The sequence below is a fragment of the Caulobacter sp. Root343 genome (assembly GCF_001425745.1).
In the GTDB taxonomy this organism is placed as follows: Bacteria; Pseudomonadota; Alphaproteobacteria; order Caulobacterales; family Caulobacteraceae; genus Caulobacter.
Window position 1 is genome coordinate 333,524 of record NZ_LMDF01000005.1, and the last position, 56,379, is coordinate 389,902.

A 56,379-nucleotide genomic window follows, 5' to 3' on the forward strand; every position below is an offset into this window, starting at 1 on the left:
CCACCGCCACCGCGCCGTCGGCCGCCTTCTTCAACGCCCCGACCCGGCCCTGGTCGAAGCTCCAGTCCTCGGGGACCTCGACCTCGGTGACATAGGCGTTGGCGGCCAGGGCCGCGTCGACGTCGATCGCCGCTTGGCGCGACTTGGGCAACAGGCGGTAGGCGAAGCTCAGATAGGCGACGGCCAGCACGGTCAGGATTCCGCCGACCGGCAGGAAATCGAACATCTTGAACGGATGGCCCAAGGCCTCCTGACGCACCTCCGAGACGATGATGTTGGGCGAGGTGCCGACCAGCACGGCTAGGCCGCCGACCAGCGAACCGAACGCCATCGGCATCAGCAGGCGCCCGGGCGGCACGCCGGTGCGGCGGGCGATCTGCAGGGCGCTGGGCATCATCAGGGCCAGGGCCCCGACGTTCTTGGTGGCCATCGACAGCACCGCCGTCGTCCCGGCCAGGACGGGGACCTGGGTGCGCTCGTCCTTCAGCCGCGGCAGCAGCGGCGCCATCAGCAGATCGACGATCCCCGAGCGCGCCACGGCGGCGCTGAGCACCAGGGCGCTGGCGATGATGATGACGATGTCGTTGGCGAAACCCTCGAACGCGGCCTTCACCGGGATCAGCCCCATGGCCATGCCGACGGCCAGGGCGCCCAGCGCGATCAGGTCGTAACGCCAGCGCCCCCAGACGAACGCCACGATCGTCGCGGCGATCAAGCCGAAGGCGAGGCCTTGATGAAGCGTCACGTGGCGGGGTCCCCTCGAAGCTGCGCCTGGAGGGGAACGGGGCGGGGACGGGGAAGGTTCAAAAGTTGCTCCCCCGCGATGCGGGGGAGCTGTCGCGGAGCGACTGAGGGGGCTAACGCGGCATGGGCCCAGCTTGCCCCCTCCGGCCCTCCGGGCCACCTCCCCCGCAACGCGGGGGAGGAGCGGGAAGCCGCTACGTCAGCGCCTTGCGGGCCGCTTCCCAGTATTGCGCGCCGGTGATCAGGGTGACCAGGGTGGCCAGCCACAGCAGGCTGTGGGCGACGATCGTGAAGCCGCCCATCAGGCCGGGCTCCGGCGGCAGGTCGAAGGCGCCCCACGAGGCCAGGATAAGTTCGGCGCCGATGGCCACCAGCTGCAGGGTGGTCTTCCACTTGGCCAGCAGGGTCACCGGCAGCTTGACGCCCTTGCCGGCCCCGACCTCGCGCAGGGCGCTGACCGCGAATTCGCGGAACAGGATCAGGCCGGCCGGCAGCACGACCATGGCGTTGGGGCCCAGGGCCATCAGGCCCAGCAGGGCGCCGCAGACCAGGATCTTGTCGCCGATGGGATCGAGGATCGCGCCCCAGACGCTGACCGCGTCCAGCTTGCGGGCCAGCCAGCCGTCGAAGAAGTCTGTCACCGAGGCGACGACGAAGGCGTAGAAAGCCCATCGCTCCAGCCGCAGCTGGCTCTCCGCCGTCAGCTGATCGCTCAGCCACGGCACGGCGCCGGCGGCGGCGGCCAGGGCGACGAACATGAACAGCGCCATCGCGAGGCGCGAGCCGGTCAGGATGTTGGGCAGGTTCTTCATGGCCGTCTCATAACGCACAACTCGGCGACACGGCTACGGCCCTGCTTGTTAACCGCGTGCCCCGATTTTTGGGACGCGGGACGCGACTCGCTTCGCTATACAAGCTGGGAGAGCGACGGCGCTCTTGTCGCAGCGGGTGCGCCTAGCGCATGAAACGGCTCGGAGAGGGTGATTTCGGCGACCGTCGCCGCATCGGTTCGGTGCGCGGCCGGCTCGTCCTCCTGACCGTCAGCCTGCTGGCGCCCGCCCTGATCTCGATGGGCTTCCTGCTGGCCGGGGCCGACCGGGAGTCGCGCGGGCAGCTCTACCAGCAACTGGTCACCACCGCCCGGGCCCTGTCCGGCGCCGTCGACCGCCAGGCCGCCACCGGCATCTCGGTCGCCGAGACCCTGGCCACCGACCAGGCGCTGATCAACGGCGACTGGGCCGGCTTCCATGCCCGCGCCAAGCGCGTCACCGAGCGGCGGGCCGGCTGGATCGTGGTCGCCGACGCCGACGGCCAGCAGGTCGTCAACACCCTGAAGCCCTACGGCGCGCCCCTGCCCCGCATCAAGCGGCCGGCCTCCGAGGCCAGCGCCTATTCGGCGGGCCGCAGCAAGGTCTCGGACCTGATCGCCGGTCCCGTGGCCCGCAAGCCGGTGATCACCGTCGGCACGCCGATCATGGTCAAGGGCAGGATGTATGTCCTGTCCTACGTAGTGGAGTCGGCCTCGTTCACCTCGGTGTTCCGCCAGCAGCGCGTGCCCGACCGCTGGGTCGCCACCCTGCTGGACAACAATCGCCACGTGATCGCCCGCTCGCGGCTGAACGAGAAGTTCACCGGCGCCCTGGCGTCGGGAGACATGGCGGAGAACCTCCGCCACTCGACCGAGGGGGTGAACAAGAGCGTGTCGCTCGAAGGCGTGCCGACCATGGTCGCCTATACCCGCTCGCCCCAGACCGGCTGGACCCTGGTGGTGTCGATCCCGCGCGAGGAGCTGGCCAGCACGGTCAACCGCTCGGTCGCCCTGGGCAGCGGCGTCTTCCTGCTGCTGCTGATCATCGGCATCGGCCTGTCGCTGCTCTACGCCCGGCGCATCAATGACGAGATGCGCCAGCTGGTGCTAGACGCCGACGCGATCGGCCGCGGCGAGACCCTGCCGCCGGCCAATCCCGACGCCCTGGAAGAGATCGCCGCCGTCCACGCCGCCCTGCGCGCCGCCTCCCGCGAGCTGAAGGCCCGCGAGGAGCGCCAGGGGGTGATGATCAACGAGCTGAACCACCGGGTGAAGAACACCCTGGCCACCGTCCAGGCCCTGGCCCGCCAGACCTTCGCCAAGGTGAAGGGCGCGCCGGTCGAGGTGTTCACCGATCGGCTGATCGCCCTGTCGGGGGCCCACGATCTGTTGACCCGCACCGGCTGGCGCGAGGCCGAGATGGCCGCCTTGGTCGAGGCCAGCCTGGGAGCGCATGTCGACCGCGTCATCCGCGCCGGCCCCGACGTGGCCCTGGCCCCGCATACGGCCGTGGGCCTGTCGATGGTGTTCCACGAGCTGGCCACCAACAGCGCCAAGTACGGCGCCCTGTCGTCGCCGGAGGGCCGCGTCGAGGTGTTCTGGCGCGTCGATCCTGTGACCGACAAGCTGGCCTTCACCTGGCGCGACATCGGCGGCCCGCCGGTGACCCCGCCCAAGACCCCCGGCTTCGGCACCCGCCTGATCGAGAGCTCGATCCGCCGCGAACAGAAGGGCCAGGCGCGGTTCGACTTCCGCCCCGACGGCCTGGTCTTCGAGGCCAGCCTGCCGCTGCCCGAGGCGGTCCGCTGGAGCAACGCCTTCTGATGGCCGACGAAGCCGCTTTGGTCGCGGCCTTCGTGCGCGACGAGCGGTTGCCCCCGGCCTTCGCCGACCTCGCCGCCCGCCTGCACCGGCCGCTGGCCGCGCGGATCGCCGACTGGACGGCGGGACGCCAGACGCCGCTGGTGGTCGGGATCTGCGGGCCGCAGGGCTCGGGCAAGTCGACCCTGACCGCCCTGGTCGCCTGGCTGCTGGAGGCGCGCGGCCTCAAGACCGCCGTCCTGTCGATCGACGACCTCTACCTCCCCCGGCCCGAGCGCCTGCGGCTGGCGGACGAGGTCCATCCGCTGCTGGCCACGCGTGGCGTTCCGGGAACCCACGACCCCGCCCTGGGCCTGGCCGTGCTGGACGCCCTGGCGCGGCCGGAGACCACCGCCCTGCCCCGCTTCGACAAGGCGCAGGACGACCGCGCGCCAATGGCCGACTGGCGGGTTTTCGAGGGGCCCGCCCAGGTAGTCCTGCTCGAGGGCTGGTGCGTCGGCGCTCGGCCCCAGCCGGAGGAGGCCCTGGCGGAGCCGGTCAACGCCCTGGAGCGCGACGAGGACCCCGACGGCGCCTGGCGCGGCTTCGCCAACGCGGCCCTGGCCGGATCGTACGCGGCCCTCTTCGCCCGGCTCGATCGCCTGGTGCTGATGACCGCTCCGGATTTCGCCGTGGTCCGCCAGTGGCGCGGCGAGCAGGAGGCGCGCCTGCGCGAACGCCTGGCCGCCCAGGGCCACGACCCGGCCCTGGGCATGGACGAGCCCGCCCTCGACCGCTTCGTCGCCCACTACGAGCGCCTGACCCGCTGGATCGCCGACGACCTGCCCTCGGTCGCCGACGTGACCGTACGACTGGACGCGGAGCGCCGGCCGGCGGAAAGCCTGGCGCTCAACGCATAAATCCCTTCCAACACTTGCCTTCCTCGCCCTCGTGGCGAGGACCCATGGCGCGGCCGGGCTCGACGATGGCCAGCGGGCGCCGTCAGCGTGGGCGCACAACTGACGAGCACCGCGTCAGTTGAACGCTGGGCCCTAGGCACAAGGCCTAGGGAGGCGAGGATTGGGAGTGGCGGAGCTAGCCACGACGAACGCCGATCCCTAAATGGCGGGGATGACCGCCGAACCTTCACCGTACACCAACGACGACATCGCCGCCCTGGCCGAGCGCCTGCTGGATCGCACCCTGCCCAAGGAGCAGTGGACCCACGCCGCCCACCTGACGGCCACCCTGCGCCTGGTCCGCACGCGCGACACGGGGCTGGAGCGCGACCTGCCGGGGATCATCCGCGCCTACAACGTCTCGGTCGGCGGGGTGAACGACGACCAGGGTGGCTATCACGAGACCATCACCCAAGCCTATCTGGCCGCCATCCGCGCCTTCGTGGCCGGCCTGCCGGACGAGACCGCCGACGCCGAGGCCGCGGCCCGGCTGCTGGCCACCCCGATGGGCGACAAGGCCTGGCCGCTGACCCACTGGTCGCGCGAACGGCTGTTCTCGGTGGACGCGCGGCGCGGCTGGGTGGATCCGGACCTGAAGCCCCTGGATCATCCGCCGGGCGAGTAGGGCCCGACGCGCGCGTGCACGACCGCCTGGCGATCGACGTGGATCCTGCGCCAGGCCGGATTGGCGTCCAGGGCCGCGACGGCCGGGTCATCCGGCGTGAAGATCGTCCAGGCGACGCGATGATCGCGGGCCAGCTTTTCCAGCGCGGCGGGATCGGGGCTGACGGCGGCGAAATAGGCGGCGCTGAACGCGTCGCCGTACATGTCGGCGCGGCCGTCGATGAACGGCCGCACGCCCTTGTAGATCAGGTAGCCACCAAGGCCGTAGCCGTTCAGGACCGGCCTGGCCTTCAGGTCCGCCGGCACGCTGTCCAGCGCCGTGACGGGGCTGTTGAGGCCGTCGCCCCGCTGCAGCGGCAGGGCCAGGCGCAGGCCGGCCAGGGCGAGGCAGGCGACGCCGAAGCCGACCAGCCAGGCGCGGGGCGTCCGGTCCGTCCGCACGTCGTGTCCCAGCGCCTCGGCCAGCGGCCGCGCCAGCAGCAGCGGCGCGATCGCCACCAGCACCAGCTGGTGGCGGACGTGCTGCAAGGCCATGAACAGCAGGGCCAGCAGCAGCAGCAGCCGGATCGGCGGGACCTTCACGCCTCGACCCAGGCAGACGAACAGGGTCGCCAGCAGCGCGGCCATGAAGGGCGTCACGTGCGAGAAGTCCTGGGCTCGCCACTCCGTGATCTGCGGCAGCACGGTCATGGTCATCAGCTGGAACGGAAACAGCAGCGCTTGCGGCCCGTGCGGCGTGACCACCGCGCAGGCCAGGCTGGCCAAGCCGAACAGGCCCCAGTCGCGCAGGACCTTCATCCGCTCGGCGCCCGGCGCGGCCAGGGCTTCCAGCCCGAAGGCGCCGGCGACCACGAAGCCGAACACATAGCTGCCGTGCAGATTGGCCCACAGCGTCATCAGCAGGGCGAAGGCTAGGCGCGGCGGCCGGTTCTCGTCGCGCGCCGCCAGCATCTCCAGGGTCCAGGCCAGCAGCAGCGGCAGCATGAACAGGTGCGGCCGGACCAGCAGGCTGCCGCCCATGCAGGCCAGGGACAGGGTCGCCGTCACGATCAAGGTCAGGCCGCCCAGGTCGCGCGCCAGCCGTCGGGCCAGCATCCAGGCCGAACCGCCGGCGACGGCGGCGAACAGGATGACCACGCCGCTCCACCCGGCGACGCGGGCGGCCAGGGCCATCAGCGCCTCGGACAGCCACTCGTGCGCCACCCAGGGATGGCCGGCCATGGAATAGGAGAAGACGTCATGGTCGGGGACGCGGCCGTGGGCCAGGATCCACGCGCCGGTGGCCATGTGCCACCAGGTGTCGCCGTCGTTGAGCGCCTGGGGCGCGAACAGCATCACGGCCGCCATCGCCAGCGCCGCCGCTAGCGGCGTCGCCACGCGGGCGAGCGCGGTCTCGGGCTGTTGGGTCACGGCGGCCTCCCCTTCGCGAAAAGGGCTAAACCCAAGGCCTGAACAGACCGTTGTCTCGGCCGCTCGCCGGCCAGCAGCTCCGCCGCGTCGGCTGAGGCTACAGCTTCCAGCCGCATCCCTCCGCCAGCGACTTGACGGCCACGTCGATGCCCTTGAGCGGAAACACCGCGGTCACGGGATTCTCGTTGTAGGGCGTCGTCTGGAGCACCAGCCGATCGGCCTTGGCCATCCGCTTGATCAGCTCAACGGGTGAGCCTGGCGTGAAGGTGGCGTTGCTGTCCGTCGAGACGCCCCATCGTTGCGTGGCGGCCGGGGCCGCGCCAACGCGCACCGTCACCCTTTTCCACTCGGCGTAGACGTCATGGCTGTCATCGCCGAGGTAGTCATTCCAATTGACGTAAAGTTCCGTCTTGTTCGACTGACAACGGATCGTCAGCACCACGGGATCACCTGTGCTCGAGGTTCCCTCGCTCGCGGTCAGGCTGGCTAAACGGGTCTTGCTGTCGTCGACGGGGTTGACGGTCTCGTGCGTTGTCCACGCGCCCAGCGCGGCATTGGCGCCGGTCGCGCCCGAACGATCATCGATACCCTCGGCGAACTTACCGTAGCAGCGCTTCAGCACCTTGCCGAAATCCGAGCTGCCGACGAAAGTCACGCTTACGCCATCGTAGAAGAACGGCTCATACCCCGTGTACGCCCCCATTCTGTTCTTGGCGTTGACCTCTCCCTTGTAGATCGAAGTCTCGTTAGGGCACCGCTGAACGTCGCGAAACTGGGCGGAGACACCGTCCATGAGGTCGCGCTTGACAGCTTCTTCGACCTTGTTCTCACACCCGGTCAAGCCAAGGGCCGCGACGCACAGGGCCGCGAGCTGACGACGTGATTTCATTCCCCCTCCGAGCCGCGTCGGGCGGCGGTATTAATTTCCGCAGGCCCGCGACCAACTAGAACGTGCACCCAAAACCAGCATGTCGAGAAACGGTAGCCCTCGCAATATGGAACGGTCGCTCCGCCTCCCCGCGCTCACGGTCACGCCGGTGCTTTTCTTGAACCGCCTGTACAAAAAACGGAAAGACCAAGCGTCGCGCGCGGGCTAAGAGCGCGGTCCCATGACCGATCGCCTCCACGCCTTCCTGCGCGGCCCTCTCCTGCGCGGCAAAAGCCCCATCCGTCCGATCGACGCCCTGCGCGGCGGGGCCGGGGCCTTGCTGGGCCTGGTGTTCGCCGGAATCCTGGGACGCTTCGCGGTCTCTTCTTTTTCTGGGGGCGGCGGCGACTGGCTGCACCCGCTGCTGGTGGCGCCGATCGGGGCCTCGGCGGTGTTGGTGTTCGCCGTGCCGGCCAGTCCGCTGGCCCAGCCGCGCTCGGTGCTGGGCGGCAACATTGTCTCGGCCCTGGTCGGGATCACCGTGGCGATGCTGTTCCCGCAGCAGCCTCTGATCGCAGCGCCCCTGGCGGTCGGGACCGCGATCGGGATGATGATGCTGCTGGGCTGTCTGCATCCGCCCGGCGGCGCGGTGGCCCTGATCTGCGTGATCGGCGGGTCGGCCGTGACCAAGGCCGGCTATCTGTTCGCCTTCAGCCCGGTGGCGGTGGACTCTCTGCTGCTAGTCGGCGCGGGGATGCTGTGGGGCAAGGCGACCCGGCACTCGTATCCGCACCGCGCGCCCGCCGCCCTGGTCAGCCCGCACGGCACCAAGGACCCCGCTCCGGCCGCCCGCATCGGCTACAGCCCCGTCGACCTCGACCAGGCCCTGGCCCGCTACGGCGAACTGCTGGACGTCAGCCGCGAGGACCTGGACGCCCTGTTCCGCGAGGTCGAGCTGTCGGCCGCCGAACGCCTGCACAACCAGATCCGCTGTGGCGACGTGATGTCCAAGGACGTGATCAGCCTGCATCACGACCAATCGTCGGAAAGCGCCCTTGCCTACATGCGCGAGCATGAGCTGCGCGCCGCCCCCGTGGTCGACGCCGACGGCCGGGTCATCGGCATGGCCCGCCGCGCCGAGCTGCAGGCCAACCGCCGCCGCACGGTCGAGGCGGCGCTGGACCCGTTCGTCCACAAGGTCATGGAAAGCACCCCGATCGCGGCCCTGCTGCCGATCCTGTCCAGCGGCCACACCCACGAGGCCATGGTCGTCGACGGCGACCGCCGCCTGATCGGCGTGATCACCCAGACCGACCTGATCGCGGTCCTGTACCGCGCGCATATCGTCGAGGCGGTGGTTGCGGCCTAGGGTTCATCGGGCGATCCTCCACGCCAAGCCTTGCCGAACGCCGATCCGGCGACCATCGTTCGCGCGACAAAAGCAAAGCGGGAAGCGTCCGAATGATCGTCGTCCACCACCTCAACAACTCGCGCAGCCAGCGCGTCCTGTGGCTGTTGGAGGAGCTGGGCCTTCCCTACGAGATCAAGCCCTACCAGCGTGACGCCCAGACCATGCTGGCCCCGCCCGAGCTGCGGGCCATCCATCCGCTGGGCAAGTCACCGGTGGTGACCGACGGCGACAAGGTGATCGCCGAAACCGGCGCGATCGTCGAATACCTGCTGGAGACCTACGGCCAAGGCCGGCTGATCCCGGCCGCCGGGACGCCCGAGCGTCTGCGCTACACCTACTGGCTGCACTACGCCGAGGGTTCGGCCATGACGCCTCTGCTGCTGAAGCTGGTCTTCACCGCCCTGCCCGATCGCGCGCCCGGCCTGCTGAAGGGGCTGGTCAAGGCGATCGCCGCCAAGGCCCAGGCCGGCTTCGTCGACCCGCAGCTGAAGGCCCATGTCGACTACTGGGAGGCCGAGCTTGCCAAGTCCGAATGGTTCGCCGGCGACGCGATGACCGGGGCCGACATCATGATGAGCTTTCCGCTGGAAGCCGGCGCCGCCCGCGCCGGGGCGTCGAACCGGCCACACGTCAAAGCGTTCCTGGACAAGATCCACGCCCGCCCCGCCTTCCAGCGCGCCCTCGAGCGCGGCGGGCCTTATGCCTACGCATAGAGGCGCCTACGCCTGAACCCGCTGCTGCCAAAAACCGGCGCGAGCCGCGCTAGCGTCCGCCACCCCACAAGGAGGACCCCATGAAGATCGTCACCAGCCTCAGCTTCAAAGGCGAATGCCGCCAGGCCTTTGACTTCTACGCCCAGGTGCTGGGCGGCAAGGTCACCGCGGCCTTTCCGTTCGGCGAGGGCCCGCCCGACATGCCGGTCGATCCCCAGTACAAGGATTGGCTGATGCACGCCTGGCTGGACGTCGGCGACCAGTCGATCATGGGCGCGGACATGCCGCCCGAATTCGCCCCGAACATCGACAAGCCCAAGAACGGCTTCGACGTCACCTATCACACCGACGATCCGACCGAGGCCCGCCGGGTGTTCGACGCCCTGTCCGAGGGCGGCAAGGTCGGCATGGCCTTCGCCGAGACCTTCTGGTCGCCCGGCTATGGCAGCTTCACCGACAAGTTCGGCATTCCGTGGATGATCAACACGGTGCCGAAGCAGGGCTGAGGATCGATCCAAGAGTGGATTGCGGAAACGGCGGCGGTTTGCTAGCGCAACCTTAGGGGAGCCCTTTCATGCCGCTTACACGTCCGGTCGTTCTCGTCGCCGCCATGCTGGCCCTGTCCGCCTGCGCGGGCGGCGGCGGCGGGGGCCCGGGCCCCACGCCGCCGGTGGTCACGCCAACGCCGCCGCCGAAACCGCCCGCGCCTCCAGCCACGCCCTACGCCTCCAATTGCGCGACGACGCCGAACGCCGTCACCTGCTCGGGCGGCAGTCTGGGGACAGGCGCCTTCACGATCCAGCAGCTGCAGGCGGACCAGGGCGGTTTCGCGTTTGACTACATCAGTCTCGACAACCGCAAGACCACCCGGACCGACGATGACCTGTACGTCCTCGCCAATACGCGCGGGGCGGGGGTGATCTATCGCTACTACGAGACTCCGACGACCAAGATCGACGGACTGGGCCGGATCCGCGTCGGCGCGAACTACGGCCGCGACGGGGTGACCGGCGCGCAACTGCCGGGCGACGGCACCACCCTCACGCTCTACGACATCGCCAACGTGCTGCAAGGCGGCCTGGACTACGTCCAGCTGGGCAGCCTTTCGTCGGCCGGCGGGACTGGCGCGCCCTCGTACTTCGCCATGGGCCAGGGCTTCCTGCAGCCGACGCTGCCGGCCACCGGCACGGCCAAGTTCGACGGCGGCGCGCGCGGATCCTATGTCACCGGCGCCGGGGTGGTCTATTCGACCGCCAGCGACATCACCCTGACCGCCGACTTCGCCAAGGCCTCGGTGGCGGGCTCGGCGTCGAACTTCTACGTCATGGACTCCACGGGCGCCGCCTTCGCGCCCAAGGACCTGAACTTCAGCTTCTCCGGCGCGATCGAGACCAACCGCGTGTACGGCCCCCGCTTCGACGGAACGGCCACCGGGACGAATGCGACGGGGACGGTCAGCGGCGCCTTCTATGGCGAACGGGGCGGGCCGCCGGTCGAGGTCGGCATGGGCTACAAACTGACCGACACCGCCGGCGGCGTGCTGGCGGGCGTAGGCGGCCTCAAGCGCAATCCGTGACATTCCCGCTCCGGCGGGCGGCGCTGCTGCTGTTTGCGTTCCTGATCCTGGCGCCCGCCGCCCGGGCCGGGCAGACCGAGGAACCACCGCTCGCGAGCGGTGAGGCGAACCGCGGCTTCGCCGACGCCCTGGTGCGTGACCTCCGGGCCGGGGACCACGCGGCCGCCCTGGCGCTGATCGAGGCTCGTCCCGACATCGCCGCCACGCCGGCCGGCGTGCGGCTGCGCGCCGAACTGCTGCTCAAGCTGGGCCGTCCGACCGAGGCGATCGCCTTGCTGGAAGCCCATCTCACCCAGGACGACACGGACGCCGTGGCCCGTTACCAGCTGGGAGAGATCCATTTCGCGGCCCGGCGCGACCGCGCCGCCGCCCTGGCCTACCGTTTGGCGTTGTCCGGCCAGCTGGACGCGCCCCGCCGCTCGATCGCCGCCGCGCGCCTGGCCGAGATCGAGACCCGTCGCGATCTGCGGCTGTCCTTTTCGGCTGCGGTCGCGCCCGACAGCAATATCAATGGCGCGACCAACGCCACCTCGGTGGAGCTGTTCGGCCTGCCGTTCACGCTCTCCGACGAGGCCCGGCGGCGCGGCGGCGTTTCGGCCAGCGTGGGCGCTTCGGCGGAGCGCCGCTGGCGCCTGTCCGGGCGCTACGCCATCAAAGGCGGCGCTTCGACCCTCGTGGTGGACGCGCCGGGCCGGACATTCGACCAGTCGCAGTGGGCTGTCCGCGCCGGACCGGAGCTGCGCCTGACCGACCAGGCTCGCCTGGATCTGGCGGCCACCTATCGGGACATCCGCTTTGGCGGCGCGGCTCTCGAGACCTGGAGCGGCGCCCAAGCCACGCTCGAGGCCTACGCCCGTCACGACCTGCGCTGGGACGCGCAAGCCCACCTGGACCATATCGACAGTCACCGCGGCCCGGGCCTCGACGGCTGGAGCTATGGCTTGCAGGTGGGACGGACCCGCTTCCTGGGCCCCAGCGCCCTGTGGCGCGCCAATGTCGCCATCGACGTCCACGACCTGGCCGAAGCCCAGGCCGGCTATCGCGAGGCGCGATTGTCGGCCGGTCGGCTGTTCGCCCTGCCCCTCTCCACCCTGGCCTATGTGGAGCCATACGCTCAGACCCGGCGCTTCGCCGACCGTTCGTCCCTGTTCGGCGTGCGGCGTGTCGATCGGGAATATGGGGCCTCGGCGCGGCTTTCCCGGCGGGATTGGCTCGTGCTTGGCGCGTTTCCGTTCGTACAGCTCTCGGCGTCGCGAGCGACGTCCAACATCGTCCTGGGCCGTTACGCCCGCCAACGGGTCGAGTTCGGTTTCACGCGCGATTTCTAGGGATCCCCTCACCCAAGGCCAGGCTCGCCCCCTTGCTTATCCGGAACTGGGCGCCTATCCTCCCAGCCCCCGGTAGCGTGCGCCCGCGACCGGAAGTCTTTCCTCCCAAGGCGTCCGAGCTAAAATCCGCAATGGAAAAAGTGCCGATGACCGTCGCGGGGTATCAAACCCTCGACGAAGAACTGAAGCGTTTGAAGACCATCGAACGACCGGCCGTGATCGCCGCGATCGCCGAGGCGCGCTCGCACGGCGACCTGTCGGAGAACGCCGAGTACCACGCCGCCAAGGAGCGTCAGGGCTGGATCGAAGGCCAGATCGCCGAGATCGAGGACCGGATCGCGCGCGCTCAGGTTATCGACGTGTCCAAACTGTCGGGCGCGCAGGTGAAGTTCGGCGCCACCGTCTCGGTGGTCGACGAGGACACCGAGGACGAGGCTCGCTACCAGATCGTGGGCGAGCACGAGGCCGACGTGAAATCGGGCCGGATCTCCGTGTCCTCGCCGCTGTCGCGCGCGATGATCGGCAAGGAGGTCGGCGAGGTGGTCGAGGTCAACACCCCCGGCGGCACCAAGGCCTACGAGATCCTCAAGGTGGAGTGGCTGTAAGGCGGTCTTCCGCCCCAGCTGCGCCATAAACACGGTTCAATGGAGCGAGGCCGCTTTTCGAGCGGCCTTGTTTCGTTTGCGTTGTCCGGGATCGACGACTTGGCCGAAGCTCCCAAACCTCCCCCGCCCAGCCTTCCGCTGAACGTGTGGGCCGTGTCCGACGGACGCGCCGGCATCGAGGCCCAGGTCGTGGGTCTGTCGGAGGCGATCGCGCGCCTGGTCCCCTGCGAGGTGACGGTCAAGCGCGTGGCCTGGAAGGGTCGCGTCGGGCGGCTGCCGTGGTGGCTGAACCTGCTGCCCAAGCGCTGGCTGACGCCCGAAAGCGGGATTGAAGGCGACTGGCCCGATCTGTGGATCGCCGCCGGCCGCGCCACCCTGCCCCTGTCGATCCGCGCCAAACGCTGGTCCGGCGGCAAGACCTATGTGGTCCAGATCCAGGACCCCCGCGTGCCGGCCACCATGTTCGACCTGGTGATCCCGCCCAAGCACGACCGCATGTCGGGCGACAACATCCTGGCCATCACCGGCTCGCCGCACCGGGTGACGCCGCAGCGGCTCGAGACCGAGTACGCGGCTTTCGCCGAGGTCATCGATCCCCTGCCCCGCCCACGCGTGGCGGTGCTGATCGGTGGCCGGTCCAAGGCCTTCGACCTGTCCAGCGAGCGCGCCGCCCAGATCGCCCATGCGATCCAGATCCCGCTGGAGCAGGAGGGCGGCTCGCTGCTGATGACCTTCTCGCGCCGCACGCCCGAGGCGGCCCGCGCCCTGATGACCGCGCGCCTGCGCCACCTGCCCGGCATGATCTGGAACGGTGAGGGCGCGAACCCCTACTTCGCCTTCCTGGCGGCCGCCGACTACATCCTGGTCACCGAGGACTCGACCAACATGGCCACCGAGGCGGCCTCGACCGGCAAGCCGGTGTTCGTGCTGAAGATGGACGGCTCCAGCCTGAAGTTCCGGATGTTCCACGAGGAGCTGGAGAGCCAGGGCGCGGCGCGCCCCTACGGCGGCGCCTTCCACGGCTGGACGTACGAACCGGTCAACGAGACCGACCGCGCGGCGCGAGAGGTGCTGGCGCGGATCGGGGTGGAGATCCCGGAGGCGGTGATCGAAGCGCCGGTGGTCGAGGCCGCGCCGAAACCGATCCGGAAGGCTCGCGCGAAGAAGGTTGAAGCGATCGAGGCGCTCGCCGACAAGCCCACGCCGAAGCCGAGAACGCCTCGCGCGGCCAAGCCGAAAGCCTGATTTTTCCGATTGCCGGCGTGCAAATGTTCGCATTATGTTCGCGTCATGATTGAGCCGCCAGCAGCGCCACCACCAGGCAAGGCTGCCCGCAACGAACAGCGGAAAGCCTTTGCCGCGACGTGCAACGCGGTCGCGATTTCCGTGTTGGTCTATGCAGTGTTTCAGCCGGTCATGTCAGGGCATGGGAGCTTGGTGAGCCTGGCCGGCGCCTCCCTAGCCTTCGTTGTGCTGCAGGCCGTTCTCCATTACATTTTGAAGCAAGTGGAGGACTGAATGGACTTTCTCCTTCGAGCCACCCTGCTCAGCCTCGTGTTCGCCGCCGCCGCGTACGGCGTGTTCTGGCTGTCCATGCGAAGCGACCGCCGCTGATCCTCGCCATTCTTCAGGCCCGCATGAGCTCCACCCGCCTGCCGGGCAAGGTGCTGATGCCGATCGTGCGGCAACCGATGATCGTGCGGCAGATCGAGCGCGTGGCCCGCGCCAAGCGCGTCGACAAGCTGGTGGTGGCCACCTCCGACCGCCCCGAGGACGACGCCATCGAGGCCGCCGTGCGCCGCGAGGGGATCACCGTGTTCCGGGGTTCGCTGGACGACGTCCAGCGGCGCTTCATCGGAGCCTTGGACGCCCACCCGGCCGAGCATGTGGTGCGGCTGACCGCCGACTGCCCGCTGGCCGATCCCGACCTGATCGATGCGACCCTCACGCTCTGTCTCTCGAAGGGCGCCGACTACGCCAGCAACACGCCCGAGGGCCACGCCCACCCCAAGGGCACGGACGTCGAGGTGATGACCGCCGCCGCCCTGCGTAGCGCCGCCGCCGACCCGACGCCGGAAGCCCGAGAGCACGTCACCTGGGACCTGAGACGCCGGCCCGACCGTTGGAAATGCGCCTGGCTGCCGTGCTTCCCTGACCAGGGCGCGGTGCGCTGGACCGTGGACCGGCCCGACGACTACGCCTTCGTGGCGAGCGTCTATGACGCTCTCTATCCGAAGAACCGGGCCTTCACCTCGGATGATGTGAGGGCCTTCGTGCGCGGCCGCCCCGACCTGGCCGACTACGGCGGTGATCGGCGCGCATGACCAAGATCCTGTTCATCTGCGCCGCGGGCGCCAGCGTCGGCGGCGGCCACGTGATGCGCTCCTTGACCTTGGCCCACGCCCTGGCCGAACGCGGCGCGGCCTGCGCGTTCAAGACGACGCTCGAGGTCGCCAAGGTCCTCGACGCCTTCGCCCCGGACATGGCCCGCGCAGACAGCGACGAGGGTTTCGACGCCGTGGTGTTCGACAGCTACGCCCTCGCCGCCGACGACCACCGCGCCCTCGCCAAGGGCCGTCCCGCCCTGGTCATCGACGACCTGGCCGACCGCCCGCTGGCCGCCGACCTGGTGCTGGACTCCGGTCCGGCGCGACGGGCGGAGGACTATGCTGGCCTGGTCGCGCCCGAGACGCGACTGCTGCTCGGCCCCGCCTACGCGCCCGTGCGGCCGGCCTTCGCGGCCCTGCGCGAGGACGCCCTGGGGCGACGGGCCGGAACGCCGCCCGTGCGGCGGATCCTGGTGTCGCTGGGCCTGACCGACGTCGGCGGGATCACCGGACGGGTGGCCGCCCTGCTGCGGCCGATCGTCGGCGACGTCGCCCTCGACCTGGTGGTGGGCGGCGGCGCGCCCAGCCTGCCGACGTTGTGGGCCTTGGCGGCCGAGGACCCGCGCCTGGAGCTTCACGTCGACACCCAGCATATGCCCGGCCTGCTGCTGGAGGCCGACCTGGCGATCGGGGCCGGCGGCTCCACGACCTGGGAGCGCTGCGTCCTGGCCCTGCCGACCCTGACCCTGATCCTGGCCAACAACCAGGTCGCCGCCGCCCGGGCGCTGGAAGCGGCGGGCGTGACACCATGCCTGGACGTCGCCGCGCCGGACTTCGACACCGCGTTCGGGAAGGCGGTCGAGGGCCTGCTGGCGGACGAGCGCCGGCGCGCGGCCCTGTCGGCGGCCAGCACGAAGGTCTGCGACGGCCTGGGAGCCGATCGCGCGGCGGACGCGTTCCTGGCCCTGGTCTAGGGCCAATCGACGTTCATCCAGGCAAATTCCACTGCCTTCCTGGGCCTTGTGCCCAGGACCCATGCTTGAGGCAGGTGTGGACTTTCTGGGTCCGCGCGGTGGAAGGGCCGTTAACTCAGCCTCAATTCCGTTGAAGCTGAACCCTGGGTCCTGGGCACAAGGCCCAGGAAGGCGGGTGAATTCAATTCGTGGCGAATGCCGACGGACACCAGCCCTCCCGTCGAAAGCTCTAGCGAACGCCGTTCACTTACCGCATCCTGGCCGCGAACAACGGGAGGGCGGAACATGGCGCGGGCGAAATCCGTGGTGGTCACGGGCGTGTCCACCGGCATCGGCTGGGGCGCGGTCAAGGTGCTCACCGCCCAGGGCTTCCACGTGTTCGGCAGCGTGCGCAAACAGGCCGACGCCGACCGCCTCTCGGCCGAGTTCGGCGCGGCGTTCACGCCGCTGCTGTTCGACGTCACCGACGAGGCCGCCGTCCGCGCGGGCGCCCGACAGGTCGAGGCGGCGCTGCAAGGCCAGACCCTGGCGGGCCTGGTCAACAACGCCGGGATCGCGGTGGCCGGACCGCTGCTCTACCTGTCGATCGACGACTGGCGCCAGCAGCTGGAGGTCAATCTGACCGGGGTGGTGATCGCCACCCAGGCCTTCGCGCCCCTGCTGGGGGCGGGCGGCGCGGCGGTGAAGGACCCGGGCCGGATCGTCAACATCTCCTCGGTCGGCGGCCGCAACGCCAACCCGTTCATGGCCCCCTACTGCACCACCAAGTTCGGGTTGGAGGGCCTGTCGGAATCCCTGCGCCGCGAGATGCTGCCGTTCGGGGTCGAGGTGGTGGTGGTCGCGCCGGGCGCGGTGGCCACGCCGATCTGGGACAAGGCCGACCAGATCGACACCGCCCGCTACGCCAACACCCCCTACGCCACCGCCCTCGACCGGCTGCGCGCCTACATGCTGCAGATCGGCAAGGCCGGCCTGCCGCCCGAGGCGATCGGCGAAGCGATCCACACCGCCCTGACCGCGCCGCGTCCCAAGGTCCGCTACGTCGTCTCGCCCTCGCCGATGCAGGTGCTGATGACCGAGATCCTGCCCAAACGAACCCTGGACCGGATCACCGGCAAGCGGCTGGGTCTGCTGCCGGAAGGGTAGATTTAGTGTTGTAATTCCACCCAAGCCAGCCCAGCATCGCCGGGGTTGGCCGAGGGGGAATCAATGCCGAAGGAACGGATCGTCCTGCTGGACGCGCTGCGGGGTCTGGCGACCCTGGGCATCCTGCTCTGCAACATCCCGCTGGCCTTCATGCCGGAGGGCGTCGCCGAGAGCGTGCCGTTGTGGCCGCTGGGCCAGTCGCCGGCCAGCCTGGCGGTCTGGTGGATCACCCAGGTGTTCTTCCAGCAGAAGTTCTACACCCTGTTCGGCATGCTGTTCGGAGCCTCGATCCTGCTGATCGGCGGCGAAGGCGGCGACCGTGCACGCACCACGATGATCACCAAGCGCCTGCTGGCCTTGCTGGTGATCGGCTTCCTGCACGGCCTGTTCCTCTGGCAGGGCGACGTCCTGTCCTACTACGCCCTGATCGGCCTGGTCGTGCTGCTGGCGCGGAGCTGGCCGCCGAAGTGGCTGCTGACGGCGGGGATCGTGCTGCACCTGGTCGTCAACGGGCGGAAGCTGTGGCGGTCGCTCGGCCGCGCCGCGACCTTCGACAAGCCGATGCCGCCGGAGATGCTGGCCCGCATCACCAAGGAAACCCGGGAGCAGACCGCCGCCTATTCCGGCGACTTCGCCAGCTCCCTGGCCCAGAACGCCCATGGCTACTGGGACTTCTTCGTCGGCTCGTGGAAATGGTTTCCGACCTGGCCGCTGATCGTGGTGGCCCTGATGCTGATGGGCATGGGCCTCTTCAAGATCGGCTGGCTGAAGGGTCAGGCCTCGCCAGCCGTGCACAAGGCCCTGGTGGCGATCGGCGCCTCGGCGATGGTGCTGGTCGCCGCCGTCGAGAGCCTCTACCTGGCGGTCCCCTCGCACCCGATGCTGCTGGGCGGTCTGGCCTATTGGATGCAGAGCATCACCGCTCCGGCCGTCAGCCTCGGCTATCTGGGCCTGCTGGCCCTGGCGGCGAACGCCAGGGTCTGGCGGGCGATCCCGGCCGTGCTGGCCCCCGTCGGCCAGATGGCCTTCACCAACTATCTGATGCAGTCGGTGATCATGACCGTGCTGTCCTACGGCGGCCGAGGTCCGGTGCTGTACGGAAAGCTGGACCGTCCGGCCTTGGCCGGGATCGTCGTCGTCACCTGGATCGTCCAGATCCTCTGGTCCCGCTGGTGGCTGAAGCGCTTCACCATGGGCCCGCTGGAATGGGTCTGGCGGCTGGCCTATCGCGGGCGGACGCCGCTGCGGATAGGCAAAGCCTAACCCACCATCGACCAGTCCAGCGGCTCGCCGCGCGCGATGTCGCGGGTGGCGGTCTTGCCCAGGACGTTGTCCAGCTCGGCGGGCGGCAGGCCGTTGCCGGGGCGGACCGAGCGGATGTTGGCGCGGGTCAGGGGCTGGCCGGCCTTGACGTCGGCGGTGACGTACAGCGAGCGGCGGAACAGCAAGGAGCCCTGCTCGGCGCCCAGCACGTCGTAATGCGCCGCGCCCAGGGCGGCCCAGGCGTTCTTCGTATCGTCGACCAGGGCCTTGAACTCGGTCGGCTCCAGGCTGAAGGCCGCGTCCGGACCGCCGTCGGCGCGGGCCAGGGTGAAGTGCTTCTCGACGCAGCAGGCCCCCAGGGTCACCGCCGCCACAGAGGCGGCCGTGCCCGGCGTGTGGTCCGACAGGCCGATCGGGCAGCCGAAGCGGGCGGCCATGTCCGGGACCGTGCGGACGTTCGCGTCGGCGAAGGTGGCCGGGTAGCTCGACACGCAGTGCAGCAACAGCACGCCCGCCGCGCCTGCGCCCAGTGCCGTGTCGAGGGCCGTCTGCATCTCCTGCAGATTGGCCATGCCCGTCGAGATGATCAGCGGCTTGCCCTTGGACGCGGCGTACTTGATCAGCGGCAGGTCGACGGCCTCGAACGAGGCGATCTTGAAGGCCGGGGCGCCCAGGCTGTCCAGCAGGTCGACGGCGGTCTCGTCGAACGGACTGGAGAAGATCGTCACGCCGCGCTGGCGGGCCCGCTCGAAGATGGCCGCGTGCCACTCGAACGGGGTCTGGGCCTCCTGGTAGAGCTCGTACAGGGTGCGCCCGTCCCACAGGCCGCCGTGGATCCTGAACTCCGGCCGGTCGACGTCCAGCGTGATGGTGTCGGCGGTGTAGGTCTGGATCTTGATGGCGTCGCAGCCGGTCTCGGCGGCGGCGTCGACCATCTGGAGGCAACGGTCCAGGCTGCCGTTGTGGTTGCCCGACAGCTCGCAGATCACATAGGGCGAGAAGTCAGCGCCGATCTTGCGGCCGGCGATGTCGATGAAGGGGGCGGACATGACGGAGGACCCGGAAACGTGGTTGCCGCCAGTTTAACCGATCAAAAGTGGATGAGGCGTCAATCGATCTGGGGGCGCCTTCGAGTAGCGCGGACGCGGAATCGCGCCTAGATATCCGCCATGTCCACGACCGCTCCCCGCCACACCCGCTGCCTGATCATCGGTTCGGGCCCCGCCGGCTACACCGCCGCCATCTATGCCGCCCGCGCGCTGCTCAAGCCCGTGCTGATCGCCGGCATCCAGCCCGGCGGCCAGCTGACCATCACGACCGACGTCGAGAACTATCCCGGCTTCGCCGACGTGATCCAGGGCCCCTGGCTGATGGACCAGATGCGCGCCCAGGCCGAGCATGTCGGCACCGAGTTCGTCGGCGACATCGTCACCTCGGTCGACCTGTCCAAGCGCCCGTTCGCGGTCAAGACCGACAGCGGCCAGGACTGGATCGCCGAGACGATCATCATCGCCACCGGCGCCCAGGCCAAATGGCTGGGCCTGGAGAGCGAGAGCCGGTTCCAGGGCTTCGGCGTCAGCGCCTGCGCCACCTGCGACGGCTTCTTCTATCGCAATAAAGAGGTGATCGTGGTCGGCGGCGGCAACACGGCCGTCGAGGAGGCCCTGTTCCTGACCAGCTTCGCCAGCAAGGTCACCCTGGTCCACCGCAAGGACGAGCTGCGGGCCGAGAAGATCCTGCAGGAGCGCCTGCTGGCCCATCCGAAGATCGAGGTGGTCTGGGACAGCGTCATCGACGAGGTCCTGGGCCAGACCGATCCGATGGGCGTCACCGGCGCTCGCCTGAAGAACATCAAGACCGGCGAGACCACCGAGCTTTCCGCCGACGGCGTGTTCGTCGCCATCGGCCACGCCCCGTCGTCGGAGCTGTTCGCCGGCCAGCTGGAAACCGGCCCCGGCGGCTATCTGAAGGTCAAGCCGGGCAGCGCCTCGACCGCCATCGAAGGCGTCTACGCCGCCGGCGACGTCACCGACGACGTCTATCGCCAGGCGGTCACCGCGGCCGGCATGGGCTGCATGGCGGCGCTGGAAGCGGTGCGCTTCCTGGCCGAGGAAGACCACAAGGCCGCCCACCACCCGATCAGCCACGCCGAAGCGAACAAGATCGGAGTTTGGTGAGGGACTAGATTGCTCTTCTCCCCCTCTGGGGGAGGGGGACCGGCGAACGCCGGTGGAGGGGCCCTGAGCGGCGGCCAATGCATCACCGCTTCGCGGACCCCCTCCGTCTCGATGCGTATTCGCATCGATCCACCTCCCCCTAATGGGGAGGAGATCACCCGCCCCTAATTCAACGGGTTCAGCAGACTCGGCGGCCGAGGCTTGGGTTTCGGCGGCGGGGGTGGCGGCGCGGCGGGAGCGGCGACCACGGCCGGCGGCGGTTCCGACACGGCTTCCAGCGCCTTGTTGATCTTGGCGATCTCGTCGGCCGTCGGGATCCGGCGACCCGCGACGGTGCCCTGGGCGGTGTAGCGCTCGCCGGTCGGGGAGTTGGGATCGGGCACGGCCACCAGCTTGGCGTCGGGCAAAACCAGGTTCGAGACCCCCAGCATCTGGGCCATCGCGCCCGTCGGAATAGGCGCTCCCGCGGGAGCATTCTGGGCGGCCAGGACCTCGGGCGGGGCGGCCTCCAGGGTGCGCGGGTCGGCGGCCATCAGGATCTCGGCCGAGACCGTCTCGTTGCCGGAATAGCGGCCGGTGAAGGCCTTCAGCGTCCCGGACGGGCCGGTCCAGCGATAGAAGATGTGCTGGCCGAACTGCTTCAGCTTGACCAGGGTCGGGGCCCAGTACGGGGCGACATAGTCGGCGTGGTAGTGGGTGGCCGTGCCCACCGGCTTGAACACGAAGCCGCTCAGCGCCCGCTTGGCCACGGCCTGGGCGTTGGCCCACAGGGCCGGCACCGGCACGCGGGCCAGCGAGCCGTCGCAGGCGAAGCTGAACTGGCAGCCGGTGGCGCGCGCCGCGCCTTCGTAGATCACGCCGCAGATCGACTTCGGATAGCCCGGATGACGCATCCGGTTGAGGACCGTCTGGGCCACGGCCATCTGGCCCTCGCCCGGCTCGAACCCGGCCTCGTAATAGACCGCTTGGGCCAGGCAGTTCAGCGCTCGGGCGCGGGCGTCGGCCGAGCCGGTCAGCACGAACGGCTTGGCCGGCTCCAGGTCGTCCTCGACCACGGGCCGTAGCGCGTTGATGATCCGCGCCTCGTCGAAGTCGGGGACGCGGTCGCCGATGCGCGGAATGTCCTTGAGGTTGATCACCTCCCAGCCCTCGACGCGGCCCCAATAGTCCTTGTGCGGACGCGGGTCGTGGCGCCGGGCCAGGGCCAGCATGGCCGGGTTCATGTCGGCGACATAGTGCCGCAGGCCACGCTCGCTGAAGGTGGAGGTGATGCGCATCAGGCCGCCCTCGCGACCCGCGCCGGCCGGCACGTAATGGGTCGCGCACGCCGAAAGCCCGCCGACGGCCAGCACGGTCGCGGCGGCTTTCCAGGCCGGGTTCTTGGTCAGGGTCCCCACCCTTCCCCCGGGCGCGATTACTTGCTACCGAGGGTAGAGCGGATCATCCAGGCGTGTTTCTCGTGGGCCTGGAGGCGCTGGGTCAGAAGGTCGGCCGTGGCCTCGTCGCCAGCCTCGTCGGCGATCGGGAAGGCGTCGCGCAGGGTGCGGATAACCGTTTCGTTGTCGGCCTTCAGCTCGCTCAGCATGGCTTCCCATTCGTTCTCGGGATTGCCGTCCTTGATGCTGGAGAGGTTGCCGAAGGCGGCGTAGCCCTGCGGCGCCAGCTCGCCCAGAGCGCGAATGCGTTCGGCGATGTCGTCCAGCGCCGCCCACTCTTCCTGGTACTGGCCCTCGAGCAGCACGTGCAAGGATTGGAAGTTGGGGCCGCGAACATTCCAGTGATAACCGTGCGTCTTCAGATAGAGCGCATAGCTATCGGCGAGCACCTTGTTCAGCGACGCGGCGATCTCGCCGCGTTGCTTGGCGGTCAGTCCAGTGTTGAGGGCGTCGGCCATCGGTGATCTCCCGTGTTGCGTGCTCTAGGTAAGCGTGTCCATGCTCTTGGCAAGACATCTTTGCGGGGAGCGGAGATGCAGAACAAAGACGCCCCATCCATGATCGCCGACGAGCGCGGACGAATTCATGGCCTGATTAGCGCATGGCTGATCCCTCCGGTTCCGCCGCCGGCCTGGCGATGCGCGGCCGCGGTGCTGATCGGCGTGGCGATGGCCGTGCTGATGCGGGTCACGCTGCTGGGCCTGCATGGCGGCGTGGGCGCCACCCAGACATTTTTTCCGGCGATCATGATGGTCACCCTGTTCGCCGGCTGGCGCTGGGGCATAGCCCCGATCGTCGCGGGCTCGGTCTTCGCCTGGTGGCTGTGGAGCGGCCAGGGGGCCGATCCGATGACCGACGACGAGCTGGCCACCATGGTCATCTACCTGATCTGCGCGGTCACCGTGCTAGCCGTCGCCGAGGGCCTGCGCGGGGCGATGCGCAGCCTGGCCAAGGCGCGCGAGGAGCGGGCCACGGTCGAGGCTCGGCTGCAGGTCACCCAGACCGCCGCCGGCGTCGGCCCCTGGGACGCCGACCTGAAGACCGGCCAGCTGTACCTTTCGCCGGAAGCGCGGCGGAACCTGGGCCTGTCGGAAAACGCGCCGGTGGATCCGGCCAACATGGCCCTGCATGTCCATCCCGATGACCGCGAAAGGGTGCGCGAGCGCCTGCGCCGCGCGCTGAAGGGGCTGGAGGACTACGAGGTCGAATACCGCCTGGCCGACACCAGCCAGGGCGAGCGCTGGGTGCACGGCCGTGGCGAGGTGATCCACGACGAGACCGGCCGCGCCGTCCGCATGATCGGGCTGAACTTCGACGTCACCAACCGCCGCCGGTCCGAGGAGCAGGTGCGCGAGAGCGAGGCGCGGTTCCGGAACCTGGCCGACAGCGCTCCGGCCCTGATGTGGGTCTCACGGCCGGGCGGCATCCGCGAGTTCGTCAACCGCGCCTATGTCGAGTTCGCCGGTCTCGACTATGACGGGGCCCTGACCATGGACTGGCGCACGCGCCTGTTCCCCGACGATCTGCCCGACATCCTCAAGGCCCAGGTCCAGGGCGAGGCCTCGCGCAAGCCGTTCAGCCTGGAAGGCCGCTATCGCCGGGCCGACGGCGAGTGGCGGTGGCTGAAGTCGTTCTCCCAGCCGCGCTTCGGCCCCGACGGGGCCTTCGTCGGCTTCATCGGCATCGCCTTCGACACCACCGACGCCAAGCAGGCCGAGGCCAATCTGACCGGGGTCAACGAACTGCTCGAGGAGCGGGTCTCGGCCGCCGTGGCCGAGCGCGACGCGGCCCAGGCGGCCCTGCTGCAATCCCAGAAACTGGAAGCCATTGGCCAGCTGACCGGCGGGGTGGCCCACGACTTCAACAACCTGCTGACGGTGATCATCGGCGCCCTGGACGTGGTCGAACGTCACCCCGAGGACGAGCAGCGCCGCGACCGGATGATCGGCGCGGCCCTGGCGGCGGCCAGGCGCGGCGAGAAGTTGACCCAGCATCTGCTGGCCTTCGCTCGCCGCCAGCCGCTGAAGCCCGAGATCTGCCGCGTCGACCGGCTGATCGCCGAGTGCGAGAGCCTGCTGAAGCGCGCTCTGGGCGACGCCTACACCTTCCACCTGCGCCTGGGCGCGGGTGTGCGCAGCGCCAGGATCGACGCCGGCCAGTTCGAGGCGGCGCTGCTGAACCTGGTGGTCAACGCCCGCGACGCCACCCCGCCCGGCGGCGAGGTCACCATCGAGTCCCGGCCCGTCACCCTGACCCGCAAGCAGGGCGAGCTGGAGCCGGGCCGCTATCTGCGCGTGGCCGTGCGCGACACTGGGATGGGCATGGACGCGGCGACCATCGCCCGCGCCGTCGAGCCGTTCTTCACCACCAAGGGCCCCGGCGAGGGCACGGGCCTGGGCCTGTCCCAGGTCTACGGCTTCGTCCGCCAGAGCGGCGGCTCGGTCGACATCGAGAGCAAGCCCGGCCACGGCGCGACCATCGCCCTGCTGCTGCCGGTGGTCGAGGGCGACACCGTCGTCTATGTCGGCCCCAAGGTCGACCACGTCCAGGCCCAGGTCCCCTCGCGCGTGCTGCTGGTCGAGGACGACCCGCAGGTGGCCGAGCTGGTCGACGCCATGCTGCACGACCTTGGCCACTCGGTCGTGCGGGCCGGCGGAGTCGAGGAGGCTCTGGATCGCCTGGCCAAGGACGACGCCATCCAGCTGGTCCTGAGCGACGTGATCATGCCCGGCGGCAAGAGCGGCGTGGACCTGGCCGAACAGCTGGCGGCCGACCGTCCCGGCCTGCCTGTGGTGCTGTGCTCGGGCTATACCGGCGGCGACCAGGGGCGGGCCCGGGCCGGCGACTGGCCGTTCATCAGCAAGCCGTTCTCGCTGGAGACCCTCGCCCAGGCCCTGGCGCAGGCGCGGCCGCATTAGGGATGCGATAGACCACTCGGTGGACGATCTATCCTTAATTTTCCCCTGGCCGCTGAATCGCGTTCTGCGGTCGCTCCGCCTCTTTTAGGTATCGCTCAGGTTGCGGCTTGAGTGAGAGCACCACGATGGACCTGTACGGTACGCAAGGCGCCGACGCCCTGACGGGCGGCGCGGACAACGACATCCTCTACGGCTTTGGCGGAAACGACACCCTGAAAGGCGGGGCCGGCGACGACGTGCTGGCCGGCAACGAAGGCGCGGACATTCTGCGAGGCGGCGACGGCGACGACTACCTGCTGGGCGGCCCCGGCAACGACACCCTCGACGGCGGCGCCGGCCAGGACTGGGCGGCCTATGAGGACGCCACGGCCCGCGTGGTGGTCGACCTCAAGATCACCGGGGTCCAGGACACCGGCGGCGGCGGCAAGGACACCTTGGTCGGCGTCGAAAACCTGTACGGCGGCCAGTTCGGCGACGCCCTGACCGGCGACGACAACGGCAACTACCTGTACGGCGGCGACGGCGACGACGCCCTGCATGGCGGCAAGGGCGACGACCACCTGTCCGGCGGCGCGGGCGCCAACATCATCGCCGGGGACGAGGGCTTCGACACGGTCGACTACGCGTTCAGCGAGGTCGGCGTGACCGTTGACCTGCACGAGGTGGCCCCGCCGATGGGCAGTCCGATCACCCGCGACTTCCTGTTCGGGATCGAGGCGGTGATGGGCTCGGCCCACGACGACGAAATCATCGGCAACGCCTCGGAGAACTACCTGTTCGGCGCCGCCGGCGACGACATCCTGCGCGCCGAGGGCGGCCACGACACCCTGGACGGCGGCGACGGCAACGACACCTTGTACGCCTCGGCCGAGGGCGGCGACCTGCTGGTCGGCGGCAAGGGCCGGGACGTGATGCACGGCGGCGCGGGCGTCGACACCTTCGTCTTCCATCCGGGCGACACCACCTGGAGCCCCGCCCAGGACGACTCGTCGGTGGACGTCATCGTCGGCTTCCAGGCGGGCGACAAGCTGTCTTTCCAGACCGACGGCGAGCGGTTCAACACCGTCCTCCAGAAGACGACGGCGACGACCTGGCTGGCCGCGGTGATGACCGCTCCCGCCGAGATCCATTACCACCGCACCGCCTATGTCGCCGTCCAGGTCGGCAGCGACACCTATGTCTTCGCCTCCGGCCCGACCACCGGCGCCAGCATGAACGCCGAGCACGTCGTCAAGCTGGTGGGCGTCAACACCGCCGACCTGAGCATCGACAACTTCGTCTGATCTGGCGCGCCGTTCCGGAGGGCTTGGGGAGGCCTTCCGGGACGGCATCGGCGCTCCGCCTTCCGGCAAGTAAGAAAAACCTTCACTGAACCGACATCGAACCGGCCTATAGCGCGTACGCGCCCGGGTGTGGGACGGGACGAATCGCGCCCTGTCCGCTAGGTCCGGCGCATCTCCAGACGGTCACAAGGCCGCGAACAAGGTGTCTCTCCCCATGCGAACTGCCCCCTCGAAACTCGCCCTGCTGCTGGGCGCGGCCGCCGCGAGCCTGAGCTTCGCCGCCGCCGCCCACGCCCAGCAGGCCTCGGCCGATACCGCCAGCGCCACCGCCCTGGACGCCATCGTCGTCACCGCCGAGCGCCGCTCGGAAAACCTGCAGAAGGTGCCGCTGTCGGTGGCCGCCGTCTCGGGCGACCAGCTGCGCGCCGTCACCGCCGACGGCGGCGACATCCTGGCCCTCTCGGGTAAGGTGCCCAGCTTCTACGCCGAGACCACCACGGGCCGGATCTTCCCGCGCTTCTACATCCGCGGCCTGGGCAATATCGACTTCTACCTCGGCGCCTCGCAGCCGGTGTCGATCATCCAGGACGACGTGGTGCTGGAACACGTGGTGCTGAAGTCGAACCCGGTGTTCGACGTCCAGCAGGTTGAAGTGCTGCGCGGCCCGCAAGGCTCGCTGTTCGGCCGCAACACCACCGCCGGCATCGTCAAGTTCGACACCCTGAAGCCGACCGACACCTATCAGGGCCGCTTCTCGGCCTCGTACGGCAGCTATGGCACGACCACCTTCGACGGCGGCGTCGGCGGCCCGCTGGCCGACGGCCTGATGTTCCGCGCCTCGGTCCTGTACCAGCACCGCGACGACTGGGTGGACAACACCTATGCCGGCGCCAGCGCCGACGGCACCATGTCGCCGAAGAAGAACGCCATGGGCGGCTTCACCGAGAAGGACGCCCGTCTGCAGATCCTGGCCAAGCCGACCGACAAGCTGTCGGTCCTGATCTCGGCCCACGCCCGCAACTATCAAGGCACCTCGACCCTGTTCCTGCGCCAGGCGCTGACTAAGGGCTCGAACACGCCGAACGCTCCGCGTGACAGCGTCGCCCTGGACGAGGCCAACAACAATCCGCAAGCCTACGACACCCAAGGCATCTCGGCCCACGTCGACTACGACTTCGGCCCGGTTACCCTGACCTCGATCAGCGCCTACGAGCACACCTCGGGCTACAGCCGGGGCGACACCGACGGCGGCGCGGCGGCCAACTTCCCGGTCGGCGGCGTGCCCAACGGCTTTGGCCAGTCGCAAGGCCAGGTCCGCGACCTGGACCAGCTGACCCAGGAAATCCGCCTGGCCAGCAACGGCGAAGGCCGCCTGAAGTGGCAGGTCGGCGGCATGTACTTCGACTCGCGCGACACCACCGACTTCTACCAGCGCGGCTATTTCCTGCTGCCGACCTCGGCCGGCTACAACCCCAACAACTGGGTGCGTCTGAACAACCTGAACACCTCGTGGGCGGTGTTCGGCCAGGCCAGCTATCAGCTGACCGACGCCCTGACGGTCACGGCCGGCCTGCGTGACACCTACGACGCCAAGAAGACGGTGCTGGTCAAGACGTCGAACAACGCCGCCAACGTCTCGACCTACGGCGGCCGCCGCTATGTGCGCCTGGCCGACGAGCAGGTCAGCTGGGACCTGTCGGCCAACTACCAGGTCAATCCGGACGTCAGCCTGTACGCCCGCACAGCCAAGGGCTTCCGCGGCCCGACCATCCAGGGCCGCTCGGCGGTGTTCAACGCCGACTTCACCACGGCGGATTCGGAAACGATCCAGTCGTATGAAGTGGGCTTCAAGAGCTTCCTGCTCGACAACACCCTGCGCTTCAACGCCTCGGCCTTCACCTACGAGGTCAAGGACATCCAGCTGAACGGCAACGACAGCAACGGCAACGGCGTGCTGTTCAACGCCGACAAGGCCAAGGCCTACGGCGTCGAGGCCGACCTGGAATGGCGTCCGGTCTCGAACCTGCTGCTGACCGCCGGCGCCAGCTACCTGCACAGCGAGATCAAGGACAAGCGCGTCTACGCCCAGGTCTGCGCCCTGAACGGCGTGGTGGTCTGCACGGTCGAGAACCCCACCATCAAGGTGGGCGCCAACACCTTCGCGCAGATCGACGGCCAGCCGCTGCCGAACGCCCCGAAGTACAACCTGAACTTCACCGCGCGCTACGACGTGCCGGTGGGTGAAGCCGGCCGCCTGTTCGCGGCCACCGACTGGAACGTCCAGGGCTACACCAACTTCGTGCTCTACAAGACCCGCGAGTTCTACTCGAAGGGCAGCTTCGAGGGCGGCGTGAAGCTGGGCTACGAGAACCTGGACAAGGGTTACGAGATCGCCGTGTTCGGTCGCAACATCACCAATGAGAAGAACCTCAAGGGCGTGATCGAGAACTACATGGCCGCGGTCTACAACGAGCCGCGCATCATCGGCGTCTCGCTGAGCGCCAAGCTGAAGTAACCAGCTCTTTTGCTGGACGACAGAGCCGCCCCGGAGCCCCGCGCTCCGGGGCTGTTTTGTTTGGGCGGGCCTCCTCCAAACGACGTTCACCTCCGGTTCACGCGGCCAAGCTCTAACCTCTTGGCGGGCACAACCCTGGGGAGCGGTTCGGATGCGTGATCTTCCAATACGAGGCCTGGTCGCCGGCGCGGCCTTCGTCGTCGCCGCGATCGTGACGGCCAGTTGCGCGACCATCAGCAAGGAACAATGCCTGCAGGGCGACTGGCGGTCGGTCGGCTATGGCGACGGTGTCGACGGCCACGCGATGAGCCGGCTGGACGACCACGCCAAGGCCTGCGCCAAGGTCGGCGTGGCGCCCGATCCCGTCCTCTACAGCCAGGGCCGGACCGAGGGCCTGACGCGGTACTGCACCGAGATGAACGGCTTCCGGGTCGGCCGTGAAGGCGGATCCTACGCCAATGTCTGCCCCGCGCCGGTCGAGGCCGAGTTCCTGGGCGGTTACGCGGACGGCGAGCGGGTCCATGCCGCCACGCAGCGGCTGGAGACGGCCAGGCAGGACCTGAGCTCCGCCGACCAGCGGGCGGACAAGCGCGCCCGCCAGGCCGACGGCGTCGAGGACGAATTGCGCAATCCCAAGCTCACCGAGGAACAGGTCCGGGAGCTGCGCGACCGTCTCGCCCGCCTGCGCCGCGAACGCCGCGAGGCCATCGAGGACGGCCGCCGGGCCGACGCGGCGATCCGCGACGCCGAGCGTGAGGTCGACGACCTGAGGAACCGCTTCGCCCCGCACTACGGCGGGTGGTGAACGGACAGCGATCGCGACACATGCCGCATAAAGAAAGGGCCGGCTCCTTTCGGAACCGGCCCCCTCGACACACCCGAAGGTCGGTCGATTAGTACTCGAAGCGCACGCCCACCTTGAACGTACGGCCGACCAGGCCGGCGTAGTGGTAGGTGGTCAGGAAGTTCGGAGCCGAGGCGTAGGCGCCCGGCGCGATCGGAGCGCGCTTGTCGAACACGTTGCCGACGTTGGCGTACAGTTGCACGCCGTCCTTCACTTCCGCCGTGGCGTTCATGTCCACGTTGATGAACTTCTTGATGTTGCAGAACTTGCCGGCGATCGCGGCGTTGCCGGTGGCGTACGGGTTACCCGCCGTGCACTCGGTGCTGCCGTTGGTGTCGGCGGCGACCGACTTGATGCTGCCGACATAGTAGGCGGTGGCCGACAGCGTGTACTTGTCGCCGAAGGCCAGCGTGTTCTGCCAGTTGCCCTTCCAGTCCGGCGTGCCGTTACCCGACGACAGGTCGTACGGGCCCAGCGTGCCGGCGTACTTCTGCACTTCCGTAGCGGTGTGCAGGTCGTACTTCAGCAGGTGGGTGACTTCCACGCGGCTGGTCAGACGCAGGTTCTCGGTCAAGTTGAACTTGCCGGTAGCCGCGACGTCGACGCCCGAGGTGATCGCGTAGTTGGCGTTCACGTACGGGACGTTGATGATCAAGACGCGCGGTTGGGCGGTCGGGAACAGCGGGTCGGGAGCGTCGACGACGTTACAGGAGTAACCAGCGCCCACGGCGGCGACGGCGGCGCAACCAGCGGTTTGCGAGCCGGCGGCGTAGTACGCGGCCACGGCCTTGGAGATGTCCGGGCCCGAGGTGATCAGGTCCGACTTCTTCACGTTGTAGTAGTCGACGGTCAGGCTGAGCCAACGGGTCGGCTCGGCAATGACGCCGGCGGTGAAGCTACGCGACTTTTCCGGCTTCAGGTTCGGGTTGCCGGCCACGCCGCGACCCAGGCTGTAAGCCTGCGAGTACGGGTTGGTCGTGCCGCCGTGAGCGGTCTGGAAGGCCGTCGGCGGCGTGGTGGTCACGAAGCCGGCGTACTGCGAGCGCGGGCCCGATTCGGCGAAGGTCGGAGCGCGGAAGCCCTTCGAATAGGTGCCGCGGAACGCCAGTTGCTTGATCGGGGTGAACTTCGCGCCGAACTTCGGCGAGAAGTGGCTGAAGCCTTCCGAATAGTCGTCGTAGCGGCCCGACACGTTCAGTTCGAGGGTGTCGAGGACCGGCGCGGCGATTTCGAAGAAGCCGGCCTTCACGGTGTGCTTGCCGAACGCCGAGGCGGTCGACAGGGTCCAGGTGTCCAGGCGGGCGTTCTGGTTGTTGTTGACCAGGACTTCCTTGCGGATCTGGGCGCCCAGGGCCAGCTGCATGTCGCCGCCCGGCAGGGTCCACAGCTTGTGGGTGATCGAGCCGTCCAGCGACATCACCGACGAGTGCGACGGCGTGACCATGTCCGGCGACACCGACTGACGGACCGCATCGCTGTTCTTCGACGGATCGATGAAGTTGTACGAGCCGGTGTTGATGGCCTTCAGCGTGTTGGCGATGTTCAGATAGCCGTACTGAGTCAGCTTCAGGTTATCGCGCGCGCCGACGCCTTCGATGCGCCAGTTCCAGTCGTCGCCGAACGAGCCGTTGAACCCGAAGGTGCCGCGGATGACTTCGTTCTGACGGTTGCTGCCCGAGTGGATGTCACCGAACAGATAGTAGATGCGAGCCGCGCCGTTGGCCGGATCAGCCGCGAACGCCGAGGCGAACGGGTTGTTCGGGTTCAGCGTGTGGGTCGGGTCGGTGGCGCAGTTGACGCCGGCGGCGCAGATCCACACCGGCAGCACGATGCCCGGGTTCGACGAGGCCAGCGAGGGCGCGCCGCCGAAGGGCTGCGTGGCCCGCAGGGCGCGCGGAGCGCTGATGATGTCGACTTCCGACTTCGAATAGCTGCCCGTCGCGTAGGCTTCGATGTTTTCGCTCAGACGGGCGCTGATGCGGCCGTTGAACGCGTAACGCTTTTGCTTCGGCGCGATCTGGCTGTAGGCGTCGACCAGGTTCCACTTACAACCCGTACCGTTGGCCGAGGCCGACACTTGCGTGTAGGTGCCGTTGGTGCAGTTCAGGTTCAGCGACTGGTAGTTCGGGGTCAGCGGCGCGCCGACCTTGCCCGCGAGCGGGTTGTTCAGGTCCGACTGGCTGACGCGGGTCACGACGGCGTTCGGCGTGGCGGTGGTCAGGGCCTGGTCGGCGGTGTTGTTGTCCAGGCCGCCGATCGAGCTCAGGTCCTGGGTGTTGTACGGGAAGCCGCGGCTGTGGCTCGAGACCCGGCCGTTCGTCTGATATTCGGCGTTGACGTAGACGTTCCAGCCGCTCTCGGCGTAGTCGCCGTAGCCCAGGGTGATGTCGGCGCGGCGGTGCTCGGCGTCGCCGCGATCGCTTTCGCCGGCTTCCATGCTGCCCTTAACGCCGACGAATTGCTTCTTCAGCTTCAGGTTCACCACGCCGCCGATGGCGTCGGCGCCGTACGACGACGAGGCGCCGTCCTTCAGGACTTCAATGCGGTCGATCAGGCTGAACGGGATCGAGTTCAGGTCGACATAGGCGTTGTGGCCGTCGTCGTTGATCGGGAAGTTGGTCGAGCGCAGGCCGTCGACCAGAACCAGGGTCGACGAAACGCCCAGGCCGCGCAGCGAGACGGCCGAGCCGCCGGCGCTGAAGCCGCTCTGGAAGCCGGTGCCGATCGAGCCGGCGCCGTCGGCCGAGATCGAGCGGATGGCGTCGGCAGCGGTGCTGATGCCGGCGTGCTGCAGGTTTTCCGACGTCAGCACGGTGACCGGCGACGGGGTTTCAGTGTCGGTGCGGCGGAACAGCGAACCGGTGACGACAATTTCCTCAACTTGCGTCTGGTCAGCGTTCTGGGCGGCCGGAGCTGCGGTCTGCGCGGCGGCTTGGCTGGCGCCCAGCACGGCCACGGCGGCGCCGCAGATCATGGTGGAAGCGAACAAGCGCTCCCGGATGGTCTTCGTATTCAAGGTAAACTCCCCAGCGTCTCTGCGTGCGCATGCGGACATGCGCGATCCGGACTCACGGTGTGGAGTCCAGCTGGCCGGAGCTACGGACTTAATCGATCTGAGGTCAACGAACATTGCGAGCGTGAAATACGACGCCAAACGGCTGTCTCATTAAAGTCACATCGCCGTCGAACGGCAACGTGAAGACCTAATCCGTCTCTGATAATAGCTTCGAAGAGCAGTTTACTACTTCCAATAATAAAAAACACCACTCATCGTGGAAAAATGATGCATCAACCTGACCATCTTTTACTTGTATATAAAATACTGTACATTTGAATTGTCGTTTAGGGCACATACGTTTCCGCGTATCCGCACCGGTGACGGAATTTTTCTTCCACATTACGGATATGTAAGGCGGAAACCTGACGAACCCGTCGCAGGTCTTGGCAAGGACGCACCGCTCGAACGTCACCTCGCCCCATTCTGATTTACGCCGTTCGCGCGGCGCCGGCGCTTCAGAAAATGGCGCCCTGCTATCAGATTAAGCCGGTTTGCATTCCGCGCCGCACGGTCTATATGTGTCGGGAAGGTTTTGCTCACTTTCAGCATAACCAGGACGCCGGGCCGTCCGAAAGCTCCCCAGGGGAGCTCAAGCGGGCCCCGGCGTTTTTTGAGGCCCTGGAAATGCTCACTTTGAGCATAACGGAGGATCAGATGGCTGACGGGTTCGCCACCCCCCAAGAACGGGGCCCATTCGAGTTCACCGCCGAGATCGAGGCGGCGACCGCCGGGATCTGGGACAAGGTCAAGCATCACGTCACCCCGATGGAGTGGCGGGCCCAAGCGCCGCTGATCGCCGAGATCAACCGCCTGAAGCGCGAGAAGAACGCCGCGATCCTGGCCCACAACTACATGACGCCGGACATCTTCCACGGCGTCGGCGACTTCGTGGGCGACAGCCTGGCCCTGGCCCGCGAGGCGGCCAAGAGCGACGCGGCGATCATCGTCCAGGCCGGCGTGCACTTCATGGCCGAGACCAGCAAGGTCCTCTCCCCCGAAAAGAAGATCCTGATCCCGGACCTCAAGGCCGGCTGCAGCCTGGCCTCCTCGATCACCGGCGCCGACGTGCGGCTTATCAAGCAGCGCTATCCGGGCGTGCCGGTCGTCACCTATGTCAACACTACGGCCGACGTGAAGGCCGAGACCGACATCTGCTGCACCAGCGCCAACGCCGTGCAGGTGGTCGAGTGGGCCGCCAAGGAATGGGGGACCGACAAGGTCATCCTGATCCCCGACGAGTTCCTGGCTCGCAACGTCGCCCGCCAGACGGACGTCAAGATCATCGCCTGGGCCGGCCATTGCGAGGTGCACAAGCGCTTCACGGTCAGCGACATCGCCGACATGCGCGCGGCTTGGCCGAACGCCGAGGTGCTGGCCCACCCCGAGTGCCCGGCCGAGATCCTGGAGGCGGCCGACTTCGCCGGCTCGACGGCGGCGATGAATGACTATGTGGCGGCCCGCAAGCCGGCCCAGGTGGTGCTGATCACCGAGTGCTCGATGGCCAGCAACGTCCAGGCCGAGAGCCCGCTGACCCAGTTCATCGGCCCCTGCAACATGTGCCCGCACATGAAGCGGATCACGCTCCAGAACATCTACGACGCCCTCGTCCACGAGCAGTACGAGGTCACCGTCGACGCCGACGTCATCGACCGCGCTCGCCTGGCCGTGCAGCGGATGATCGACCTGCCGCCGCCGGCGGTTCCGGCGCGCTACGACCTGGTCAAGGCCCGGCATCACGTGGACGTGGAGCTGATTTAACGAGTTTGGTCCCCTTCCCCCCAATTCTTCCTGGAGAGGGGCGGGGAAGGTGGCCGCGAAGCGGTCGGATGGGGGTGTGGGCGCTGAGGTTTGCAGCCGGCGCTGACACCCCCACCCCAACCCCTCCCCGCAAGGGGGAGGGGCTTTGGAGTAAGTGATGATCGAACGCGTAACCTTCGACGGCCCCGTCATCCTCGGGGCCGGTCTCGCCGGCCTCAGCGCCGCCCTCGCGGCGAAGACGGCGCTCGTGCTGTCGCCGACGCCGCTGGCGACCGGCTGTTCCAGCGCCTGGGCGCAGGGCGGCATGGCGGCGGCGCTGGCCGGCGACGACAGCCCGGCCCTGCACGCGGCCGACACCATCGCCGCCGGGGCCGGCCTCTGCGATCCCGAGGCGGTGGAACTGCTGACCGAGCAAGGTCCGCAGGCCGTCCGCGACCTCGCCGCCCAGGGCGCGCCCTTCGATCGCAAAAGCGGTGACGACTTCGTGCTCAGCCTCGAGGCGGCCCACTCGCGCGCCCGGGTCGCCCGGGTCGGCGGCGACGGAGCCGGGGCCGCGATCATGGCCGCCGTCATCGCCACGGTCCGCGCCACGCCCGCGATCGAGATCCGCGAGAACGCCCGCGCGCGCCGGCTGCTGCAGGACGTGACGGGCCGCGTGGTCGGGGTGCTCGCCGAGATCGACGGCGCGCTGGTCGAGATCCGCGCCAAGGCGGTGATCCTGGCCACCGGCGGCGTCGGCGGCCTCTACGCCGTCACCACCACCCCCGCCGAGGTGCGCGGCGAGGGCCTGGGCCTGGCCGCCCTGGCCGGCGCGACGATCGCCGACCCCGAGTTCGTACAGTTCCACCCGACCGCCATCGACATCGGCCGCGACCCCGCGCCGCTGGCCACCGAGGCCCTACGCGGCGAAGGCTCCATTCTCCGGAATAGAGACCGCCGCGCCTTCATGGCCGACTACCATCCGGCCAAGGAGCTGGCCCCGCGCGACGTGGTGGCCCGCGCCATCCACGCCGAGCGCGCGGCCGGTCGCGGCGCGTTCCTGGACGCCACCGAAGCGGTCGGGGCCCACTTCCCGCACGAGTTCCCGGCCGTGTTCGAGGCTTGCCAAAGCGCCGGCATCGACCCGCGCCGCGAGATGATCCCGGTCACCCCGGCCGTGCACTATCACATGGGCGGCGTCGCCACCGACCTGGACGGCCGCGCCAGCCTGCCGGGGCTCTACGCCGCCGGCGAATGCGCCTCGACCGGGGTGCAGGGAGCCAATCGCCTGGCCTCCAACAGCCTGCTGGAAGCGGCGGTGTTCGGGACCCGCGCCGGCCGCGCGGCGGCGGCGGAAGGTGTCGAGGGCGGCCAGCCGCTCAGCCTGGAGCCCCTGCCCGACCTGCCGGACGCGGCGCTGCAGATCCTGCGCAAGGCCATGAGCCGTGACGCCGGCGTAGTGCGCGACGCCGCCGGCTTGGCCCGCCTGCTGGGTCAGATCGAAGCCCTGGAGCCGGCCTACGGGCCCTGCCCCACGGTCGTCGCCGCGCGGCTGATCGTCGAGGCGGCCCTGGCCCGCCGCGAAAGCCGGGGCGGCCACTTCCGCGCCGACTTCCCGGCGACCGCCGAACCCGCACGCACCTTCGTGACCTGGGAGAGCGCGGACGCCGCCGTCCGCTACGCCGCCGAATGACCATTTCTCCCCTGGACGACCTCCTCGTCCGCCCGATCGTCGACCTCGCCCTGGCAGAGGACCTGGGCCGCGCCGGCGACATCACCGGCCAGGCCTGCATTGATCCCGACGCCCGCCTGTCGGTGGTCTGGGCCAGCCGCCAGGACGGCCGGATCTCGGGCCTGTCCTGCGCCCGCTTGGCGCTGGCCGCGCTCGATCCGACGGCCAGTTTCGAACCGTGGGTCGCCGACGGCTCGGACGCCGAGCCCGGCACGGTCCTGGCCCGCGCCGAGGGCAACGCCCGGGCCGTGCTGATCGCCGAGCGCACGGGCCTGAACCTGCTGGGCCGGCTCTCCGGGATCGCCACCCTGACCCGCGCCTATGTCCGCCTGGTCGAGGGAACGCTTGCGACCATCGTCGACACCCGCAAGACCACGCCGGGCCTGCGCGCGCTCGAGAAGTACGCGGTGCGCTGCGGCGGCGGGGTCAACCACCGCTTCGGCCTCGACGACGCCATCCTGATCAAGGACAACCACGTCGTCGCCTGCGGCGGGGTCGGCGAGGCCGTCCGCCGGGCCCGCGCCCACGCCGGACACCTCGTGAAGGTCGAGGTCGAGGTCGATGGCCTGGACCAGCTGGAAGAGGCCCTGAAGCACGGACCCGACGTGGTGATGCTGGATAATTTCAGCCTCGACGACCTGCGCGCGGCCGTCAGCCTGGCCAGGGGCCGGGCGGTGCTGGAGGCCTCGGGCGGGGTCAATCTGACCACCGTCCGGGCCATCGCCGAGACGGGCGTCGACGTGATCAGCGTCGGGGCGCTGACCCACTCGGCGCCGGTGCTGGATATCGGGCTGGACGCGAGCTAGCGGCAAAGCGAGCTCCCTCTCTCTTAGAGAGAGGGATCAAAAGATCTTCATCAGCTCCCGCACCACCATCGCCGCCAGCACCCCCGTCGACACCACGAACAGCAGGAACCGCAGCGTCACCAGGTTGACGCTGATCTGCAGCAGGCTGTGCAGCACGCGCACGCCGACATAGACCCAGGCGAAGTGCACGGCCATGCCGTCGGCGTGGCCCGCGACCTGGATGGCCAGGGCCGCCGCGTAGAAGATCGTCGGCTGCTCCATCAGGTGGTTGTAGTTGTCGGCCGCCTGCCGGACGTGGTCGGGCAGCACGTCCAGCGAGCCCGGAAACCGCGCGTCCTGCGGCTTGACCCCCGCCTTCTGCATGGCCGGAATCCGCTGGACGTACATCCAGACCCAGATCACCAGCGACCACCCCACCAGCGCCATCACCGGCGCGACCATCGAACTCTGCATGGCTCCCTCCCCAGGGATTCTTGGTTTACCCGGGGAGCTAATCAGAGAACGCCGGTATCGGAAATGGTGACGCTTGGGGAAGGCGGAAAACTTAGCTGCTCCCCCGCAACGCAGGGGAGGATTTATCTTGCTAGTTCCCCCGATCCCGGAACGGATCGGCCGGATAGACGCCCAGGATCTCGAAGCGCTCGGAGAAGAACTTCAGCTCGTCCAGGGCCAGGGCCAGGCTGCGGTCCTCGGGACGCCCGTCGACCTCGGCGTAGAAGAAGGTCGCGGTGAAGGCGCCGCCCTCCATGTAGCTTTCCAGCTTGGTCATGTTGACGCCGTTGGTCGCGAAGCCGCCCAGAGCCTTGTACAGGGCCGCCGGCAGGTTGCGGACCCGGAACACGAAGCTGGTCACGCAGCGGTGGGTGAATTCCGGGGCCGGCGGGGCCTTGTCGGCCGTCATCACCAGGAAGCGGGTGGTGTTGTGGCGCTCGTCCTCGATGTCGCTGGCCAGGATGTCGAGGCCATAGATCTCGGCCGCCAGGGCCGGGGCCACGGCGCCGCGGGTCGGGTCGGGCTTCAGGGCCAGAGCCTTGGCCGCGCCGGCGGTGTCGCCGGCCGCCTCGGTGGCCACGCCCAGCTTGTTCAGGCTGTTACGGCACTGGGCCAGGGCGATCGGCATCGAGGCGACGACCTTGATGTCCGACAGCTTGACGCCCTTGTTGGCCATCAGCTGGAAGCGGATCGGCTTGAAGCGCTCGCCGATGATCTTCAGGCCCGAGGCCGGCAGCAGGTGGTGCACGTCGGCGACCCGGCCGGCGATCGAGTTCTCGATCGGGATCATGCCCAGCTCGCAGACACCGGTCTTGATCGCCTCGAAGGCCTCCTGGAACGTGGCGCAGGGATAGGCCTCGTGCTCCGGGAAGTAGGTCCGGCACGCCTCGTGGCTGTTGGCGCCGGGCTCGCCCTGGAAGGCGATCTTCTTGAGGATGCTCATGCGGTTTCCTGGGCCTGCTTACGGGCCGCTGCGAGATCGGAGGGATTGTCGACGGAAATCGGGGCCTCGGCGGCCACGGCGGCGCGGATCGTCAGGCCCAGCTCCATGGCGCGCAGTTGCTCCAGCTTCTCGCGCTTTTCGAGGGCGGAGGGCGAGGCGTCGTTGAACACCACCAGCGCCTCGCGGCGATAGCCGTAGATGCCGATGTGGCGCCATACCGGGCCGTCGCCATAAAGGGTGGAGCGGGTGAAGTAGAGCGCGCGGCCGCTTTGGCCGTCGTCCTCCATGGCCAGCACGGCCTTGACGACGTCGGGATTGGCGCGGTCGGCCGGCGAGGCCTCGGGCGCGACGACGGTGGCGATGTCGGCGTCGTCGAACTCCTTAAGTATTCGCGCGCAGTCGCTCAGCACGGCCGGATCGACGAAGGGCATGTCGCCCTGCAGGTTGATGACCACGTCGTGTTCGAACTCCGGATCGAGCACGGCCAGCGCCGCCAGGATCCGGTCCGAGCCGGACGGCAGGTCGGGGTCGGTCAGCACCGCCGTTCCGCCAGCCTTTTGAACCGCCTCGACGATTTCGGGATCGCCGGCCGCCACGGCCACGGGGCCGATGTTCGCCTTCAGGGCCTGGTTGAGAACCCGGACGATCATCGGAACGCCGCCGATCTCCGCCAGCGGCTTGCCCGGCAGGCGCGTCGCCGCCATCCGCGCGGGGATCAGGACGATCGGGTTCATGGGTTCGTGGCCTCAATTGTTTGCTGCCCGGTTGCGCGAGGGGCGGTAGCGTGTAAGAGACGCGAGCGCAACATGACGCGCGTTCGGGACTCGTCCTGGCGATTCCGACGCGCTGGTTTCAAGCCCGCCCTGGGGTGGGCCGACAAGAGGCTGACTAGGCTGAAATGAGCGACCTGACGTTCAACAAGATCGCTGGCGGCGTGCTGCTGACCGGCCTCGTTATTTTCGGTCTGCGGGAAGCGTCGGACATCGTCTTCAAGAAGCATGAAGTCGAGAAGGCCGGCTACGAGATCGCGGTCCAGGAAGAGTCGGCCGGCGGCGGCGAAGTCGCCGACACTCCGCCGGATTGGGCCGCTGTCCTGACCCCGGCCAACGTGGCCGCCGGCGCCGCCGTCTCGGCCAAGTGCGCGGCCTGCCACAAGCTGGACGCCTCGAACGCCAACGCCACCGGCCCCGGCCTGTGGGACGTGCTGGGCCGCAAGCCGGCCGCGCATCCGGGCTACAACTATTCGGGCGCGATGAAGGACTTCGCCGGCAAGCAGCCGGTGTGGGACTACGACGCCCTGTACACCTTCCTGAAGGCGCCCGGTAAGGACGTCCCCGGCACCAACATGACCTTCGTGGGTCTGAAGAAGCCGGAAGACCGCATCGCGATGATCGCCTACCTGCACAGCCTGGGTTCGAAGCTGCCGGTGCCGCCGCCGCGTCCGGCCGCCGCCGCCGCTGCTCCGGCCGCTGGCGCTCCGGCCGACGCCGCTGCTCCGGCCGCCCCGGGCGGCGCGACGGCTCCGGCCCCCGGCGCCGCCACGGCCCCGGCCGCGCCGGCCGCCGGTGGGAACACCGCGCCGCCGAAGGCCTAATCGCCCCAAGCGCTGAAATCGAAGAGGCCGCGAAGCGCAAGCTCCGCGGCCTTTTTGTTGGCGCCTATCCTCGCCGCGCCATCCACCCGGCCGCCAGCTCCGGCCAGGCCGCCTGGGTCCCGTCCAGCGCGCGCAGGGCGAAGCCGTGCGGGGCGGCGCCGAACACGTGGGCGTCCAGGTCTAGGCCCGCGTCGCGGGCGGTGCGGATGAAGTTCAGCGCGTGCTCGATCGGCACGGCCTCGTCGTGCAGGGCATAGGCCAGGAACACCGGGCAGCGGGGCACGCCGTGCGGTTCGGCCGCCAGACCGATCGGCCAGGCGTCGTAGAAGGCCTGCTTCTGCGGCGGCGGATAGTCGGGCTTGCCGGCCGGCGCCTTGTGGTCGCTGTGATTGGCGTTGATCGGCGCATAGGCGATCAGCAGGCCGGCGGCGTTCACACCCGGCTGGCAAGCGATGGCGCCCGCCAGATGGCCGCCGGACGACAGGCCCAGCACGAACAGCGGCAGGTCGCGGCCGATCTGGTTCAAGGCCGCCAAACCGTCGGTGAGGGCCACGTCCTCGGGCCAGACCTCGCCGTCACCCGGCGCGCCGGGCAAGCGATGGACCAGCACGAAGGCGTCGTAGCCCAGGCCGTTGAGCCACTGGGCGACTTCGGTCCCCTCGCGGTCGTGCATCAGCCGCAGATAGCCGCCGCCGGGACAGACCAGCACCCGACCCTTCGGCGCGGCGACGCGATAGGCGTGCAGCTCGCCGCGCGAGACCTGCTCGATCACGCGATCGGGGAGCTCTCCTCGCAGGACGTTGGCGGCTCCGGGACTGAGCGGGATCACCTCGGGTCCGATCACGAAACCCGCCGGTAGCCGAGCGGCGCGCCGACGCCCGCCGCCTCGATCCGGGCGATGGCCTCGGCCAGGGGCTCGATCGCGGTGGCCATGTGGTGGGCGTTGGCGTGCAGGATGGTGTCGGCGTCCAGCAGGATGGCCACGTGGCCCTTCCAGAACACCAGGTCGCCGCGCCGACGGTCGGCCTCGGCGACTTCCGGGAAGAAGCCGCGCTGCATGTCGGTGTCACGCGGACAGGCGCGGACGCAGGCATAGAGGGCCTGCTGCACCAGCCCCGAGCAGTCCAGGCCCAGCGACTCGCGGCCGCCCCACTGGTAGGGCGCGCCCAGGAAGCGCTCGGCGACGGCGACATAGTCGCGTTCTCCGCGCCCAATGGCGGTCAGGTGTTCCTCGACGAACCAGCCGGTCCCCACGCCCTTGGCGAAGCGGCCTTCGCGCGCCTCGACCGTGACCAGGGCGTTCAGGCTGTAGAGCCCGTCGGGCCGCGACTTGATGTCGGGCTTGCTGAACGCATAGGTGCGGATCGCGCTGACGGCATGGGTCGGCGGCGCGCCTTGCGGCGTCAGCGCCGTGGCCTCGACGAAGCCGACATAGCCGTCGCGGGCCGCCTGGCCCCAGGCGAAGCCATCCTTGATCTCCAGCACCCGGAAGACCTCGCCGAACAGCAGCTGGTCCCACTGCTCGGCGTCGGGCGAGGCCGCGGCGCGGATGGCGGTGGCCGGGACGGCGCAGACCATCACCTCGCTGGCCTCGAAGCGCTCGGCCGGGGCCAGGCCCTCCAGGCGCTGGTCGGCCAGGTCGGCGCGGGCCAGGGTCACGCGGGAGTCGCCAAGGAAGTCCAAGCTCATGCGAAACGGCCCTTGATCATGGCGAAGGCCGCGCGAATGGCCTGCGCCTCGCCCCCCACGGGGAATCCGGGGCGGCCCTTGGGGTTCCAGGCGAAGACGTCGAAGTGGGCCCAGGGGCCGACATCGTCGCCGCCATTTTCGGTTTGGGCTGGCGCGAACCGCTGCAGGAACAGCGCCGCCGTCGTGGCCCCGGCCTGGGCCCAGCCGTCGGGGTCGTTCTTCAGGTCGGCGACGTCGCTGTCCAGCGCCTCGCGATAGGCCTCGGTCAGGGGCAGGCGCCAGAGGGAATCCTGCACCGCCCGCGACGCCGCCTCGATCTGGCCGGCCAGCTTGTCGTCGGCGGTCCAGAACGGGATCACGAACGGCCCCAGGGCGATCCGCGCCGCGCCGGTCAGGGTCGCGAAGTCCAAAGTCAGGGCGGGCTTCAGCTCGGCGGCGCGGGTCAGGGCGTCGGCCAGGATCAGGCGGCCCTCGGCGTCGGTGTTGCCGACCTCCACCGTCAGGCCGGCGCGGGTCTGGAGCACGTCGCCGGGCCGCATGGCGTCGCCGGCGATGGCGTTCTCGACCACGGGGGTCAGGATCGCCAGACGGACCGGCAGCCGGGCTTCCATAATCATGCGACCCAGGGCCAGGGCGTGGGCGGCGCCGCCCATGTCCTTCTTCATCAGCCGCATGCCCGAGGACGGCTTGATGTCGAGGCCGCCGGTGTCGAACACCACGCCCTTGCCGACCAGCGCCACCAGTGGGTGCGCGGCGTCGCCCCAGGCGATCTCGATCATGCGCGGCGCGCGGGCCGGGACGGCGGCGCGGCCGACGGCATGGACGGCGGGGTAGTTCTGCGAGAGCAAGTCGTCGCCGGTGACCACGGCGATCGTCGCGCCGTACTTCTCGGCGATCTCGCGGGCGATGGTCTCGATCTGCAGCGGCCCCATGTCGTTGGCCGGGGTGTTGACCATGTCGCGGGCGAGAGCGCAGGCGTGGGCCGTGGCGGTGACGGCGGCGGCGTCGACGCCCTTGGGCGCGACCAGCCGGGCGATCGGCTCGCCCTTCTTCTTGTAGCGGTCGAAGCGGTAGGTCCCCAGGGCGAAGGCCAGGGCCGCTTCGGCCGGATCGATTCCCCTGGGCAGCTTGGTCAGGACGTAGTCGCCGGCCGGCAGCTTGCCGGCGAGCGTGCGAAACAGCGACAGATCCGCGCGGCCCCCACCCAGATTTGACCCCACGCCCAGCAGCACCCGCTCGACCGCGCCGCTCGCGCCGGGGACCGCCAGCACCTGGCCGGCCTTGCCCGTGAACTTGTTGGCGGCGGCGAAAGTCCTTACCGGCGCGCGCTTTTGGGCCAGGAAGCCCTCGACCTCGCCTTCGGCCAGCGGATGGACCGGGATCGCCGCGCCCTCGGCCGCGCTGAGGATCGGATGGGTCGCGTCGGACATCGGCGGAGTCCTTTAAAATTATGCTTAACGATTCCTTGAGGGCCACGCCGGATCATGGGCGCACCTTCGGGAGACCTGCCTTCATGTGTCGCAAGCGCGCGCTCGTCGCAACCGTTCTCGCCCCGGCTATCGTGCTGATGGCGCTCGGCGCTCCCTTGGGGGCCTTCGCCGCGGACGCCCCCAAGCCCGCGCCGGAGGCCGCCGCCGCCAAACCGGTCAAGGCCTCGCCGCAGCAGCGCGCCGAGGCTCGGCGGCTGGACCCGCTGGCCCGCGCGGCCTTCTGGGGCGCCGAGTTCGAGACCGACGCTTCCGACGCCGAGGCGGGCGCGGGCCTGGCCCAGGCGTTGCGCGGCCTCGGCCGCAACGACGACGCCGCCGAGACCGCGACCAAGGCCCTGATCGCCCATCCCGACGACACCGCCCTGCTGCTGGAGCTGGCCCGCGCCCACGTCGCGCGCGGCCAGGGCTTCTACGCCATCGAGCCGGCCCGCAAGGCCGCCGCCCTGGCGCCGAAGGACTGGCGTCCGCTGACCCTGCTGGCCGTGGCCTACGAACAGGCCCAGCGCGACGAGGAGGCCGACGCGGCCCATCGCCAGGCCCTGGCCCTGGCGCCCAACGAGGCCACGCCGCTGGCCAACTACGCCATGCACCTGGCCGCCCAAGGCGACCTGCCGGGCGCGGAAGCCCAGTTGCGCCGCGCCGCCGCCCTGCCCTCGGCCGGGATCCAGGTGCGCCAGAACCTGGCCCTGGTGGTCGGCCTGCAAGGCCGCCTGCCCGAAGCCGAGAAACTGGCCCGCGCCGACCTGCCGCCCGAGCTGGTGGCCAACAACCTGGCCTATCTGCGCGCCGCCATCGGCCAGGCCGGTGGCAGCCGCTCTTGGGACGCGCTGAAGGCGGGCGGCGGGCAATAGGCTCGCGCTTCAGCCGTCAGCCTTGGAGCTTGCCCTCCGCCAGCAGTTCGCGGGTCCGCTTCAGCGTCGACAGCAAGGCGGCCTTGTAGCCGGTGGGGCCGTCGAACTGCGCCTGCTCCGCCTGCTCTTGCGGACCGTTCGGCGCCTGGCCGCGAAGGCCGAGATAGCAGTAGAAGCGCAGCTGCAGCGCGCCGTCCGCGTCCTCGAACAACTCGTTGATGATGGCCCCTTCACGCGGACCGGCGGCCTGGAAGAAGGTCACCTTGCTCAGCGGTTCCAGGGCGACGATCTCGCGGAGGTCGGCCCCGCCGATCGTGGCGTCGCGCACGAAATGGCTCGCGCTTTCCTCCACGACATCGCAGCGGGTGCAGAGGCCCGGCGGCAGGAACAGGCGGGCGTCGCGGGCTTTCAGTTCCAGGCCGGCCCAGGCTTGCGCCCGGGTCAGCTTGGTCTCGCCCTCGGGGTTCACCGGGACGGTGGCGGTCGAATAGATCATGGTCATAGTCCTTGGGAGCGGGCCGAGCGGGTCAGGCGGCGCTAGCGGCGATCTGGGTCGCGAAGTCGCGATAGGCGTGCAGCGGGCGCCCCAGGATCCGGGTCAGGCGCGCGACGTCGCCAGCCTCGGGAATCATGCCGTCGCCGACGAAGCGCTCGGCCATCAGGCGCATTTCATAGGCCATCCACTTGGGCATGAAGTTGGCCAGGTTCTGCTCGAAGCCCGACGGATCATCGCCGCCATAGGCGACCGGGCGGCCCAGGACGTCCGACCAGATCGCCGCCACGGCGGTCCCGGTCAGCGTGTCGGGACCGACCAGGTTGATGGTCTCGATCGGCAGCTTGCCCGGCGCCTGGTCGCGACGGATCAGCTCGATCGCCGCGACCTCGGCGATGTCGCGGGCGTCGACCATGGCCACGCCCTTGCCGCCGACGGGCATCGGATAGACGCCGTAGTTCAGGATGACGTCCTTGATCGTCAGGTCGTTGTCGATGAAGTAGGCGGGACGCAGGATCGTGGCGGAGAAGCCCATCTGCTGGATCATCCGCTCGGCGCCGGACTTCACCGCGAAGTGGGGCACGTTCACGAAGCGATCGGCGTGGATCACCGACAGGTAGACGACCCGCTCGACGCCGGACTCGCGGGCGATGTTCAGGGTGATCAGCGCCTGGGTGAATTCGTCGGCCGCCACCGCGTTGAGCAGGAACAGCGTGCGGACGCCGGTGAAGGCGGCGCGCAAGGAGTCGATGTCGAGCAGGTCGCCTTGCACGACCTCGACGCCGGCCGGGAAGTCGGCCTTCGAGGGATCGCGGACCAGGACGCGCACGGCGGCGTCGCGGGCGACGAGTTGCTGGACGACTTGGCGGCCGACACGGCCGGTGGCGCCGGTAACGAGGATGGTCATGGAAAAATCTCCGGGGTTCGAGTGACACCGGCAAATTAGCGATCCATATCTTGGCCAATAGACGCTAGATTTGGACACTCCGTCCCACTGGTGGAACATATGGACCTGCTCGCCCTCGCCGACTTCAACCTGGTCGCCCGGCATGGCGGGGTCGGCCGCGCCGCCCGCGCCGCCGGACGGCCCAAGGCGACCCTGTCGCGCAGGGTCGTGGAACTGGAGGCCAGCCTCGGCCTGCGCCTGTTCGAGCGTGGCGGCCGGACGTTGAAGCTCACCCAGGAAGGACGGGCGCTGCACGAGCGCACCACCGCCCTGCTCACCGAGCTGGACGAGACGGCGGCGGGCATCGCGTCCGGCGGCGACATCCCGCGCGGCCTGCTGCGGATCAGCGCGCCGTTGCTGTTCTCGCAGATCGCGATGGGCAGGCTGGCCGCCCAGTTCGCGATGAAGTTTCCGGACATCCGCCTGGAGGTGACGACGGAGGACCGGGCCGTCGACATGGTCGAGGAAGGCTATGACCTGGTGATCCGCGTGAACCCGGATCCGGACGCGACCCTGGTCGGGCGCGCCTTCATGCGCGATTACCTGGTGGTGGTGGCCAGCCCCGATCTCGCGCGGCCCACTGACGGATCCCCCGTCACCGCGATCGTGCGCGGGACAGGGTCGGGACTTGAAACCTGGAAGATGGCGAACGCGACCGGAGGTTCGACCCTCGTCGTCGATCCCGTCCTTGGCCTGTCCTCGATGATCATGGTCCGAGACGCCGTTCGGGCCGGGGTCGGCGTCGCACGGCTGCCGGTGTCGCTGGTGGGTCCCGATCTGGCCGCGGGCCGGCTGGCGCACTGGGGCGATATCGACGGGCCGGAGATCGCCCTATGGACGCTCTACCCGTCGCGCCGTCTGCTCAGCGCGCGTGTCTCGGCGTTTCTCGATCACCTGAAGTCCGCCTTCCCCACCGGCGAGCCGCATGAGCTGGCGGCCTTCATCGGCGTGTGAAAGGCTAACCGCCGAGCGCCTGGCTCAAGGCCTTCGCGGTCCGGGTGAAATTGGCCAACAGGGGGTCGGCCAGCAGATACTTCATGGTGTAGGCGAAAAAGGCCGCCAAGCCGGCCACCAGCGCCATCTCCAGCGCAGCGCCGCCCTTTTCCTCGCGCGCGAAAGCAACCGCGATCTTCCTGTGCCTGTCCGCCACGCGCCCTGTCCCAAAACGAAATCGTCTTGGCGAGCGCGCGCAAGTCCGGCGCCAGGCGGGAGTTCTAGTGCTTCCCGAACACGTCCTGGATCTTGATGATCGCGGGACCCATGATGACCATGAACAGCACCGGCAGGAAGAACATGATCATCGGCACGGTCAGCTGAGCCGGCAGGGCCGCGGCCTTCTTCTCGGCGGCTGACAGGCGCAGATCGCGGTTCTCCTTGGCCATGACGCGCAGGGCCGTGCCCAGCGGGGTGCCGTAGCGCTCGGCCTGGATCATCGCCGTGGCCACCGACTTGATGCCAGGATGGTTGGTCCGGCGGGCCAGGCCCTCGTAGGCCAGGCGACGGTCGGGCAGGTACGAAAGCTCGGCCGTCAGCAGGCTGAGCTCCTCGGCCAGCTCCATCGACGAGGCGCCGACTTCCGACCCGACCTTCTGGATCGCCGCCTCGATCGACATGCCGCTTTCGACGCAGATCAGCAGCAGGTCCAGCGAGTCGGGGAAGGCCGCCACGATCGACTCGCGGCGCTTCTGGGCGATGTTGCTGATGTAGACGTTGGGCGCGTAGTAGCCGAGCGCCAGGAACGCCACGCACGCGCACATCTTCTGCAGGGGCAGCAGGCCAAAGCCGTTCACGACATAGAGATAGAAGGCCACCACCGCCCCGAATACGAACGGCATCACGAAGCGGAAGAAGTAGAAGGTGGTCACCGGGCGCGGGCCGCGGAAACCGGCCTGGGCCAGCTTGTCGACGACCTTGGGATCCTCCAGCAGCCGCGACAGCTGCAGCCGGTCCACGACGTTCTTGTAGAGACCCTCGTCCTGGTGGCGCAGCGAGCCGGTGCTCGACCCGCCGTTCCGCTGGGCGATGTTCTGGCGCGATCGCCGACGCAACTCCTCGCGCCGGTTGGCCACCGACTTCAGGCGGCCCTCCAGATTGTTGTCGCGCAGGGCCGGCGAAGCCAGGGTGATGATGGTGGCGAACACCACCACGGCGATGAAGGCGGTCACCAGGTTGGTGGGGTCGGTCAGGGTGTCGACGATCTTCACGCGGCCCTCCCCCTAGAACTTGAAATTGATCATGCGGCGCATGACGAAGATGCCCAGGGTCATCCACAGCGCGCCCGCCAGCAGCATCAGGTGGCCGCGCGGATCGGTGAACATCGGCCGCATGTAGGAGGGCGAGGTCACGCTGATCAGGGTGACGACGCCCGGCGGCAGCGAGCCGATGATGACGGCCGAGGCGATGGCTTCGGCCGACAGCGCCTTGATCTTCTCCTTCATCAGCTTGCGCGCGCGCAAGACGGTGGAGAGGTTGCCCAGGGCCTCGGCCAGGTTGCCGCCGGTCTTGGCCTGGATGGCCAGAACGATCGAGAAGAAGCGCAGCTCGCTGGTCGGCATGCGCTCGTACATCTTCTCCAGGGCCGCATCGACCGGCACGCCCATGGCGATGTTCTCGGTCAGGGTGCGGAACTCGCCGGCCAGGGGCTCGGGACTTTCCTTGCCGATGATCTTCAGGCAGTCGTGGACCGGCAGGCCCGACTTGATGCCGCGCACGATGATGTCGATGGCGTCCGAGAAGGCCTCGGTGAACTTGCGCGTGCGGCTCTTGGCCAGGAAGCCCAGCACCCAGCGCGGCAGGCCCGCCCCGGCGGCGAAGCCCGCGCCCAGGGCGACCAGCGGCATCTGGCGCAGCAGCAGGAACAGCAGGGCGACGAACACGCCCAGCACGCCGCTGATGATCCAGAACATCCTGACATTTTCGCCCAGGCCCGCGGCCTGCATGCGCGCGCCGATGCTGAGCGAGGCCTTCTTCTGCTTGCGCTCCTGCTCCTTGAGCGACTTGAGGATCGCCTGGCGGCGGGCGTCGGGTGTGTTGGCCGCGGCCTTGGCGCGGACGCTGGCCTGGCGCTCGCCGCCGCCGGCGATCATCTGGGCGCGCTTGGCCGCCTTGGCCGAGCCGCTGTCACCGCCGGCGAAGGCGAAGCCCAGGCCCGCGATGGTGATGAAACCGAGGATCCCGGCGATGATGAACAGCATCGCCTACTCCGCCGCGTCGAGGGCTTCGGCCAGTTCGCGCTCCAGGCCGTAATAGCGAGCGCGGTCCCAGAAGCGCGGGCGGGCGATGCCGGTCGAGCGGTGCTTGCCCAGCACCCTGCCGTGCTCGTCCTCGCCGGTGATCTCGTAGATGAACAGGTCCTGGGTGACGATCACGTCGCCCTCCAGGCCCACCACCTCGGTGATGTGGGTGATGCGGCGCGAGCCGTCGCGCAGGCGGGCGGCCTGGATGATCACGTCGACCGAGCCGACGATCATCTCCTTGATGGTCTTCGAGGGCAGGCCGTAGCCGCCCATGGTGATCATGCTCTCGACGCGGCTGATGGCCTCGCGCGGGCTGTTGGCGTGCAGCGTGCCCATCGAGCCGTCGTGACCGGTGTTCATGGCCTGGAGGAGGTCGAACGCCTCCGGCCCGCGGACTTCGCCGACGATGATGCGTTCGGGACGCATCCGCAGACAGTTCTTGACCAGGTCGCGCATGGTGATCGCGCCCGAGCCTTCCAGGTTGGCCGGGCGGGTTTCCAGGCGCACCACGTGCGGCTGCTGCAGCTGCAGTTCGGCCGCGTCCTCGCAGGTCACGACCCGCTCGGTGGGGTCGATGAACGCGGTCATGGTGTTGAGCAAGGTCGTCTTGCCCGAGCCCGTGCCGCCCGAGATGATGACGTTGCAGCGGCAGGCGCCGATGACGCCCAGAACCCGCGCCCCTTCCGGGCTGATGGAGAGGTACTCCACCAGGTTCTTCATCGTCAGCTTGTCCTTCTTGAACTTCCGGATGGTCAGGGTCGGACCATCCAGAGCCAAGGGTGGGGCGATGACGTTGACGCGGCTGCCGTCGGGCAGGCGGGCGTCGCAGATCGGCGAGCTTTCGTCGACCCGGCGGCCGACCTGGCTGACGATCCGCTGGCAGATGTTCATCAGCTGCAGATTGTCGCGGAAACGGACGTTGGTCAGCTGGACCTTGCCGCCCACTTCGATGAACACCCGGTGGGCGCCGTTGACCATGATGTCGGCGATGTCGTCGCGGGCCAGCAAAGGCTCCAGCGGACCGTAGCCGAGGACGTCGTTGATGATGTCCTGGACCAGGTGCTCCTGCTCGGCCACCGACATCGAGACGTTCTTGATCGCCACCAGCTCGGCGACGATGTCGCGGATCTCCTCGGCCGCCGCCTTGATGTCGAGCTGGGCCAGCTGGCTCAGGTCGATCGTGTTCAGCAGGGCGTTGAAGATCGTGGTCTTGGTGGCGTGGTAGTAGTCGCTCTGTTCACGGACGATATTGGTCGTCTGGGCGGCGGCGATGCCTTGCGCGGCGCGCAGCTGATCCAGGCCCGGCGTCGCCTTCGGCGCGGCGCCGCCCTTCGCGGCGGGACCGGTGAGCTTGGGCGCCGGCGCCTTGGGTTCCGGCGGGGCGGTCGGCTCGATCCGCTGCGGACGCGTGGCGATGGCCGCGCCGCCCGTCGGAGCGGGGGGCGGCGCCTTCTGTTCGGCGGGGGCTGACGGATCGCGCTTGCCGAACATCTACTTCTTCTTGAACAGGCCCGAGAGCATGGACGACTTCTGCGGAGCCGGCGGTTCGCGGCGGCTGATCAGGCGGGCCAGGTGCTCCAGCCCCTCGGCGGCCTTCGACTTGGGCGCCACCTCGGCCAGCATCTGGCCGTTGTTGGCCGCCTGGCCGTAGGGCTTGGGATCGAACGGCAGCACCAGCGAAGGCTGGACGCCCAGGGCCTCGCCGAAGTCCTTGACCGGGATCTCGGGACGGCCGGGCACGCCGACCTGGTTCAGGACGAGGCGCGGCGGCACGTCGTTGGGCCGCGCGCCCTTGACCAGGTCGATGATGTTCTTGGCGTTGCGCAAGGAGGCGAGGTCGGGCGTGGCCACCACGACCAGATCGTCCGAGCCGACCAGCACGCGGCGGCTCCAGGCGTTCCAGACGTGCGGGATGTCCAGCACCACGAAGGGGGCGGCGCCGCGGATCTTCTGGGTCGCTTCCTCATAGGCGTCGGCGCTGATCTCGTAGTCGTCGTCCAGCGAGGCCGGGGCGGCGAACAGCGACAGGCGGTCGCCGCAGCGGACCATCATGCGGTCCATCAGCACCGGGTCCAGACGATCCGGCTGGGTCAGGGCGTCCAGCACGCCTTGCAGCGGATCCTGGTTGAAGTCGAGGCCGGCGGTGCCGAAGGCCAGGTCCAGATCGACCAGCACGGTGGCGGTCTGCATCTTCTCGGCCATCGACCAGGCGAAGTTGTGGGCCAGGGTCGAGGCCCCCACCCCGCCCTTGGCGCCGACGAAGGCGATCTGGCGGCCGATGAACGGCGCCGACGGGTCGGCGTAGAGGCCGCCCACCGCGCGGATCACCTGCAGCGGACCCAGCGGCTGGGTCAGATATTCGCTGACCCCTCGGCGGATCAGCTCGCGATAGAGGGCGATGTCGTTGGTCTGTCCGACCACGACCACCTTGGTGCCGGGGTCGCAGACCTGGGCCAGGCTGTCCAGCAGGTGCAGCAGGCGCTGCGCGCTCTGGGTCGTCTCGACCATGACCAGCGAGGGGGTCGGCTGATTTTGATAGTAGTCGACGGCCGCTTCCAGCCCGCCGTCGCGAACGATGGTCGAGGCGCGGGCCATGCGACGGTCGGCGGCGGCCTGTTCGATCAGGGCCGCCGTCTCCGGCCGGGCGCAGAAGGCGTGGATGGTGATCCGCGGGATCGCCGCGTCGCCCAGGCCGCTGTCGGCGATGGGCTCGTGATAGGTCGGCGCGGCGGCGGGCGCCTCGGCCGGGATGTCGAGGTCGCGATCGTCGGGCTCCGGCCCGGCGACGACGGGCTGCGGCGCGCGGCGCGGGGCGGCTGGCGCGGACGCCGCCGGCTGGGGCGCGGCGGGCTTGGCCGCTGGCTGGGCCGCCAGTTGGGCGGCGGGCGTCGGGCGAGTGGCCGGCGCGCGGGCGGGCTGAGCCTCGTCGCGCGGGCGGGCCGGCGGGAACTCGGCGAACGGGTCGTCGAAGCCGCCCACCGGGCTGAGCGACGGCGGGGCGGACGCGCGCCAAGGGTCGGACGCGCCGGTGGTGAACTCGTCGGCGGCGTCGAAGCCCAGGTCGAAGGGGTCGCTATCGGTCGGCCGCATTACTGGATCGCCTTCGAAATGGCGCCACTGGCTTGATCGTCCTTGGCCGCGCTGGTGGTTTCGCCCTTGCGGTACTTGCCAAGGACGGTGTCGCGGCGGCCGGCGTCGATCGGAGTGGTGTCGCGCGGCCGGATCAGGTCTTCGGGATTGGCCACCTGGGCGGCGATGTTGGCGGCCATGGCGCAGCCGAAGTTCTCATAGGCGGTGTTGTTGCGGGTGGCGGCCAGGTTCTCCCAGCGCTCGCCGCATTTCAGCGGCTGGGCCTCGTAGCGCAGGAAGCCGACGCGGATGGTGTTGTCCTCGGGACCGGCCGGATTGAAACCGACGACCCGCACGCGCGCGCCCGGTGCGCCCAGGGTGATCAGCCTGTCACGAATCTGGGTGGCCATGGCGCCCGCGCTGTTCGGAGCGGTGACCACCAGTTCGCGGCCCTCCGCGTCCAGCCAGCGCCCGACCAGGGCCTCCAGGGCCGAGCCCTGGTTGGCCGACAGGCCGGTGGCGTGCGAGGCCAGGACGATCTCGTCCGGCGCGGACGTGACCTTGATCTTGTCCATCCACTGCTGGGTTTCGGTGGTGGCGACCTTGGACGGCCCCTGCTCCGGCGGCGCCGAGGCGCAGGCGGCCAGGCCGGCGAAGGCGGCCGCCAACAGGACGATCTTGACGGGGGTGTTGTGCGTCATGGCGGCGTCCTACTCGATCACATAGCCGACGGGGCCCTGGTACGCGCGCCCCGCGTTGGCGCCGGCCGGCGCCTTGACCACCTTGTTGAGCCGGCCCAGCAGGACCGTGCTCATGTCGCTGGCGAAAACCAGGCCGTCGGCCGGGGTCTGCAGGTTCTGCGGACGGGTCGGGTCGACGATGTACGGGGTGACGATGATCACCAGCTCGGTCTGGCCGTTCAGGAAGTCGCGCGAGCGGAACAGTGAGCCCAGGATCGGCATCGAGGTCATGCCCGGCACCGAGTCGATGGTCTGCTTGGTTGTCTGCTGCAGCAGCCCGGCGATCATGAACGAGCCGCCGGACGGCAGCTCGACCGTGGTCTCGGCGCGGCGCACCGACAGGCCGGGGACGGTCAGGTTGGCCGCCGCCGAGCCCGAGGCGATCGTGAAGGCGCCCAGGCTGGACAGCTCGGAAACCTCGGTCGAGATCTTCAGCGAGATGCGGCCGCCCGACAGCACCACCGGGGTGTAGCCCAGGCCCACGCCGTAGGGTTTGAACTCGATCGAGATCTTGCCGCTGGTGTCGCTGCCGGTCGGGACCGGGAATTCCCCGCCGACCAGGAAGTGGCCGGCCTCACCCGAGACGGCCGCCAGGTTCGGTTCGGCCAGGGTGCGCACCAGGCCCACCCGCTCGAACGCCTGGATCATGCCCTTGGCCGAGTTCAGCCCGGCGCTGCCGGCGGTGTCACGGATCGTCGCGGTGTCGCCGTTGGCATAGACGCTGTTGTCCCGGACCACGCCGTAGCAGGTGCCCGTCACGCCGCCCGAGCAGGGGATGACCATGGTCGGCTGCTTGGTGGTGTCGGTCTGGTAGCCGCCGGTGACCCCGCCCAGCAGACTGCCGTTGACGCCGAACGTCGGCGACAGGCCGAACTTGTACTGGGTCTCGCCAAGCTGGCCGAGCACGGCGTTCAGGTCGACACCCAGTTGCTTGACCACGTTGCGCTGCACCTCGACGATGCGGACCTGCAGCATCACCTGGTCCTTGCCGGCGACGCTGAGCATGTTCAGGACGTTTTCCGGCTTGCCGACGAACTGCGCGGCGATGCGCGAGGCGGATTCGGATTCGGCGGCCGTGCGAACCAAGCCGGTCAGGATCACGCTGTCGCGGATCGGCTGCACCCGGATCTTGGCGTCGGGCAGCACCCGGCTCAGCGTGTCGGCCAGCTGGTCGACCGGCTGGGCGACACGGATGGCCAGCGACAGGATGCGGCGGCCGGTCGCGTCGAAGAAGGCCGCGTCGGTCGTGCCTTCGGTCAAGCCCACGACATAGATGCGGCGCTTGTCACGCAGCACGGCGTCGGCGATGGCCGGATTGGTGACCAGCAAGTCGCGGACGTCGGTCGGCAGCTCGATGATCGCCGACTTGCCCTTGGCCAGCTCGATCGTCGTGGCGGTCTGGTCGGCGGTCAGGACGATGCGGGTCACCTGGTCGGCGACCTGCGGCGCGAACGCCATCGGCGCGGGCGGCGGGGCCGGACGCGAGACGCGGGCGGCGGGGCGATAGACGTGCGAGCCCGCGACCGGACCGTCGGCGAAAGCCGGGGCGGTCGAGGAGAGGCCCAGCAGGGCGGCCATGTGGACCGTCAGGAGGCGGCGCTTGAAGGACATGTTGGCTTTCACCGGGCGGATCACGGGCGCACCGCCACGCTGGTGGTCGTCCCGCCGCGGTTGATGCGGACGGTGGAATCATTGACGGCGACCGGGCGGGTCATGCCCGAAGGACCGCCAAGGTCGGTATAGGCGCGAAGGGCCAGGGAGACCGAGCCCATCGCCTTGGCGCGGGCCAGGGCCTCGGCCTCGACCGGGCCGACCTCGAGGGTGGCCGTGGCCGCGACGATCGACTTGGCGTCCTTCTCGGCGGCCGTCGCCTGGTCGAGGGCCAGGACCCGGATGTTCTGCAGCACGGTTTCGGCGATCACCACCTTGCCGGTCGCGGAGCCGTTTTCGGTCGTGGCGTTGACCTGGCCTTCGCGGGTCATCAGCACGTCGACGCGGTCGCCCGGCAGGATGAAGCCGCCCACGGCGGTGTCGGAGGTGACCTGCACGGCCATCGCCCGCTTGCCCGGGGTCAGCACGACGGAAAGATAGCCGCCCTCGCCGCCACGGACGATCTTGCGAGGGGTGATCGGTTCGCCGGTCAGGATCGGGTCGCGAACGATCGCGCCGTCGACGACCTTGGCCGGATCGCCGCCGATCATCTGGTCGGCGGTGGCGGCGACGGCGGCCTTGGCGGCCTGAACCTTGCCGTCGGGCGCGGCCGGGGCCGCGCCGTTGGTGATGAAGGCGCCGTTGACGGCGTCGGACGGCCAGGCCTGCCAGGTCACGTCGGCGGCGACCAGACGCGTACCGATCGGCAGGTCGCGCTTGGCCACCAGGACCTGGGTCATCGGCTTGTTCGGCGTCGGTGCGGGCGCGGCCATGGCGGTCGGCGCGGCCGATTTGCCGCCCAACGCGCGCTGCAGGACCACGGCCAGGCCGATGGCCGACACGGCGGCGACAAGGACGATCAGGAGGCGAACAGGGCTCATGGCGCGGGCTAGGAACTCTCGGGTGAGCCGCGCGGTCGCCGTCCGGCGGGCACGCACGATTCGTCAGTCAGCCTTTCTGGCCACACTCCATGGTCGCCCGCGCATGGTTAACGCCCGCTAAAAGTTTTCAGCTTGGAACCGGGGCGCCGCGCGACAGGCTGTCGCGCCCTTTTCAGGGGAAATGGGGCCTTAGCCCAGGATTCCATGGGCCAAAGCGCCCTGCGGGAAAGCCGCCAGGGCCCCCACGGCGATGGCCACGCCATACGGCAGGTCGCCGCCTTCCGTACCCAATTTGCGTATCCAGGCCGGACCGCCCGCCAGGGCCGGCGCCAACCAGGCCGACCGCAGGGCCAGGATGGCCAAGGTCAAGGCGCCCCCAGCCAAGCCCGTGTACAGCATGAACGGCAGGACCGCCGGCCAGCCCAGCCACAGGGCGCAGACCGCGAACAGCTTGCCGTCGCCGCCGCCGATCCAGCCGGCCGCGAACATGCCCATGCCCAGCAGCAGTCCGCCGAGACCAGCGGCCAGGCACAGGCCGACCACGGGCAGCGGCGCGCCGACGGCCAGGGCGGCCGGAACGAACGCGGCGATCAGGGCCAGCGAGATCCAGTTGGGAATAGTGTAGCTGGTGAGATCCTTCAGCGCCCCGACGATGGCCAGGGCCGGAAAGACCAGCAGCAGCGAGATCTGGACGGCTTGCATGTCTTGCGCCTTTTCCGCGCCGGTTCTGAAGTCGCGTCATTCTGCGACGGACGGGTGAAGCAAACGTTTCCCGGAGATGCGCGCCGGGCCGGCTTTCTGGCCGCGACAAAGCGCGGCAAACAAAGAAAAAGGGCCGAGGCTGAGCCTCGACCCTTTTCTTTTCGAGCGAGCTGCGACGATTAGGTGCCGGCGTTGGCGACCTTGGTCGACACGACCGCGAACTTGCTGTTCAGCGTGGTGCCGAGCGTGGTGACGGCGGTCACGATGACGACGGCGATCAGGGCAGCGATCAGGCCGTACTCGATCGCCGTGGCGCCGGATTCGTCCTTCAGGAAGCGGGTGACAAACTTGGTCATGACTTGGTCTCCAAAAACCAGGGCTAGTTGATTTGAGGCTTTCAAGCCGTCTGACTTGCTCACCCCCGAAAACACGATCAATTTCGCCGACTGCACTTAATGGCCAGTAAACAGCGAATAGCTTCCGCGAATTTTCTTTTGGTTTATTTGCGTTTACTATTATTTGTTCTTAACCATGGCCACCG

52 protein-coding genes (1 of these 52 running past the window's edge) are annotated in these 56,379 nt (G+C 69.1%); 26 read left to right on the forward strand and 26 right to left on the reverse strand.

What is annotated here, in order from left to right; translation table 11 throughout:
• Positions 1-745, reverse strand: the start of a protein-coding gene (locus ASC70_RS05595; protein ID WP_056047293.1) for an SLC13 family permease. 1,037 nt of this gene lie to the left of the window's left edge; the window shows 745 of its 1,782 coding nt (coding positions 1-745); the start codon lies at positions 743-745; its stop codon lies off the left edge, out of view.
• A 193-nt stretch (positions 746-938) separates the two neighbouring features.
• Positions 939-1,556, reverse strand: coding sequence for a CDP-diacylglycerol--glycerol-3-phosphate 3-phosphatidyltransferase (gene pgsA / locus ASC70_RS05600; protein ID WP_056047297.1), 618 nt, complete (start codon positions 1,554-1,556; stop codon positions 939-941).
• A 149-nt stretch (positions 1,557-1,705) separates the two neighbouring features.
• Here pgsA and ASC70_RS05605 point away from each other — a divergent pair, with 149 nt between their 5' ends.
• From ASC70_RS05605 to ASC70_RS05615, 3 genes are all read left to right on the forward strand, one after another.
• Positions 1,706-3,376, forward strand: a complete 1,671-nt coding sequence (locus tag ASC70_RS05605) for a sensor histidine kinase (RefSeq protein WP_056047300.1) — start codon at positions 1,706-1,708, stop codon at positions 3,374-3,376.
• Complete coding sequence (locus ASC70_RS05610; protein ID WP_056047303.1) at positions 3,376-4,272, forward strand: kinase; 897 nt, start codon at positions 3,376-3,378, stop codon at positions 4,270-4,272. The genes ASC70_RS05605 and ASC70_RS05610 overlap by 1 nt, the downstream gene beginning before the upstream one ends.
• 211 nt (positions 4,273-4,483) lie before the next feature.
• Complete coding sequence (locus tag ASC70_RS05615) at positions 4,484-4,936, forward strand: hypothetical protein (protein ID WP_056047306.1); 453 nt, start codon at positions 4,484-4,486, stop codon at positions 4,934-4,936.
• Here the strand turns inward: ASC70_RS05615 and ASC70_RS05620 are convergent.
• Together ASC70_RS05620 and ASC70_RS05625 are read right to left on the reverse strand one after the other, a co-directional pair.
• Positions 4,918-6,345 (reverse strand): hypothetical protein, encoded by a 1,428-nt coding sequence (locus ASC70_RS05620; protein ID WP_056047310.1) that lies wholly within the window; start codon positions 6,343-6,345, stop codon positions 4,918-4,920. The genes ASC70_RS05615 and ASC70_RS05620 overlap by 19 nt on opposite strands.
• 97 nt (positions 6,346-6,442) lie before the next feature.
• Positions 6,443-7,234: a type VI secretion system-associated protein TagO gene (locus tag ASC70_RS05625; protein WP_056047313.1), complete on the reverse strand. Its 792-nt coding sequence runs from the start codon at positions 7,232-7,234 to the stop codon at positions 6,443-6,445.
• A 220-nt stretch (positions 7,235-7,454) separates the two neighbouring features.
• Here ASC70_RS05625 and ASC70_RS05630 point away from each other — a divergent pair, with 220 nt between their 5' ends.
• From ASC70_RS05630 to ASC70_RS05680, 12 genes are all read left to right on the forward strand, one after another.
• A complete protein-coding gene (locus ASC70_RS05630) occupies positions 7,455-8,582 on the forward strand; it encodes an HPP family protein (RefSeq protein WP_056047316.1) in 1,128 nt (375 codons plus the stop codon).
• A gap of 92 nt (positions 8,583-8,674) precedes the next feature.
• Positions 8,675-9,337, forward strand: coding sequence for a glutathione S-transferase family protein (locus ASC70_RS05635; protein ID WP_056047319.1), 663 nt, complete (start codon positions 8,675-8,677; stop codon positions 9,335-9,337).
• Between the two features lie 80 nt (positions 9,338-9,417).
• The gene (locus ASC70_RS05640) at positions 9,418-9,843 is read left to right on the forward strand and encodes a VOC family protein (protein WP_056047322.1); all 426 of its coding nucleotides are present in this window, start codon (positions 9,418-9,420) and stop codon (positions 9,841-9,843) included.
• A 68-nt stretch (positions 9,844-9,911) separates the two neighbouring features.
• Positions 9,912-10,913 (forward strand): transferrin-binding protein-like solute binding protein, encoded by a 1,002-nt coding sequence (locus ASC70_RS05645; RefSeq protein ID WP_056047324.1) that lies wholly within the window; start codon positions 9,912-9,914, stop codon positions 10,911-10,913.
• Positions 10,910-12,241 (forward strand): surface lipoprotein assembly modifier, encoded by a 1,332-nt coding sequence (locus ASC70_RS05650; RefSeq protein WP_056047326.1) that lies wholly within the window; start codon positions 10,910-10,912, stop codon positions 12,239-12,241. Before ASC70_RS05645 ends, ASC70_RS05650 begins: the two co-directional genes overlap by 4 nt.
• 131 nt (positions 12,242-12,372) lie before the next feature.
• Entirely contained in the window at positions 12,373-12,846 is a 474-nt protein-coding gene (gene greA / locus ASC70_RS05655; protein ID WP_056047328.1) for a transcription elongation factor GreA, read from the forward strand.
• A 153-nt stretch (positions 12,847-12,999) separates the two neighbouring features.
• On the forward strand, positions 13,000-14,091 hold the full coding sequence (locus ASC70_RS05660) for a mitochondrial fission ELM1 family protein (RefSeq protein ID WP_369815097.1): 1,092 nt from the start codon (positions 13,000-13,002) through the stop codon (positions 14,089-14,091).
• A 273-nt stretch (positions 14,092-14,364) separates the two neighbouring features.
• Positions 14,365-14,460, forward strand: coding sequence for a hypothetical protein (locus tag ASC70_RS25465; protein WP_235519293.1), 96 nt, complete (start codon positions 14,365-14,367; stop codon positions 14,458-14,460).
• A complete protein-coding gene (locus ASC70_RS05665; RefSeq protein WP_056048460.1) occupies positions 14,457-15,170 on the forward strand; it encodes a cytidylyltransferase domain-containing protein in 714 nt (237 codons plus the stop codon). Before ASC70_RS25465 ends, ASC70_RS05665 begins: the two co-directional genes overlap by 4 nt.
• Entirely contained in the window at positions 15,167-16,147 is a 981-nt protein-coding gene (gene pseG / locus ASC70_RS05670; protein ID WP_056047331.1) for a UDP-2,4-diacetamido-2,4,6-trideoxy-beta-L-altropyranose hydrolase, read from the forward strand. The genes ASC70_RS05665 and pseG overlap by 4 nt, the downstream gene beginning before the upstream one ends.
• Positions 16,148-16,432: 285 nt before the next feature.
• Positions 16,433-17,293, forward strand: coding sequence for an SDR family NAD(P)-dependent oxidoreductase (locus ASC70_RS05675; protein WP_056047334.1), 861 nt, complete (start codon positions 16,433-16,435; stop codon positions 17,291-17,293).
• A 63-nt stretch (positions 17,294-17,356) separates the two neighbouring features.
• On the forward strand, positions 17,357-18,556 hold the full coding sequence (locus ASC70_RS05680; protein WP_056047336.1) for a DUF418 domain-containing protein: 1,200 nt from the start codon (positions 17,357-17,359) through the stop codon (positions 18,554-18,556).
• Here the strand turns inward: ASC70_RS05680 and pseI are convergent.
• The gene (gene pseI / locus ASC70_RS05685; RefSeq protein WP_056047340.1) at positions 18,553-19,605 is read right to left on the reverse strand and encodes a pseudaminic acid synthase; all 1,053 of its coding nucleotides are present in this window, start codon (positions 19,603-19,605) and stop codon (positions 18,553-18,555) included. The genes ASC70_RS05680 and pseI overlap by 4 nt on opposite strands.
• A 120-nt stretch (positions 19,606-19,725) precedes the next feature.
• Between pseI and trxB the strand changes: the two genes are divergently transcribed.
• Positions 19,726-20,733 (forward strand): thioredoxin-disulfide reductase, encoded by a 1,008-nt coding sequence (trxB, locus tag ASC70_RS05690; protein ID WP_056047342.1) that lies wholly within the window; start codon positions 19,726-19,728, stop codon positions 20,731-20,733.
• Positions 20,734-20,897: 164 nt separating this feature from the next.
• Here trxB and ASC70_RS05695 read toward each other — a convergent pair whose 3' ends face one another.
• Positions 20,898-22,130, reverse strand: a complete 1,233-nt coding sequence (locus ASC70_RS05695) for a cell wall hydrolase (RefSeq protein ID WP_056047346.1) — start codon at positions 22,128-22,130, stop codon at positions 20,898-20,900.
• A gap of 17 nt (positions 22,131-22,147) precedes the next feature.
• A complete protein-coding gene (locus ASC70_RS05700) occupies positions 22,148-22,627 on the reverse strand; it encodes a Dps family protein (RefSeq protein WP_056047349.1) in 480 nt (159 codons plus the stop codon).
• A 60-nt stretch (positions 22,628-22,687) separates the two neighbouring features.
• On the opposite strand from ASC70_RS05700, the gene ASC70_RS05705 reads away from it, so the two are divergent.
• The 4 genes from ASC70_RS05705 to ASC70_RS05720 all read left to right on the forward strand — a co-directional run bounded on the left by ASC70_RS05705 (position 22,688) and on the right by ASC70_RS05720 (position 29,690).
• Positions 22,688-25,087, forward strand: coding sequence for a PAS domain-containing protein (locus tag ASC70_RS05705; protein ID WP_369815096.1), 2,400 nt, complete (start codon positions 22,688-22,690; stop codon positions 25,085-25,087).
• A gap of 125 nt (positions 25,088-25,212) precedes the next feature.
• The gene (locus ASC70_RS05710; protein WP_056047355.1) at positions 25,213-26,370 is read left to right on the forward strand and encodes a calcium-binding protein; all 1,158 of its coding nucleotides are present in this window, start codon (positions 25,213-25,215) and stop codon (positions 26,368-26,370) included.
• Between the two features lie 214 nt (positions 26,371-26,584).
• Positions 26,585-28,885, forward strand: a complete 2,301-nt coding sequence (locus ASC70_RS05715) for a TonB-dependent receptor (RefSeq protein WP_056047358.1) — start codon at positions 26,585-26,587, stop codon at positions 28,883-28,885.
• 151 nt (positions 28,886-29,036) lie between these two features.
• Complete coding sequence (locus tag ASC70_RS05720; protein WP_056047362.1) at positions 29,037-29,690, forward strand: DUF2799 domain-containing protein; 654 nt, start codon at positions 29,037-29,039, stop codon at positions 29,688-29,690.
• An 88-nt stretch (positions 29,691-29,778) separates the two neighbouring features.
• Here ASC70_RS05720 and ASC70_RS05725 read toward each other — a convergent pair whose 3' ends face one another.
• Positions 29,779-32,718, reverse strand: a complete 2,940-nt coding sequence (locus ASC70_RS05725) for a TonB-dependent siderophore receptor (RefSeq protein WP_235519278.1) — start codon at positions 32,716-32,718, stop codon at positions 29,779-29,781.
• Between the two features lie 723 nt (positions 32,719-33,441).
• Here ASC70_RS05725 and nadA point away from each other — a divergent pair.
• The 3 genes from nadA (at position 33,442) to nadC (ending at position 37,062) form a co-directional block, all read left to right on the forward strand.
• Positions 33,442-34,545 (forward strand): quinolinate synthase NadA, encoded by a 1,104-nt coding sequence (gene nadA, locus ASC70_RS05730; RefSeq protein ID WP_162247185.1) that lies wholly within the window; start codon positions 33,442-33,444, stop codon positions 34,543-34,545.
• A gap of 157 nt (positions 34,546-34,702) precedes the next feature.
• A complete protein-coding gene (locus ASC70_RS05735; RefSeq protein WP_056047369.1) occupies positions 34,703-36,217 on the forward strand; it encodes an L-aspartate oxidase in 1,515 nt (504 codons plus the stop codon).
• Positions 36,214-37,062 carry a carboxylating nicotinate-nucleotide diphosphorylase gene (gene nadC, locus ASC70_RS05740; protein WP_056047372.1) on the forward strand — a complete coding sequence of 283 codons (849 nt, stop codon included), beginning with the start codon at positions 36,214-36,216 and terminating at the stop codon, positions 37,060-37,062. The genes ASC70_RS05735 and nadC overlap by 4 nt, the downstream gene beginning before the upstream one ends.
• 36 nt (positions 37,063-37,098) lie before the next feature.
• On the opposite strand, the gene ASC70_RS05745 is transcribed toward nadC, so the two are convergent.
• The 3 genes from ASC70_RS05745 to ASC70_RS05755 form a co-directional block, all read right to left on the reverse strand.
• Positions 37,099-37,515 (reverse strand): MAPEG family protein, encoded by a 417-nt coding sequence (locus ASC70_RS05745; protein ID WP_056047375.1) that lies wholly within the window; start codon positions 37,513-37,515, stop codon positions 37,099-37,101.
• A gap of 130 nt (positions 37,516-37,645) precedes the next feature.
• Positions 37,646-38,497, reverse strand: coding sequence for a prephenate dehydratase (locus ASC70_RS05750; protein WP_056047388.1), 852 nt, complete (start codon positions 38,495-38,497; stop codon positions 37,646-37,648).
• The gene (locus tag ASC70_RS05755; protein WP_056047391.1) at positions 38,494-39,231 is read right to left on the reverse strand and encodes a 3-deoxy-manno-octulosonate cytidylyltransferase; all 738 of its coding nucleotides are present in this window, start codon (positions 39,229-39,231) and stop codon (positions 38,494-38,496) included. Before ASC70_RS05755 ends, ASC70_RS05750 begins: the two co-directional genes overlap by 4 nt.
• A gap of 164 nt (positions 39,232-39,395) precedes the next feature.
• Here ASC70_RS05755 and ASC70_RS05760 point away from each other — a divergent pair, with 164 nt between their 5' ends.
• Positions 39,396-40,091 (forward strand): cytochrome c family protein, encoded by a 696-nt coding sequence (locus ASC70_RS05760; RefSeq protein ID WP_056047394.1) that lies wholly within the window; start codon positions 39,396-39,398, stop codon positions 40,089-40,091.
• A 64-nt stretch (positions 40,092-40,155) separates the two neighbouring features.
• Here the strand turns inward: ASC70_RS05760 and ASC70_RS05765 are convergent, their stop codons facing one another.
• From ASC70_RS05765 to ASC70_RS05775, 3 genes are read right to left on the reverse strand one after another with little or no spacing between them, the layout of a single operon-like run.
• Positions 40,156-40,935: an alpha/beta hydrolase gene (locus ASC70_RS05765; protein ID WP_056047396.1), complete on the reverse strand. Its 780-nt coding sequence runs from the start codon at positions 40,933-40,935 to the stop codon at positions 40,156-40,158.
• Complete coding sequence (locus ASC70_RS05770) at positions 40,932-41,780, reverse strand: NlpC/P60 family protein (RefSeq protein ID WP_056047400.1); 849 nt, start codon at positions 41,778-41,780, stop codon at positions 40,932-40,934. Before ASC70_RS05770 ends, ASC70_RS05765 begins: the two co-directional genes overlap by 4 nt.
• Positions 41,777-43,210: a M17 family metallopeptidase gene (locus tag ASC70_RS05775; RefSeq protein ID WP_056047403.1), complete on the reverse strand. Its 1,434-nt coding sequence runs from the start codon at positions 43,208-43,210 to the stop codon at positions 41,777-41,779. Before ASC70_RS05775 ends, ASC70_RS05770 begins: the two co-directional genes overlap by 4 nt.
• Before the next feature lie 83 nt (positions 43,211-43,293).
• Here ASC70_RS05775 and ASC70_RS05780 point away from each other — a divergent pair, with 83 nt between their 5' ends.
• Complete coding sequence (locus ASC70_RS05780; RefSeq protein WP_162247186.1) at positions 43,294-44,121, forward strand: tetratricopeptide repeat protein; 828 nt, start codon at positions 43,294-43,296, stop codon at positions 44,119-44,121.
• Positions 44,122-44,137: 16 nt separating this feature from the next.
• Here ASC70_RS05780 and ASC70_RS05785 read toward each other — a convergent pair whose 3' ends face one another.
• On the reverse strand, positions 44,138-44,617 hold the full coding sequence (locus ASC70_RS05785) for an SRPBCC family protein (protein ID WP_056048468.1): 480 nt from the start codon (positions 44,615-44,617) through the stop codon (positions 44,138-44,140).
• Between the two features lie 31 nt (positions 44,618-44,648).
• Positions 44,649-45,521 (reverse strand): SDR family oxidoreductase, encoded by an 873-nt coding sequence (locus ASC70_RS05790; RefSeq protein ID WP_056047409.1) that lies wholly within the window; start codon positions 45,519-45,521, stop codon positions 44,649-44,651.
• 99 nt (positions 45,522-45,620) lie between these two features.
• Here ASC70_RS05790 and ASC70_RS05795 point away from each other — a divergent pair, with 99 nt between their 5' ends.
• The gene (locus ASC70_RS05795) at positions 45,621-46,514 is read left to right on the forward strand and encodes a LysR family transcriptional regulator (protein ID WP_056047414.1); all 894 of its coding nucleotides are present in this window, start codon (positions 45,621-45,623) and stop codon (positions 46,512-46,514) included.
• Between the two features lie 4 nt (positions 46,515-46,518).
• Here ASC70_RS05795 and ASC70_RS05800 read toward each other — a convergent pair whose 3' ends face one another.
• From ASC70_RS05800 to ASC70_RS24375, 10 genes are all read right to left on the reverse strand, one after another.
• A complete protein-coding gene (locus tag ASC70_RS05800) occupies positions 46,519-46,710 on the reverse strand; it encodes a hypothetical protein (RefSeq protein ID WP_056047415.1) in 192 nt (63 codons plus the stop codon).
• Between the two features lie 64 nt (positions 46,711-46,774).
• The gene (locus ASC70_RS05805) at positions 46,775-47,764 is read right to left on the reverse strand and encodes a type II secretion system F family protein (RefSeq protein ID WP_156136773.1); all 990 of its coding nucleotides are present in this window, start codon (positions 47,762-47,764) and stop codon (positions 46,775-46,777) included.
• A gap of 12 nt (positions 47,765-47,776) precedes the next feature.
• Positions 47,777-48,754, reverse strand: coding sequence for a type II secretion system F family protein (locus ASC70_RS05810; protein WP_047407658.1), 978 nt, complete (start codon positions 48,752-48,754; stop codon positions 47,777-47,779).
• Positions 48,755-48,757: 3 nt separating this feature from the next.
• Entirely contained in the window at positions 48,758-50,287 is a 1,530-nt protein-coding gene (locus tag ASC70_RS05815; RefSeq protein ID WP_056047418.1) for a CpaF family protein, read from the reverse strand.
• Positions 50,288-51,886, reverse strand: a complete 1,599-nt coding sequence (locus tag ASC70_RS05820) for a CpaE family protein (protein ID WP_056047421.1) — start codon at positions 51,884-51,886, stop codon at positions 50,288-50,290. It abuts the gene before it with no gap.
• Positions 51,886-52,566, reverse strand: coding sequence for a CpaD family pilus assembly lipoprotein (locus ASC70_RS05825; protein WP_056047425.1), 681 nt, complete (start codon positions 52,564-52,566; stop codon positions 51,886-51,888). Before ASC70_RS05825 ends, ASC70_RS05820 begins: the two co-directional genes overlap by 1 nt.
• 9 nt (positions 52,567-52,575) lie before the next feature.
• Positions 52,576-54,216 carry a type II and III secretion system protein family protein gene (locus ASC70_RS05830; protein WP_056047428.1) on the reverse strand — a complete coding sequence of 547 codons (1,641 nt, stop codon included), beginning with the start codon at positions 54,214-54,216 and terminating at the stop codon, positions 52,576-52,578.
• Positions 54,217-54,236: 20 nt separating this feature from the next.
• Entirely contained in the window at positions 54,237-55,136 is a 900-nt protein-coding gene (gene cpaB, locus ASC70_RS05835; protein ID WP_047407673.1) for a Flp pilus assembly protein CpaB, read from the reverse strand.
• Between the two features lie 189 nt (positions 55,137-55,325).
• Positions 55,326-55,838 (reverse strand): prepilin peptidase, encoded by a 513-nt coding sequence (locus ASC70_RS05840; RefSeq protein ID WP_056047431.1) that lies wholly within the window; start codon positions 55,836-55,838, stop codon positions 55,326-55,328.
• A gap of 179 nt (positions 55,839-56,017) precedes the next feature.
• Positions 56,018-56,194: a Flp family type IVb pilin gene (locus ASC70_RS24375; protein ID WP_082009219.1), complete on the reverse strand. Its 177-nt coding sequence runs from the start codon at positions 56,192-56,194 to the stop codon at positions 56,018-56,020.
• Positions 56,195-56,379: the final 185 nt, after the last annotated feature.

Excerpts from the sequence above, each read along its gene's own strand:
- pgsA (WP_056047297.1), bottom strand. The coding sequence starts at position 1,556 with ATGAAGAACCTGCCCAACATCCTGACCGGCTCGCGCCTCGCGATGGCG.
- ASC70_RS05605 (WP_056047300.1), top strand. The coding sequence starts at position 1,706 with ATGAAACGGCTCGGAGAGGGTGATTTCGGCGACCGTCGCCGCATCGGT.
- ASC70_RS05610 (WP_056047303.1), top strand. The coding sequence starts at position 3,376 with ATGGCCGACGAAGCCGCTTTGGTCGCGGCCTTCGTGCGCGACGAGCGG.
- ASC70_RS05615 (WP_056047306.1), top strand. The coding sequence starts at position 4,484 with ATGACCGCCGAACCTTCACCGTACACCAACGACGACATCGCCGCCCTG.
- ASC70_RS05625 (WP_056047313.1), bottom strand. The coding sequence starts at position 7,234 with ATGAAATCACGTCGTCAGCTCGCGGCCCTGTGCGTCGCGGCCCTTGGC.
- ASC70_RS05630 (WP_056047316.1), top strand. The coding sequence starts at position 7,455 with ATGACCGATCGCCTCCACGCCTTCCTGCGCGGCCCTCTCCTGCGCGGC.
- ASC70_RS05635 (WP_056047319.1), top strand. The coding sequence starts at position 8,675 with ATGATCGTCGTCCACCACCTCAACAACTCGCGCAGCCAGCGCGTCCTG.
- ASC70_RS05640 (WP_056047322.1), top strand. The coding sequence starts at position 9,418 with ATGAAGATCGTCACCAGCCTCAGCTTCAAAGGCGAATGCCGCCAGGCC.
- ASC70_RS05645 (WP_056047324.1), top strand. The coding sequence starts at position 9,912 with ATGCCGCTTACACGTCCGGTCGTTCTCGTCGCCGCCATGCTGGCCCTG.
- greA (WP_056047328.1), top strand. The coding sequence starts at position 12,373 with ATGGAAAAAGTGCCGATGACCGTCGCGGGGTATCAAACCCTCGACGAA.
- ASC70_RS25465 (WP_235519293.1), top strand. The coding sequence starts at position 14,365 with ATGGACTTTCTCCTTCGAGCCACCCTGCTCAGCCTCGTGTTCGCCGCC.
- pseG (WP_056047331.1), top strand. The coding sequence starts at position 15,167 with ATGACCAAGATCCTGTTCATCTGCGCCGCGGGCGCCAGCGTCGGCGGC.
- ASC70_RS05675 (WP_056047334.1), top strand. The coding sequence starts at position 16,433 with ATGGCGCGGGCGAAATCCGTGGTGGTCACGGGCGTGTCCACCGGCATC.
- ASC70_RS05680 (WP_056047336.1), top strand. The coding sequence starts at position 17,357 with ATGCCGAAGGAACGGATCGTCCTGCTGGACGCGCTGCGGGGTCTGGCG.
- pseI (WP_056047340.1), bottom strand. The coding sequence starts at position 19,605 with ATGTCCGCCCCCTTCATCGACATCGCCGGCCGCAAGATCGGCGCTGAC.
- trxB (WP_056047342.1), top strand. The coding sequence starts at position 19,726 with ATGTCCACGACCGCTCCCCGCCACACCCGCTGCCTGATCATCGGTTCG.
- ASC70_RS05700 (WP_056047349.1), bottom strand. The coding sequence starts at position 22,627 with ATGGCCGACGCCCTCAACACTGGACTGACCGCCAAGCAACGCGGCGAG.
- ASC70_RS05710 (WP_056047355.1), top strand. The coding sequence starts at position 25,213 with ATGGACCTGTACGGTACGCAAGGCGCCGACGCCCTGACGGGCGGCGCG.
- ASC70_RS05715 (WP_056047358.1), top strand. The coding sequence starts at position 26,585 with ATGCGAACTGCCCCCTCGAAACTCGCCCTGCTGCTGGGCGCGGCCGCC.
- ASC70_RS05720 (WP_056047362.1), top strand. The coding sequence starts at position 29,037 with ATGCGTGATCTTCCAATACGAGGCCTGGTCGCCGGCGCGGCCTTCGTC.
- nadA (WP_162247185.1), top strand. The coding sequence starts at position 33,442 with ATGGCTGACGGGTTCGCCACCCCCCAAGAACGGGGCCCATTCGAGTTC.
- ASC70_RS05735 (WP_056047369.1), top strand. The coding sequence starts at position 34,703 with ATGATCGAACGCGTAACCTTCGACGGCCCCGTCATCCTCGGGGCCGGT.
- nadC (WP_056047372.1), top strand. The coding sequence starts at position 36,214 with ATGACCATTTCTCCCCTGGACGACCTCCTCGTCCGCCCGATCGTCGAC.
- ASC70_RS05745 (WP_056047375.1), bottom strand. The coding sequence starts at position 37,515 with ATGCAGAGTTCGATGGTCGCGCCGGTGATGGCGCTGGTGGGGTGGTCG.
- ASC70_RS05750 (WP_056047388.1), bottom strand. The coding sequence starts at position 38,497 with ATGAGCATCCTCAAGAAGATCGCCTTCCAGGGCGAGCCCGGCGCCAAC.
- ASC70_RS05755 (WP_056047391.1), bottom strand. The coding sequence starts at position 39,231 with ATGAACCCGATCGTCCTGATCCCCGCGCGGATGGCGGCGACGCGCCTG.
- ASC70_RS05760 (WP_056047394.1), top strand. The coding sequence starts at position 39,396 with ATGAGCGACCTGACGTTCAACAAGATCGCTGGCGGCGTGCTGCTGACC.
- ASC70_RS05770 (WP_056047400.1), bottom strand. The coding sequence starts at position 41,780 with ATGAGCTTGGACTTCCTTGGCGACTCCCGCGTGACCCTGGCCCGCGCC.
- ASC70_RS05775 (WP_056047403.1), bottom strand. The coding sequence starts at position 43,210 with ATGTCCGACGCGACCCATCCGATCCTCAGCGCGGCCGAGGGCGCGGCG.
- ASC70_RS05780 (WP_162247186.1), top strand. The coding sequence starts at position 43,294 with ATGTGTCGCAAGCGCGCGCTCGTCGCAACCGTTCTCGCCCCGGCTATC.
- ASC70_RS05785 (WP_056048468.1), bottom strand. The coding sequence starts at position 44,617 with ATGATCTATTCGACCGCCACCGTCCCGGTGAACCCCGAGGGCGAGACC.
- ASC70_RS05790 (WP_056047409.1), bottom strand. The coding sequence starts at position 45,521 with ATGACCATCCTCGTTACCGGCGCCACCGGCCGTGTCGGCCGCCAAGTC.
- ASC70_RS05795 (WP_056047414.1), top strand. The coding sequence starts at position 45,621 with ATGGACCTGCTCGCCCTCGCCGACTTCAACCTGGTCGCCCGGCATGGC.
- ASC70_RS05810 (WP_047407658.1), bottom strand. The coding sequence starts at position 48,754 with ATGCTGTTCATCATCGCCGGGATCCTCGGTTTCATCACCATCGCGGGC.
- ASC70_RS05815 (WP_056047418.1), bottom strand. The coding sequence starts at position 50,287 with ATGTTCGGCAAGCGCGATCCGTCAGCCCCCGCCGAACAGAAGGCGCCG.
- ASC70_RS05820 (WP_056047421.1), bottom strand. The coding sequence starts at position 51,886 with ATGCGGCCGACCGATAGCGACCCCTTCGACCTGGGCTTCGACGCCGCC.
- ASC70_RS05825 (WP_056047425.1), bottom strand. The coding sequence starts at position 52,566 with ATGACGCACAACACCCCCGTCAAGATCGTCCTGTTGGCGGCCGCCTTC.
- ASC70_RS05830 (WP_056047428.1), bottom strand. The coding sequence starts at position 54,216 with ATGTCCTTCAAGCGCCGCCTCCTGACGGTCCACATGGCCGCCCTGCTG.
- cpaB (WP_047407673.1), bottom strand. The coding sequence starts at position 55,136 with ATGAGCCCTGTTCGCCTCCTGATCGTCCTTGTCGCCGCCGTGTCGGCC.
- ASC70_RS05840 (WP_056047431.1), bottom strand. The coding sequence starts at position 55,838 with ATGCAAGCCGTCCAGATCTCGCTGCTGCTGGTCTTTCCGGCCCTGGCC.
- ASC70_RS24375 (WP_082009219.1), bottom strand. The coding sequence starts at position 56,194 with ATGACCAAGTTTGTCACCCGCTTCCTGAAGGACGAATCCGGCGCCACG.